Source organism: Bacillus cereus group sp. BfR-BA-01453, assembly GCF_022662915.1.
In the GTDB taxonomy this organism is placed as follows: domain Bacteria; phylum Bacillota; class Bacilli; order Bacillales; family Bacillaceae_G; genus Bacillus_A; species Bacillus_A paranthracis.
Window position 1 is genome coordinate 114,519 of the sequence record NZ_JAKUEN010000004.1, and the last position, 57,671, is coordinate 172,189.

The following is a 57,671-nucleotide window of genomic DNA, read 5'->3' on the forward strand; positions in this document are numbered from 1 at the left end:
AGTTGAAACAGCTTGGCGCCTTTCTACACATGTGCAAAGAGCATTTAGTTTAGATGAAATTTTTGCAACATGTGATTATATTACACTGCATATTCCTCTTACGAATCAAACGAAGGGAATTATTGGTGAACACGCTCTAGAGAAAATGAAAAAAGGAATGCGTTTATTCAATTTCTCTAGAGGAGAACTTGTAGATGAAAAGGTTCTTCAAAAAGCGTTAGAAGAAGACATTATTGCACATTACGTAACGGACTTCCCAAATGAAAATGTGATTAAAATGAAAAACGTAACAGCGACGCCTCACCTCGGTGCATCTACATCTGAATCAGAAGAAAATTGTGCAGTCATGGCAGCGCGTCAATTACGTGAATATTTAGAGACAGGAAATATTCGTAATTCAGTCAACTATCCAAACGTAGAATTACCGTATATCGGAAAGAAACGTATTACAATCATGCATCAAAACGTTCCAAACATGGTAGGACAAATTACAGGATGTTTAGCAGAACATCATATAAATATTGCGGATATGATTAATCGTAGTAAACATTCTTGGGCGTACACGATGATTGATATTGATAACGGAATTGATGATATAATAAAAGAGAACATTGTGGAAAATATAAGTAAAATTACAGGTGTTGTAGCCGTTCGAATGATTGTGTAAAGGAGAGAGGAATTTGGCAAAAATCCGACCGTTTCGGGCCATTCGTCCAGTAGAAGAAAAAGCAGCGGAAGTGGCAGCTTTACCGTATGATGTTTTAAATAGTGAAGAGGCAAGAGAAGTTGTAAAAGGGAATCCGTATTCTTTCTTACACGTTGATAAAGCAGAAATTGATTTAGACCCAGCGCTTTCACCGTACGATGATCGCGTATATGAAAAAGCGGGTGAAAATTTAAATCGATTGATACGAGAAGAAGTGTTCATTCAAGACGAAGAGCCAGCGTTATACATTTATGAACTGACGATGCAAAGAAGAACGCAGTCCGGTCTTGTCGTTTGTACATCTATTGATGAGTATGAAGACGATACAATTAAAAAACATGAAAGAACGCGTCATGAAAAAGAACTTGATCGTATTCGCCACGTAGATGTGTGTGACGCAAATACAGGTCCTATCTTTTTAACATATCGTACAAAAGAAGAAGTGAAACGTTTCATCGCAAACTGGAAAGAAGAACATGCACCAATCTATACATTTACAGCGGAAGACGGCGTTAGGCATGTTGCTTGGAAAATAACTGATGAAGAAGTAATTGCAGGCCTAGTAAACGTATTTGAAGACATTCCTAATCTATACATTGCAGATGGACATCACCGCTCCGCATCAGCTGCGAAAGTAGGGCTTATGCGAAGAGAACAATATCCGAATTACACAGGAGAAGAAGAGTTTAATTTCTTCCTATCAGTTTTATTCCCTCACGATGAATTATCAATTTTGGACTATAACCGAGTTGTGAAAGATTTAAATGGCTTGTCAGAGGAACAGTTTTTAAATCAAATTACGCAATACTTTTATGTAGAAGAAGCATCTGTTTCTCCGTATAAACCAAATGAACCAAAAACATTTGGCATGTATGTGAACGAGAAGTGGTATAAGCTCACAGTGAAAGAGGAAACGTTTGATGCGAATGATCTTGTGAAAGGTTTAGATGTATCTATTCTGCAAGATCATTTATTAAGCCAAGTACTTGAAATACATGATCCGCGATCTGATTCACGTATCGACTTTGTCGGAGGAATCCGCGGATTAGAAGAACTAGAACGTCTTGTAAATAGCGGTGAATATAAAGCGGCGTTCTCGCTATATCCGACATCAATGGAATCTTTATTAGCAATCGCAGACGCTGGAGAAGTTATGCCACCAAAATCAACGTGGTTTGAACCGAAACTGCGTAGTGGGTTATTTGTACATTCTTTAAAATAATGATAGACTTCATTATTTTGAAAAACCGAAATAATTTTAGTTTCGGTTTTTCTTATTTTAAAAGAGCTTTGAGGAGGGGTACCAATGAAATTAAATTATAGGTAGGCGAAAAAATCACCTTTGAACGAATTTTAAGGACATTCCTAGTATTACAAGAAATGTCCTTTCCACTAAATTATAAGGTATTTTGCTAAAATTCAAACTCTAAAATTAGTTTACTAGTTTGACCTGTAAATTGATAATGATAGGATCCTCTTAGACTTTCTAAGTTACCGGTAGCTTTCATAATTGTTCCTGGGGAATCTAAATTTCCTTTATCAAATATTCCTTGCTCTATAGCTGTGAATGTTCCTTGTTGTCCCTTATAAATTCCTTCAAAGTGTAAAAATCCAGAAATTTTAGCAGTAGCTAAGTGACCATCATTTATATTTGAGTCTAAATAATATAATAAGTATTCAACAAAAGCTTTTCCTTTTAATTCCCCATCAATATCATATTCAACATGGGCAATATTAATAGGGAAATCTTTTTTAGTATCATCAATTGGTTTTTCATCCCATTTACTTACTGTAAATGTTACTTCCATACACGTAATCTCCCTCCAATTATATACTTTTAAAAAGTATCCATTCACATTCATATCTCATAGGAGTGATTTTATTCATTCCACGCCACTTTCTAAAATAGAGAACGATCCATTTCCACAATCAATTTCTGCCATTGCGCCGTAAGGTAAAATAAACTTCGGTTCGGTATGGCCAAAATTTAAATTATAAAGAATCGGCAAATCTTCTAAGTTATATTCTCTCATAACTTTCAGTATTTCATGTTTATATTCTTCATAGTATTGTTCATCTTTCGGTTTACCGAAAATGATACCTTTTGCTTTTTGCAGAATGCCTTGCGCTGCATAATTTCGTAACCAATACTTTATATAACTTGGTTCTGGATGATCTTCAGAAGTTTCAAAGAAGAGAATACTATCCTCCCAATGTTTGCTCTCAGGCCAAAGCTCCGTTCCTTTTGCAAATTCCAATACTTCGATACACCCACCAATTAAACGCCCTTGTACAGTAGTAGAGCCTTGAAGTACCTCATATCCGTTGTTTTGCTGCATCGTACGTCTTGTATCCTTATTTACTTCTATCCATTCTAAACGCTCACTCGTCCATTCAGGAGCTGGTTGAATTTCGCCAATAACTTCATTTGAAAAGAGAGCTCGCTTTACCATTTCAACCGTATATGGATCCATCTCTATATTTTCAGCGAAATCAGTTAAAATGGCTGGACCGTAAAAAGAGGAAATTCCTGCTTTATGACAAAACAAGTGTGAAACGGTAACGTCAGAGTACCCCATAAAAATTTTCGGGTTTTCACGGATTACATTAAAATCTATAAAGGGAAGTAAGCGAATGCTATCTTCACCGCCAATATTCGCAATAATTGCTTTCACGCGAGTATCCTTAAAAGCTGTCATTAAATCTTCTGCACGAGCTTGTGGGTTGTTATAAATGAATTCGCTACCTTTTAAACTATTTGGCATTGGGATAACGGTAAGACCGAAAACTTCTTCTAACCTCTTTACTCCTTGTTCATATCGCCAACTTATCTCAGAATCGCCTGCGCCTCCCCATGAAGGGCTTACTGTTGCCACAATATCACCTGGCTGTAATCTGTTTGGTTTCTTTAACATGTTAACTCGGCTCCTACATAATGTAATGGACTACAATTATACAAACTGTAGCATTGAAAAATATGATGCATCACATTTATTTCTTCATCATCGATCTGTTTACCTGCTGGTATTCATGAATTCAGTCTTAGTGTTGAGTATATTTAAAATACAGTATGCAACATTGCATAAGAAAGATGGTTGCTATTTTCTGCAATCTGTAACTGCAATTATTACAAGTTGGTCGTATTCAATCCACAAATAAAATCATTATGAATGGAGAGGTTACAGCTTTTCCTAAACAAGAAAGCTATCGCCTTTAGGCATCGGAGTGTCACTAAAGATCGCAATGTTCTTGGTGCTAAAGTGTCTGAAGTATAGGTAGTTTATTCGGTTTTTTTGTTGGGATTTTTAGCGGATTATTCTTTAATTATTAGATAGAGAGATAAAATAAAAATACACCTAACTAATAGGTGTATTTTTAGACTTGAAAACCACATAACATCGAATGGTTTTCTTATAAACATATAAGAACAGTAATCTAAATAGTTTTTAATTTTGGTGACTTATACACCTGTACCATGTTAAGAATTAGCAGGAGCGCCGCCAGTATTGCCATGAGATTCAACTTTCGGAGCAGGGAAATGTGTATGCCCTTCTTGTTTAGGAGCTCCACCAGTGTCGCCGATGTTTAATGCAGGAGCGCCGCCAGTATGGCCCTCAGAAAAAGAAGGAGCTGGTGGAGACGGGAAGTGAGCGTGTCCAGCTTGATTTGTGAAACCTGCATTTAATCCAAATGCAGCAATACCTGTAAATGCAATACCTACAGCGATTTTACCAATTGTTTTTTTCATTTCTTTAACCCTCTTTCATTTGATTTTTTTGCTACTGTACTATTAAAAAAGTATAAACTTGCTTTCTCATGTTGTTGTTTGTTATAAAACGCAAGAGCTAGTTTTTCAAGATATTCAGAAACGTAACTATATAAGGATTCTCTATTGAAGTATTCAATTCCTTTTAAAACAATCGGTTCAATTTGATCTAATTCATTTTGGTTCGTGAAAACTTCTAGTATAGCAAAGTGATGTTTATACTCTTCGTTACCAAGTTCAGAAATAAGTTGTTTCCCTATTTCAATGTAGTGGTTTGCTTTGTTTATAAGTCCTAATTTTTCATGTTCTTGTGCAAGTAAGAATATGGCTTTGTAGTGAGATGGGATTTTTTCGACGACTTGCGTCAAGTGACGGATTGCTTCTTCAGATAGATTTTGACTTGCGTATAATAGTCCTAAATTACCACGCACAAAAAGTTGTAATGATTCCTCATTTAATTTTTGAAGAATATCTAACGCTTTGTTATAGCTTTCCTCAGCTTGTTCAAAATGTCCTACATCTACATAAGAAGCACCAAGTACACTTAAACAGGAAGAAATATTTCTTTCACATCCGTGTTGCGATTCGAAAATTTCTAATGCTTTAGAAGCATTTACAATCGCAAAACTTGGTTGTTGTTGATGATAATGATAAGTTGCAAATCGGTAATAGAAATCAGCATGTTCAATTTGACTGTGTCCGGATAAAAGTGTTTGTGCTTTTAAGAAATATTCGTCTGCTTCCTGATATTTATTGATAGCTGTTAAGTGAATCGCTTTATAATAATGATATAGATAAGATAAATGTTTATCTTCTGGTTTTTCTTGGTCTTCTATGATTTGAAAACTATCTTTCGTGATTGATAGTCCATCTGTCAGAGCTGTATGTCGGAACTGGAGTAATGCGTAATATAAGTGATAAAGTGGAAATGTTTCTGTTTCTTTCAAAAGCATTTCTTTATGTTCTTTTTTAGCTTCTTGAAACTGAATTTGTGCTTCCTTAACGTTTTGCGTTAAGATTGCATGGTACCAAGCTTCTAAATGTTTTGTTGTATATGTATGCCCCTTTAATGAAATGTTCATATTAGCCCCCTTGTATATTTTTTTATATAATTGTAACTATAATGGTAACACAATGAAAAGTAATTATATGGAATTTATTATTGATAAAAAATATTCAGAATTATATAGGTCGGTAAAACCTGTCAGTCCATGTGTTTTTATGAAGAAAAGGACACAATTGACTATAGAATCTTAATAAAATGATGCCACATGTACAATGCTAAAATAAAAGTTGAGAAAGTATGCATGAGGTGTGAATAGGGTAAGAAGGTAAAAATCCTAGCTACAATAGCTAGGATTTTTGTGTTAAATAGTCTCACCGTGAGCTTCTTGTTTAGGAGCAGGGAAATCGCCATGCCCTTCAAGCTTCGGAGCAGGAGTATCGCCATGTCCTTCAAGCTTTGGAGCAGGAGTATCAGCATGGCTCTCAAGCTTCGGAGCAGGAGTATCGCCATGTCCTTCAAGCTTCAGGAGTATCAGCATGGCTCTCAAGTTTAGGAGTCGGCGTATCACCAACATTTAAAGCAGGAGCGCCAGTATTACCATGCGCTTCTAACGTAGGAGCAAAGAAGTCAGCGTGACTCTCTTGTTTAGGAGCCATTCCTTCTCCATGAGTATTTGTATAAGAAGGAGCCCAAGTATCCCCTATATTGTATGATGAAATAGGAGGTCTGCCATGATCATAAGCAGGAGCGCCACCGTCGCCTTTATTATAAGAAGGAGCCCAAATGTCGCCATGTGAATCTAATTTCGAGCTTAAATCAGCATGTGTCTCTAGTTTCGGAGCAGCAAAATCAGCATGGCTTTCTAATTTCGGAGAAAAAGTTTCACCGTGCTCAGCTTTTACAACGCCGCCATCCCCAATATTTACACCAAAAAGACCAAAGCTAAACACTGATAACCCTACAACAGCTGTACTAATTTTTCTTTTCAATCTATATCTCTCCTTTTATTGTTTTATTTCATTTTGTCTAAACGTGGTAGATAAAATGAAACGAATCGTAAAAAAATTCCGAATATATTACGATATACGAATAATTCTGTGTAATATTTTGTAAAACCTCCTTAAAATTTGAATTTTATGAAAATAAAATTCGACATGGTTCATTATTCAACTAGTTGAATAAATTTTGATTGAGTTTTTATAAAGGTATTCGATAACCTTAGGACCGAAAGTAGTTCTTAATTTCTTTATACCGTGGTCATAAGGTTATTTTAGCTTTGAATTAAATTAAAGCCCTCTTGCTGTATATTTAAAAAGTACAGTATGCATCATTGCATAAGAAAGAGGGTTGCTATTTCCTACAATCTGTAACTATAATAGTTACAGGTTGGTCGTATCCAATCAAAAATAAAATCATCATGAATGGAGATGTTTCATAATGGGTATGAAAAAATTAATTTTAGCAGGTGCTTTAGGAATCGCAGCATTATCAGGAACGAATTTACCAGGGTTAGAACTAACAAAAGCGAATGCAGCTTCTATAGAATCGAATTTTTCAACATTAGAAGGACGAGTAGTAGAAGTAGATAACGGTGTAATTGTCGTAAAATCTAAGCAATACGAAGAACCTGTTAGTGTATATATAGATTCATTTTCAAATGTGAAAGTAGGAGATGAAGTAAAAGCTACTGGATCTATGATGCGTAATTTTACAGAATATATGGTTGCAACTGCAATTGAAAATACAACAAACAAGTTAGGCATGCACATGAAAGAAGATGGCTCACCTGATTATGTAATTGGTGAAGTATCAAAAGTAGGAACGATGGAAGATGAGGGAGACGGTGCTACTAAATATGTCGTAGTGGAGTATCCATCGCTAAACGGGAAGAAAGTGATTATTGATGTTTTCTTAACAAAGGGACAAGTATTTCATACGGGTGAGAAAGTGAAAATTGATATGAAGTATGTGGGATGGGGGGGTATTTCTATTAACTGGAACACAGTTGATCATATCGAAAAAGTGTATGAAGTAAAAAACAACGTTGAAAATAGTGATGATGTTTGGATTTGGTCTTAATTAGATGCCTGTAAATAATAAATGTACCATGCAGTACCCATCAAGTAATCATTTGATGGGTACTTTTTTATTTATTCTGCTATTGAGACAAATGAAGCAATTCACGGTTCATATTCATTTTTTAGCATCAATTGTATGTGAAATCAAAACGTTATGTGTAGTACATAATAAATACAGTTGTTATCCTTTTTTAATTACATGTGGATATAGGATAAAGTTGATTTATCATCCTATATTAAAATAAAAATAAACCACTGTTCGATTTGAATATTCCACGATATAATGGTGAGAGTTTATGACAGAATAAATATTTACATAAGAAGTGAGGTACTGTATGAAAAAAAGAACGACAGACATTATTTTTATTATTATTGGTGCATTTCTTTTTGCGTTAGGTGTCAATTTGTTTGTTATCCCGAACGAGTTTGGTGAGGGTGGAGTAACAGGTATCACGATTATTACGTACTATTTATTTGAATGGTCACCGGGCTTAGTTAACTTAATTTTAAATGCCATTTTGTTAATAGTCGGTTATAAATTTTTAAATAAGATCACAACAATTTATACGATTATCGCTGTAGTTACGAACTCGCTATTCCTTCATTTAACAGAAGGATGGACGATTGCTTCCGATGAAATGCTCGTAAATGCCATTTTCGGTGGAATATTTATCGGGTGCGGGATTGGTCTTATTATTCGTGTTGGTGGAACGACAGCAGGTACTACCATCTTAGCGAGGATGACACATAAGTACTTAGGTTGGAGCATTAGCTACGGTCTACTGTTCTTTGATTTAATCGTTGCGTTTTCATCTTATTTCATCATTGGTGCAGAAAAGTTGATGCTGACAATTATTATGTTATATGTAGGAACGAAAGTAATGGAATTTGTAATTGAAGGTTTAAATCCGAAAAAGGCCATTACGATTATTTCCGATAAGCCGGATGAAATTGCCGGGAAGGTGACTAGCTTAATGGGTAGAGGAGTTACTGTGTACTCAGGTCATGGCTATTACACGAAAACGCCGAAGGACATTCTTTACGTTGTTATTAATAAACAAGAAGTAGTCAAGCTAAAGCGGATTGTTCAAACTACAGATCCAGCTGCGTTCATTGCTATACACGATGTTCGTGACGTATTTGGAGAAGGATTTGTTGATATTTCGAAGGCTTAAAAATTGTTTTTCATTAAAATAATCTTAATACTAAAACGTGAGAATCTATTTTGAATCATCTTTTTTCAAAATAGATTCTTTTTTAATTAAACGCCATTCACTTTCAGTTCAACCTTTGACGTTCTAAAGAAAAAGGCCGATAAAGCGCTCCAGCCTGTTTTTTAATTTTGAAATGTGAGAGTTGAATTACAATGGATTATATGTGATTTTTTAACCTACTCCCCATGAGTTTTGCCATTTGTTTTGCATCTGGATTTCCTTCATCGTATAATTTCTCAATAATGTTAAGATAATCCGTCTCATTTCGATTTTGACTTAATTTATATGCAGCCTGGATGTCTCCCACCTTAACCTTAAATCCAACTATACCTTTCAGTTCATTTTCTAACAGAGTAGGGGAAAGTTTATTCCATAATACTGGATTTTCACGATGCTCCTCATATTTTTTCAACATTTTTGTTAATTCATCTACTAATTCCTCTTTATCTAAAATACTCGCTTTACCATATATATGGACGGCTTGATAATTCCATGTTGGCACTTCTTCATTTTCATACCAAGAAGAAGAGATGTAAGAGTGAGGTCCCTGAAATATTACAAGGACATCTTCACAAGTTTCAAATGTTCTCCACTGGGGGTTCCCATAAGCCATATGTCCAGTAATAAAATAATCATCACCTTTTTTAGTTAATCCAAAGGGCAAATGAGTTGCGATTGGTTTTTCTTTTTCTGTTGTGACAATTGTTCCAAAAGAGTTTTTTTGAACAAAATCCCAAATTTCATCAACATTTGTGACTTTAAAATACTTTGGAATATACATAATAGCCCACCTCTCAAAAAAGTTATATGAGTGTTTTGATCATGATAAGGTCAACTTGTTCGTCATCGCCCATATAAAAGGAGTGAGAGCCAGCTTGTACAAAACCTAATTTTTTATAAAAAGCAATAGCATTTTCATTTTTCTCCCATACGCCTAACCAAATGTTCTTTTTATTATTTGCTATTGCAATTTCAATAGCGTTATTTAGTAGATACTTACCAAGACCATGTTTTTGAAAGGAGCCCTTTATATAAATTCTCTCCACTTCAAGTGATTCATTGCCCATTTCTTCAGACTGAGCATCATCAATATTGACCTTTAAATATCCAGCAATTTCATCGTTAAAGTAGACAAAAAAGAATTGAGAAGAGATATTGGATAGTTCTTTTTCTAATTGCTTTAAGTTAAATGCCTTTTCCAAATAATGATGCATATTTTCGGGTGAATTTTGATGTTTAAAAGTTTCATTAAATGTTTCATAACTAATTTCTTGAAGTTTGTGTATATCTTTAAGGGTGCACTTTTCTATATGTGTAGTCATATTAATAGTTCGCTCCTTTATATAATCAATAATCTCTCTTATTTCCCTTTTTTACAAATTCCCAATCTTTTTCTATATTTTGTCTTACTCTTTGAAGAAGATTAGAAATAGTTTCCGCTTCTGTTTCGGAAAATCCCTCTAATGCAACAGTATTGGAATAATCATTTTCTCTTTTAATAAAAGGATAGACATTTTTCCCTTTTTCTGTTGGGAAAAGTTTTTTGATTTTCTTGTTAGATTCATCTTCTTTCTTTTCGATAAATCCATTGATTTCAAGCTTTTGGATAGCACGGGCTGCGGTTGTACGATCTACTTTTATCATCTCGGATAGCTTTTCTTGAATGATTCCTGGGTTTTCACATATTCGAACAAGGTACAAATACTGACCTTTTGTAAGCTCATATTCTTTAAATTCTATATTACTAATAGAATCTAATGCCCTTGCAATCATGCCAATCTCACGAAGAATTTCTTTCATAATGAACTCCTTATCTTTTATTTTTATTGCAAATGCAACAATTTGAAGTTACATTTAATATAAAATATTTTTGTTGTAAATGCAATAAAAATGACAATGAAGAGGTTGATTAAAATGAAGTATGTTTTTTATGTATTAGGAATTTTAATATTAACCCTTGGTATTTCTTTCACAATACAATCAGATTTTGGTACTTCACCTTTTGATGCACTTTTAGTAGGACTTTCTTTAAATGTAGGGCTTACTGTGGGAAGTTGGGAAATAATAATAGCTTTATTATTAATATGTTGTAATTCAATATTAAAAAGACAAAGACCAGAGGTACTAGGGTTGTTAACAGCATTCATAACGGGCATTGGTATTGATGTGTGGCTATTTTTATTACGTAATTTAATTACATCAGAAATATGGTACAGTAAAATGATTTATTTTGGAATTGGCTTAGTTATTACAGGATTAGGAACTGCGATATATTTACAAACAAATTTTGCTCCCATTCCAATTGACCGATTAACTTTAATCATACAAGAATTAACGAGAACGAATATCTTTATATCAAGAACATTTATTTACCTTATGTTCTTGATAATGGCAACGATTTTACATGGACCAATTGGTATTGGAACTATATTAACCGTTTGTTTAGGTGGGCTATTACTGAATTTCTTTATGCCACTTACTAAAAAAGTATTGGATCACTTATTCGTACACCAGAGTACATCACCAAGTTATAAGAAAAATAAAGCAGCTGACCACAATGATAACAAGAGTATCTTCTAAGGAATCCTTTTCTTTTTCTTGCAAAAAAACCAATTGTTTCTTAATGTAGTGATGTAGAAGGATGAACAAGAGAGGGTTTAATGAAGATGATACATATTTTATTAGCTGATGACGATAAACATATTAGAGAGTTGTTACATTACCATTTACAAAAAGAGGGGTTTAAAGTTTTTGAGGCAGAAGATGGAAAGGTAGCGCAAGACGTATTAGAGAAGGAAAATATTCATCTTGCGATCGTAGACATTATGATGCCGTTCGTTGATGGCTATACGTTATGTGAAGAAATACGTAAGTATCATGATATTCCGGTTATTTTATTAACGGCGAAAGATCAGTTAGTCGATAAAGAAAAAGGCTTTATCTCTGGTACAGATGATTATATTGTGAAACCATTTGAGCCAGCTGAAGTTATTTTCCGTATGAAAGCTTTATTGCGCCGTTATCAAATGCTGAGCGCTGACATAATTACACTCCATGGAACAACAATTGATCGTAAAGGTGTTGAAGTAAAGTGTAACGGGCAGACGATTTTGCTTCCATTAAAGGAATTTGAATTATTATCACAATTAGCTAGTTATCCTGGGAGAACATTTTCAAGAGAAGAGTTAATTGAGCTAGTATGGGGAATGGATTTTGAAGGGGATGAACGAACGGTTGACGTTCATGTGAAAAGGCTCCGAGATCGTTTCTCAAAACGAACGGATGATTTTCAAATTACAACAGTGCGCGGACTCGGTTATAAGTTGGAGCTGAAATAAGATGAAATCACTATATTCTAGATTTGTATTTATGACAGTCGGTATTATGCTACTTAGTAGTATTATCGGCTTTTTATTGACGAACGTATATTATCAAGTGAAGTTAAAACCGTATAACAGCGAAAAGATTTTAAAGTATGCTGAGGAAGTTAAATCGTTATATGAAAAGCAAAGTGAAGAAAATCAAGAGGCGTATTTACATTCTATTGCGAAGTTAGGATATGAGATTTATATTGTCGATGATCAAAAGAATGGAAAGCGTATTGGTAATGCGTTTCGTAAGACGTCTATTAGTGATGATACCGTTCATAAAGTACTGCAAGGGGAAACGTTTAATGGCGTTTCTACATATCCGACTCGCCTCTTTATTACCGGTTTTTTCGATAATGAATTAATAAATAGTGTCGGTGTACCGCTAAAGCACGGTGATAAACAGTACGCGTTATTTATTCGTCCTGACATTCAAAACCAATTTGGCGAGATGCGAATTTTCTTAGCGGTATTACTTGGGTTTATCGTACTATTAAGCATTATCTTTATAGCGATTGCAGCAGGTTACATCGTTCGTCCGATTCGTAAATTTACGAAGGCTACGCAAAAAATTGCGAGTGGTGAATATGAAATCGAATTAGATGTAAAACGAAAAGATGAAATAGGAACGTTATCTACAAGCTTCCAAAAGATGACGAAAAGTATAAAAGAATTAGATGAAATGAGACAAGAATTCGTTTCGAACGTTTCACATGAATTCCAGTCGCCGCTTTCTTCCATACAAGGGTTTTCGAAGACGTTGCAAACAGAAAAGATGAGTGTGGAAGAAAGAAACCATTACTTACAAATTATTGAGGGCGAAAGTAAGCGAATGTCTAGTTTATGTAAACAGTTACTTACGCTCGCTTCATTAGATAAAGAAGAGAAAGTGTTACAAATAAAAGAATTCAATTTGCAGAAGCAAATTAAAGACGTCATTTTTATGCTCGAGTGGAAATGGCGTGAGAAAGATATTGCCGTTGAATTTGATGTGCCGGATATCACTATAAAAGGTGATGAGAACTTACTTCATCAAGTATGGAGTAACATTTTCACGAATAGCATCAAGTTTTCAAATGAGGGTGGGACCATTGAGTTTTTCGTCGAAGAGTTAGAGTCTAGCGTTATCATCTCTATATCCGATAACGGAATCGGAATGGAAAAAGAAGAAATGGATCGTATTTTTGATCGCTTCTACAAAGTAGATACAGCAAGAGCAAGAAATGTAGAAGGCAGCGGTTTAGGATTATCGATTGTGCAGAAGATTGTTGAACTGCATAACGGAACTGTTTCGGTTTATAGCACGAAAGGGGAAGGGACGACTGTTCGGGTGGAGCTTCCAAAATAGAGGGAAGAGGCTGTTTGGGAACGGCCTCTTCTTTTTGTCGTTTTTTGTCGGTAAGTCGATATAATCGGAAAATCGCTGATATAATTTGAGTTACGCCGATATATTGTGAAAATCGCCGATATAATTCGAGTTGCGCTGATATATTTGAAAAATCGCCGATATAAATTTCACGTACCCTAACTCCTATTATAAAGCCGCACCTTTCCCGCGCTCTTCCTTAAACCGAACCCCAAAGGTATCCGCTGTAATTTCATCAGCTTTCGGCAATGCTCGTAATTTCGGATGGAGTAGCCATACGAGAGAAATAAATAAAATCCCGATGCTAGCGAGCGCAAAAATAAGTTGGCTACTAAATACATTTGCAGCATATCCGCCAATTAAAGAACCGAACGGCATAGCGATTGTGCTCATACTTCGCATGACTGAATTGATGCGGCCAATATATTGATTTGGAATTACAATTTGACTAATTGTCGCAAATACTATGTTCGTGGCTCCAATTGGAATCCAAGCTAGACCAAATAAGAGAATAGATAGCCATTGAAACGGTACAACCGTAGAGAGAAACCAAAAGATAGCACCAGTCGCAAAGCTAATAATAGAAGCGCGGCCAACATTACGTTTACCAACCCATGAACTGAATAAAGCACCAATCAGACTACCTGCTGATATAGCAGCTAAGAAGAAGCCATATGATTTCACGCCTCCTAAAGAATCAGCGAAAGAAGGGAGTATCGCCATCGTCATACCGATAGAAAAATTGGCAACAACTGAACCGATTAAGAAGACGCTCATTAATGAACGAAAGACGATTGAAAAGCCTTCTTTTAAATCAGAGAAATATTGTTTAGTTGAAAGTGATGTGCCCGTATCGGTTTGCTGTGGCATTTTCAATGAAAAGAACAAAAGAGCTGTAATCGCAAATGTTAAGGAGTCAACCAAATATAAAGTAATGGCGCCAAATAGTGCTACTAATATGCCGGAAAGCGTCGTGCAAATTAAATCAATGCCTTGATACGCAAATGAGAAGAGTGAGTTTCCTTTTAATAATTGTGTTTTATGCAGTAGAAGTGGTAAAGCTTTTGATTGTGCGGGATAGGCAAATTGTTCGATAAAAGCTACGATTGGCATAATGATGAGTAGTAATTGGACGGTTAGTAGGTCGAAGTAGTGTGTAATAGGAATGATTAATATAAGAATGCATTGCAGTACTTGTGTGATGACGAGAGTGTTTTTAATTGGCCATCTATCAACGAATGGGCCGGTAAGAAATTGTAATGCAGAAGGTAGTAACGTAAGGAAACCAGCCAATCCAGAATAAAAAGGATTACCACTTAGCTTATATACGAGCCACATTGCTGCTACGTAGTATAAGCTATCTCCTATGTTAGTAAAAATTCTTCCTAAAAATAATAAGAGGAAATTCCGGTTTTTCAATATGTCCACTTTATCTACTCCTTTATAAGAAATTTATTCGGTAAAATAAATTTGACCGTTTATGTAAAAAAAATCGTATTACGATTTTTCTTCTTTTTTAATAAATTGCTGCATTGTTCTCTCAGCGATTTGAAGTGCAGTAGTAGAAATATAATAAGGTTTGCTATTCGGATCTTTATCTGCACCTTTTGTGATTTCGTTTAATTCAGCCATTAATTCATAAAACTTTTTCACCCACACTTGAAATTGTTCTGGCGTAGCATCAAATTCCCAGCAGGATGAAACGTAATTCCACTTAGCTGGATCTTCACTTGCATTTTGTAATGTAAAAGCTTCTTCTGGTGCAGCGAGAATTTGGCTTTTCGTTCTTTCTATCATTTGTAAAAAGATTTGGCGACCTGATTCGCTTAATATTTCTAAATGAGGTAATAGATCTGCGGCAGGGGTGAAGCCTTTAGCGACAGATTGATAAAACTTTTGAACAATCCCATTCTTTTCTTCTGTATAAACGATCTCTATAAGCCCATTCTTTTCTAATTCTTTTAAATGATAATGAATTTTCGCCCTTGAAATGCCGAATTTCTCAGATAGTAATTGTCCAGTATAAGGACGTTCGCATAGACGTATCATCATTTCGGCACGTAATGGATCGCTTAATGCTTTTAGTTGGCTATAAGTAGTTAGTGTTAATACGGGCTTCAACATGATCAACTCCTTGAATTAAATTACTCGGTCAATATTATTTGACTGAATTGTATCAAGGATTCTATTTATTTTCAATACTTTCTGAAAATTAAATCTTACTCTCTGTAATCTTCTGTTCATATTCCGTTCATATTTCTTTTTTATGATAAGTGCATAGAAAGAAAGAGGAAGGAGCGAGCGAAATGTTTTTAGCTCTGCGTGAATTGAAACAATCAAAATTAAGATACGGATTAATCGGACTGATTATGGTGTTATTATCATTTTTAGTTCTTGTTATTTCAGGATTAGCAAATGGACTATCATATGATAATGCTTCATCGATTCAAAATATGGAGGCAAATAAGTTCGTTTTAGCAGATGATGCGGAAAATAAATTACTTCGTTCACAAATTAAGAAAGACGATGTAGATAACGTAGTAAATCAAGTAGGCGAGAAAGAAGCCGTTCCGTTTCGTGTGAAAGTTTCAACATATGAAAAGAAAGATAGTTCGAAAAAGGTTGATATCGCTATTTTCTCAAGTGAACGGGATTCATTTTTAGAACCGAAAATTGTAAAAGGGGAGAAATTAGGTACAGCAAATAACGAAATGGTTGCTGACGAATCAATTAAAGAAAAAGGAATCGATATTGGGGATACAATTATCGATCCTGTTTCAAAGAAAGAATTTAAAATCGTCGGATTTACGAAAGATCAAATGTTTAGCCATACACCAGTCGTTTATGTAAATGAAGACGTATGGGGCGCTATTTCGCAACCAAATCAAAAAGATTATAGTGCAATTGCACTTAACACAGATAAAGAGATTAAAAATGCACACGTAATTGACAAAAAAGAAGTATTGCAAAGCATTCCAGGATTTAAAGAAGAGCAAGGAACATTAACGATGATTATTGCATTCTTACTAGTTATCGCTGCGTTACTAATCGGTGTATTCTTCTACGTTATTACACTGCAAAAAACACAGCAATTAGGTGTATTAAAAGCAATCGGTACGAAGAATTCGTATTTAGCAAATAGCTTAGTCGTGCAGGCGTTATTCTTATCAGTCGTTGCGATGGTAATCAGTATCGTTCTTGTACAAGGATTAGAACAAATTTTACCAGCAGGTATGCCGTTCTTATTAACAACACCGATGATTGCACAATATGCAGCAATCTTTATCTTAATTAGTATTTTAGGAACACTTATTTCGTTATACCAAGTATTAAAAGTTGATGCGCTAGAGGCAATTGGAGGCGGGATGTAATGACTTCATTATTAAAATTAGACAAAGTAAGTAAAGTGTACGGAGAAGGGAATACGGAAGTAACAGCCCTTCATCCGATATCACTTGATGTGAAAGCTGGAGAATTTATCGGAATCGTCGGTCCTTCTGGATCAGGAAAAAGTACGTTATTATCAATCGCGGGTGCACTATTATCACCGTCAAAAGGGGATATTTATATTCGTGAGCAAAATATTACACAGTTATCAGAAAAGGAAATGACAGATATTCGTTTGAAAAAAATCGGTTTCATCTTCCAGTTTGCAAACCTTGTTCCATATTTAAATGTGAAGGAACAGTTACTTTACATTGCTAAGCTGAAAAAAGAAAGCAAACAAGAATCAGAAAAGCGTGCGGATCATTTATTAGCGGCATTTGGATTAGGAGAAAGAAAAAATCATTATCCAAATCAACTATCTGGTGGGGAAAAACAAAGGGTAGCAATTGCTCGTGCGTTCATGAACAACCCAGATTTAATATTAGCGGATGAGCCAACGGCAAGTTTAGACTCAAAACGCGCACGTGAAGTTGTTGAAATGATGAAACGTGAAGTGAAGGAGAGCCAAAAAGCAGCAATTATGATTACACATGATGAAAGAATGCTTGATGTATGTGATCGTATATTGACGCTTCGAGATGGACAATTAATATAAAGAAAAAGGCCAACCGTACATGCGGTTGGCCTTTGTATAATTATTTCTAATAAGTATAATGGCTTTATTTTGAGAATAATGTTTTAATTTTATTTCGAGTTACTAATAAAATTCCGCCTAATACAGATAACATACCTAAAGCCATATTATTTGATTGCTCACTACCAGCGTTAGGGAGTTCTCTAGCATTATTGTTTGCATTTGTAGTACCAGTCTTTGTTTCTGTTTGTTTCGATTGAGATACTTCGTTGATCTTGTTATCTATATTTTGCTTCGTTGTATGTATCTCAGCTAATTTGTCATCAATTTTTTTCTCAGTATGTTTAAAGTCATTGATTTTAATATCTAAGTCTTGTTTTTTCTTTGATAAATCGTCTGAAACAGTTTGTTTCGCTTGTTTCATTTCGTTAATTTTATTGATTAAATCTTGTCTAGCTTCTTGTAATGCAGCTAGTTTGTTTTTCACATCTTGTTTCGCTAGTTCTAAGTTAGCGGAAAGGCTATCTAAATTACCTTTAATTTTCTTAAGTTCCTCTAACGTGTTACCAGTATTCGGTTTGTTTTCTTTTAGCTCAGCAAGTTTGTCTTCAGCAGTTTGTTTCGCTTTCTTTAACTCAGCTAACTTTTCATCGACTTGTTTTTTAACTTCCTTAAGTTCATTAACCTTTTGATCGATGTTTTCTTTATGTTGTTTCATTTCATTCACTTTTTCATCGACAGTTTGTTTATGTTCTTTAATCTCATTAACCTTATTATCGATATTTTGCTTATGTTCTTTCACTTCAGCAACTTTATCTTCTACTTGTTTTTTATGCTCTTTTATTTCAGCGATTTTATCTTCGGCGATTTGCTTGTCTTGCTGAAGTTTTGCATCGAACTCTTCTTTACGTTGCTTCATTTCGTTAATTTTTTCATCGGCAACTTGTTTACGCTCGTGTAGTTCATTCACTTTCGTATCAACATTTTCCTTAACTTTGTTAAGTTCATTCAATGTTTGATCCACGTTTTCTTTGTGTTGCTGCAATTTCGCATCTAACTCTTGTTTATGTTGCTTAATTTCAGCTAATCGATCTCCCGTACTTTGCTGAGGAGTAGCATCAGTTACTTCCGCATGAGCAGAGTTTGCGCCAGCAATCATTGCTAAAGCTAGTGTAGACGCAGCGATTGTTTGTTTTGTTTTCATATTTTTGTACCTCTTTTCTTTCATATGCATGAACTGTTTTGTGTAAAAATGAGCATATAGAAGTAGATTATCTTATCATTATATACTATGTTAGGCGCTTAGAGGAAGGATTTGCATAATAATCTATCATTATGTAATTCTTATAGTCTCTTATTTTGGAGTAGGGGATAAATCTTTAGCTAGATGAACAATTTCTTCAATAGTAAAGCTTACATCTTTACTATTGCGAATAACAAACAAATAATCAGCCTCGTTTTCTACAGGATCTACGACATCTTCGTGAAGTGATTCAGCTTGTTGTCGATCAAGTACTTCTTTGAAACTAGCATATCCACCTCTAAAAATATTCGTATTTCGCGTGCTTCGAGCCACTCTTTCGTAAAGTACATCATCTGGAATGTCAAAATGAACGAGTATGCGTACATATTCATTTTGTGGAAATAATTCGTTTAGTAAATATAACCTTCCGTTTTTACTGCGATTGGAGTTACTAATAATAAGGTGTAAATTTGTATGTCCTTTCGCATAATCAACAATGAATTTAGAAAGACCGTGCTTAAATGTATTAGGGCCTTCAGCCGGCTGTAATTTTTCGTAATGCGTGTTAATAAATTCAGCTTGGTTATCTTGATCCATAACGAAAGAGTGGGGTAACTCTTTTTCTAAAGCTTTTGCGAATGTAGTTTTACCGCTGTGTGTTTTTCCTACCGTAATAATGACGAATCGTTTCATATTGGCCTCCATGTGTGTTGTTATAGTCTGGAATATTCAATGTAGATTGAATATTTTCCTGCCAGAGAATATACAAAGTGCCGAAGTGATAGTAGGCTGGAAACTTGACAAAAAAACTTATTTATGCTATAATTTACCAATATAAAAATAAAGTGTATAATAGGGTTCTCCTGGCCGGGGGGACCCTATTTTTTTGTGAAAATGAAGGAGAGTGTATGTGCGTGAAACAAGGTGAAGCAAGTGTAACGTCGTTAGTATCAGCTTTCGGAAGGGCGTATCACAGTGAATTTGATCGTCCTAAAATCTTTGATGATTATGTAGCTAAAGATTTTATTTCAAAAAAAGAACGTAACGAAATTGAAATGAACATGGTTCAAGGAATACATTTTTTCAATACAGACATTGCAAAGCAGTTTCAAGATAATCCGAAAGAAATATTAAAATGGATTACGCAAGTTCAATTATCACCAACACCTTTAGCACGTGCGGCATATTGTGAAAGAGTATTACTACATGAGATTACGCTGGGAGTGAAACAATACGTTATACTCGGTGCGGGATTAGATACGTTCAGTTTTAGACACCGAGAATTAGAGAGTAATATAGAAATATTTGAAGTGGATCATCCTTCTACACAAGGGTTTAAGAAGGAGAGAATAAAAGAAGCAGAACTTGAAGTTTCAAATAATCTTCATTTTATTTCGATGGATTTCACGAAAGGATTTTCCTATGAGCAGTTACAGAATGAAGGATTTGAAAATAAAAAGACGTTCTTTAGTCTATTAGGTGTAACGTACTATTTAACGAAAGAGGAGCTTTCTAGTTTAATAGAATACTTATTCGAAATGGTTCCAGAGGGGAGCTCTATCGTATTCGATTATCCGGATGAAAATTTATTTACGGAAAAAGGATTGTCCAATCGAGTGGAAAATATGGTGAAAATGGCTGCAGTAGGCGGAGAACCGATGAAATCATGTTTTTCTTATGCCGAAATGGAAGCACTGTTAGAGAAGATGGGCTTACTCATTTATGAACATTTATCGCCAGAGGATATTCATACATTATATTTTGAAGGACGAAACGATTATTTAGAAGCTTTTGAGACGGTGCATTATGTGCATGCGGTGAAGAAGTAGGAATTAGTAGGCATGGGGAGGAATCTCTGTGTCTTTTTTTGTGGGACAACAAGGGGGAAATATTAACTAGGAAGGGAAATTCGATAATGTAAAGAATATGAAGTATGAATGTAATAAATTAAGTAGCAATGATAAAGGAGAGCGTAATGTACACAATTGGACAAGTTGCTAAATTTTTAGATGTATCTAGAGATACTTTAAAGTTTTATGAGGAAAAAGATTTGGTCAAGCCGAAGCAAGATATTGAGAATGGGTATAGAAAATATAATCATTTTGATATATATGATATAACAACAGTCAATTTCTATAGGGAAATGGATATCGAAATAAAAAAAATTCAGGAATTAAGAAAAAGTAAGAGCATAGAGGAAATAAAATCACTGTTGGAAGAGAAAGAACAAGAAGTTTTAGAGGAGATAGAATATAAAAAACTCCTTTTAAAAAAGCTTCAAATTGTAAAAGAAGATTGCGGAAAAATAGAGCAATTCCTAGGGAAATATGTAGTAAAAGAAATGGAGCCATTAGAAGTAAATGGAGAAATAGAGCATTTTACTGCGTATGATGAGTATGAATTTTTGAAAAAAAATACGGATCGTTTAAAAAAAGCAGTTACTTTAACATCTTTACGAAGAGTTATAAGTTTTAATGAGGAAGGTATTATAGAAGATAAATTTATAGTTGTAAGAAAAGTAGAGGAATTTGACATAGAGTTAGAAGGGGAAATTTTATCGCATCCAAAATGTATGTATACAGTTATTGAGGATGGAAGGTGGTCAACTGGTGGGAAGAGTATTGATCATATCGTGGAATCGAGTTTAAGAAAAGCAGCAATAGAACAAGGATATGAGCTTTTGGGGCTAGTGTATATAAATATATTACTTACCACGTATGAAGATGAACTTGAGCGTATATTTTTAGAAATTTATGCACCTGTAAAATAATGCAGACATGTATTGACCTGTTAGTAACCCCCAGGTTTAAGCTGAAAGTATCTGTAAATATAAATACTATTATGTTTACGAAATACTTAGTTTGAAATGGGGATTGTGCATGAATAGAGAAAAGAAATTAAAAAAGCCAGTAGCTAGTTTTATCGTACTAACCAATATCATTTTTCTGCCACTTTTTTTGCTTGTAGGAGCTATAAGTATGCTAGGATTCCCAGCATGGGTTTTTGATGTAATGTTTTGTATATCGTCTTGGTCCTCAACTTTTGCTTTTGCCGTGTTATTTAAAAAAATCTATCCCGGTCAGAGCTTTATACAATTTGTAAAAGACAAGTTCAAGAACAAACTTAAAGTTTCTGTCCTTCTTATTATGAGTGCGATTCAAACTTTTATATTTCTAATGATTTTGTTTGTCGTGTCTAAAAATAGTGAAGTAGACTCTATTTTTACTGTCTCTTCATGGGGAATGCTAATCTATTTTTTTGTTAAAAACTTTCTTGCGGGGCCATTGGGAGAAGAACTAGGATGGAGAGGCTTTGCACAAATTGAACTTCAAAAGAAGTATTCACCATTAAAAGCTTCGCTAATTATTGGTTTTTGGTGGGGAATGTGGCACCTACCTATTTGGTTTACTACAGGATTTGTTGGCATGGACCTAATTAAATATATTCTATTTTTTATGATCTCTATCATATCTATAAAAATCGTCATGACTGCATTTTACAACTTGAATCAGAATTTAATTATTCCAATCATTATCCATCAATTCTTTAATTTTTTTATTGGTATTATAAACGGAAATTTAATAAATCTAATCATGTATAACGCGATATTTTATTTAGTGGTAGCAGTTGTAATGATTGTTATAAATCCAAAGAGAGTTTTGTATGAGCGGAAGACATGAATAGTAGAAATGGAAAGTATTATAGGGCATAGTGATGTGTCTATAAAAGAAAAGGAAATTAAATTTAGTGATGGTAGGTATATATATCTTTGGCATTACTATCTAAAGCTCTGTCAATCCAATTATAGAAATCATTTTTTTGAAAACAAAAGAGAAAATAGAAGATGTTTAAATGAGATGTATATACGTTCCATATGTTTATATTTGCTGCTCAATAAACTATCATCTCACAAAAGTTTGTACCACATATTCACTTTTATTTACAAAAAATACTATTAATTATTTTCGGATAATTGTTATAATATAATTAAATTGATAGAAAAGTTTTTTCTAGTTTATGTATTTGAAGAATTCTCATGCGAAAAGAGCCAGTTCTCAAGTAGAGAACTGGCTCTTTGTTGAAGAAAAATAGAGTTAGATGTACATAATGGGATAGCAGAATTCCACAAAAGAATCTGTATGTATCCACAACAGTAGTTATATATGACGGAATTTTGAACTTATAAAAAGATTAAGAGGCGATAGAAAATGAAAAGATATATTAGTATAAAAGGCATTGGCACATATCTTCCAAAACGAAAAGTAGATTCTCTTGAAATAGATCGTATGTTAGACGTACCAGAAGGCTGGACATTAAAAAAAGCTGGAGTAAAAACACGATACTTTGTTGATGGGGAAACGTCTTCTTATATGGGGGCTGAGGCTGCAAAAAAAGCTGTAGAAGATGCGAAGTTAACATGGGATGATATCGATTGTATTATTTGCGGAAGCGGAACGATTCAACAGGCGATTCCTTCTACTGCATCACTTATTCAAGAACAGCTCGGGCTACAGCATTCTGGTATTCCATGTTTTGATATCAATTCAACATGTCTAAGTTTCATAACAGCACTTGATACAATTTCATACGCAATTGAATGCGGGAGATACAAAAATGTTGTTATTATTTCTTCTGAAATTTCTTCTGTTGGATTAAATTGGGGACAAAATGAAAGCAGTATTTTATTCGGTGACGGTGCGGCAGCTGTTGTCATAACAAAAGGCGATCATTCATCTTCTATTATTGCTTCTCATATGGAAACATATAGCTCTGGTGCGCATTTATCAGAAATTCGTGGCGGTGGAACGATGATTCATCCTAGGGAGTATAGTGAGGAACGAAAAGAAGACTTCTTGTTCGATATGAATGGAAGAGCCATTTTTAAACTATCTTCTAAGTATTTAATGAAGTTTATCGACAAGCTCCTTATGGATACTGGTTATTCTCTAGCCGATATTGATTTAATTGTTCCTCACCAAGCAAGTGGACCAGCTATGAGACTCATTCGTAAAAAATTAGGGGTAGATGAAGAACGCTTTATGACTATTTTTGAAGACTACGGCAATATGATTTCCGCATCTATTCCAGTCGCTCTTTTCGAAGCGATTAAGCAAAAGAAAGTGCAACGTGGAAATAAAATATTATTATTAGGTACTTCTGCGGGACTTTCTATCGGGGGCATCCTTCTTGAATACTAAGAAAACAGTATTACTTACAGGAGCACGTGCACCAGCAACTTTGCATTTATGCAGACTGTTTCATAACGCTGGACATACCGTTATTATTGCAGATAGTATTCCTTATCCGTTAAGTAAAGTTTCAAAGAGTACGGATTACTTTTATGAAATCCCATCTCCAAAGTGGAAAACAAATGAAAGTATTCGTGCGCTACTATCCATTATTCAACGTCACAATGTAGATTTGCTTATTCCTACTTGTGAAGAAGTATTTTATATATCTAAATATAAAGAGGAATTAAGTGCATTTTGTCATGTATTAGTAGATGATTTTCAAAAACTTTCATTACTGCATAATAAGTGGGAATTTATTCAGTTCGTAGAAAATTTAGGGTGGCAAGTACCTGCAACATATAGAATAAATAATGAAGAAGCGATAAGGTCAATGATGCACAAAACACCAGCTCATACTCCTTTTGTATTAAAGCCGATTTACTCCCGGTTTTCTGATAAAGTGGAATTTATGACAAAAGAGGCTGCTCTAAAAGAAAGCATGATACGTAAGCCAAATTATATTATGCAAGAGTTTATACAAGGAACGCAGCATTGTTCCTACAGTATTGCACAATCTGGGGAAGTGTTGGCTCACTCTACGTATAAAACGGAATTCACGGCAGGCTTAGGTGCTACCATTGCGTTTCAGCATATGAATCATCCTAAAATTGATCAGTTTGTTACGCATATTGTAAAAGAGTTAAATTTCTCAGGACAAATTGCCTTTGATTTTATCGTTACAGAGAATGGAGATGCGATTCCAATTGAATGTAATCCACGTAGTACAAGTGGATTACATTTATTCGATGAGGAAATATTGCCCGCGTTTTTTAATGAAAAAGTAAACAATTCATTCGTTCCAAAACAAAATTCGGAGTGTGCAATTCGGTTAGCGATGCTTCTATATGGATTTCCTTATTTAAAAAGTAAAGAAAAACGTAAACGATGGTTAAAAGTTCTATGCTCTTATCCAGATATCGTTTATCGTCACAATGATTGGAAACCATTTTTTTATCAGTTTTTTAGCATGTATAAATTATGGCGTGAAAGTTATAAACATGAACGGACTATTTTAGAGCAAACAACATATGACATATCGTGGGATGGTGAAGATTTATGAAAATGCTAGTAACTGGTGGAACGGGCTTTCTAGGACAAAAACTCGCCTTTCGACTGAAAAATATGGGCTATGAAGTAACGGCAACGGGAAGAAATAAAACAATCGGTAAGGTATTAGAACAAAATGGGATCGAGTTTGTTCATTGTCCTCTTGAAGACAGGGAGCGTGTGGTACAAGTTTGTAAAGATAAAGATTATATTTTTCATAGTGGCGCACTTTCTTCCCCTTGGGGCAAATATGAAGATTTTTATAATGCGAATGTGTTAGGAACGAAACATATTATCGAGGGAAGTCAAAAGTATGGTATAAAACGCCTTATCCACGTATCAACGCCAAGTATTTATTTTTATTATGATGAGCGACAAAATGTAGTAGAAAATGCGAAACTTCCTGATACGTTTGTAAATCATTATGCAACAACGAAGTACATAGCTGAACAAGCGATTGATCAAGCTTTCGTACATGGTTTACCAGTTATCACAATACGCCCGCGTGCTTTATTCGGACCAGGGGATAACGCAATTCTTCCGCGTCTTATTAAAGTATGTGAAAAAGGGGCTTTACCGAGAATTGGTACAGAAAATGTTCTTGTTGATATTACGTATGTTGAGAATGTTGTAGATGCTTTACTTCTTTGTATGCATTCCCCAAAACATACATTAGGGCAAAAGTACAATATAACAAATGATGAACGTATCAATTTATATGAGGTCATAGAAAATGTAATGAAGCGCCTTGATAAGGAAGTACGATATAAAAAAATTTCCTACAAAACTGCTTTTACACTAGCGGCTATATTAGAAGGAGTCTCAAAAACTATTTTATTCGGAAAAGAACCTATTCTTACAAAGTATACTGTTAGCGTCCTTTCAAAAAGCCAGACGTTAAGTATTGATAAAGCTAAAGAAGAACTAGGATATGCTCCAAAGGTCAGTATAGAAGAAGGAATTACAAAATTTGTAGACTGGTGGAAAATACAATGAAAATCAAATCTTTAAAGCTATATGATACAGGATATTGTACACATCCAGAAAAAATCGCATACTCCAAGGGCAGTTGGAAACAAATCTGTTTTCCAGCAACAGTAGGATTACTCCAGCATCCAGAATTAGGATATATTTTATTTGATACTGGATATGCAGGACACTTTAAAGAAGCGACAAAAAAATTCCCTTACTCTGTATATGCAAAACTGACGCCTGTTCATTTTACGGAAGAGCAATCTATTAAACAGCAACTTCTTCTTGATGGTATTCAGCCAGAAGAAATTAAATATATTATTCTTTCTCATTTTCATGGCGATCATACAGCGGGTTTACCCGATTTTCCAAAAGCGAAAATATTAACCTTCGCAAAAGCTTATGAGGATATTAAAAAGAGAAGTAAATTTGGTGCTCTATTAAAAGGGTGCCTAAAAGATACATTGCCAGTGGATTTAGAGCAGAGGATGACATTCATTGATCGAACTCCATCTCTTAACTTACCTTCTACATATGGAAAGTTTGAAGAGGGCTATGATGTATTTGATGATGGCTCATTATTTGCTGTTGACTTAACAGGACATGCAACTGGTCAATTTGGTATATTCGTCCATTTACAGAGTAATAAAATTGTTTTTCTTTGCGCAGACGCAGTGTGGCTAAGTAAAACGTATCAAAACCTTGTATTTCCTAGTAAGATTGCCAACCTTTTAACGAGCGACCCAAAGTCTTACCGGAAGAATATTGAGAAGTTACACCATTTATCACAAACATCATCTGAGATTGAAATTGTACCAACGCATTGTGAACATACATGGGATAAAATTAAAGCAGAGGTGTACTATGAATAAACTACGGATTCTCAAGCAATACTTGAAAACAAAATATGGCTTGAGATTTTCAAATCGCAAACAATTGGAACAGTTTCATAAACAACAAATAGAAAAACAACTTTTGTTCACGATAGAGGCGTCGCCTTTTTATCGCCAGTTATATAAGCCGTTTTTACATGAAATTCAAAAGGGAAATTTGTGTGCACTCCCCATTATTGATAAAGAAGTAATGATGGAACATTTTGATACATTAAATACAGTCCATATTTCAAAGGAAGAAGCGTTTCATATAGCATTTGAAGCAGAGAAGACCCGGAATTTCTCACCAACCATTCGTAATATAACTGTCGGTTTATCATCAGGCACTAGTGGAAATCGTGGGGTTTTTCTCGTTTCCGAGGAAGAACAAACGTTGTGGGCTGGCTCGATTATTGGAAAGGTGCTTCCTTCTAGCATTCTACATAAACACACGATTGCTTTTTTCTTACGTGCAAATAGCAACTTATACGAAGCGACAAAAAATAAGCGAATCTCATTTCATTTTTTTGATTTACTAGATTCGTTTCAACAGCATATCACGCGATTAAATGAAGTAAAGCCATCTATTTTAATTGCACCTCCGTCTATGTTACGGAAAATTGCTTACTGGCAGCAAGAAGGACTGATTACAATTTGTCCTAAGAAAATTATCTCTGTAGCAGAAGTGCTTGAAGATATTGATAGAGACTTTATTTCTGCAACTTTCAAGCAGACAGTACACCAAGTTTACCAATGTACAGAAGGTTTTCTTGCTACCACCTGCAAGCATGGGACATTACACATGAATGAAGACCTCGTTCATATTGAAAAAGAATACTTAGATCAAGAGAAAGGGATATTTGTTCCCATAATTACTGATTTCATGAGGAAAACACAGCCTATTATACGCTATCGTCTCAATGACATATTAATTGAGAAAAAAACGCCGTGCAGCTGTGGCTCACCTTTCTTAGCATTAGAACGTATTGATGGTCGATGTGACGATATATTTATTGGAATAAGTGAAGTGGATCATAGCGAAATATTTATTTTTCCAGATTTCATTAGAAGAGCAATTTTGTTTGCATCTAGTGACATTCAAGAATTTAAAGTAATACAACATAGCGTAGACAAAATTGAAATTAAACTTAAAGCACTACCTGAAAATCTCGAATTATGTCAATCAAAGGTAATGCAAGAATTACATACACTATGGTCTACTAAAAAGTGTGCGATACCACATTTTTTCTTTTCACATTACGATATTCAAGTATATGATAAAAAATTAAAAAGAATAGAAAGTTTTGTAAGGCGTGGTGAACATAAATGATTCAGTTACATGATGTTCATTCCTTGCATAGCATTGATTGGGAATCCAAAAAAGATGGAGCGTATGTACGAGATAGTTTCTTGCCTTTTTTTCAAAAGGGCGTTACAGCATTTATTGAAAATGTTAACACGCAGCTCTTTCTATTAGAAGTTGATGATCTCATCTTGCCAGTCACTCTTAATAACGCAGAGTTCGAAAATTCATATGTATGTTCTCCTTATACACATTACATATCTTATGCGTTAGAAGAGCTATGGGAGTTGAAAAAACCATGGCTAGAGAAGCTATTAACCTATCCGATTCATCTTATGGGAAATTGGTTAAGACGTACGAATATTAATAAAGTCATTGTCGTAAATAATTGGATGCTTTCAACAAATCTGTATCACTCTATCAACGAACAACAAATCGAACAAATAACGAAATTATTAGTTGAGAAATTTCCAGAGCATACTATTCTATTTCGCTCTTTAAATAACAAATTATATCCCGCAACGACAGAAGCATTATCTACAGTCGGTTACAATAAAATTATGTCTCGTTCTATATACTTATTTGATCCGAAACAGTATAAAAAAATGAATCGAAAAAAACGAAAAGACTTACTAAATGATAAAAGTTTATTAGAGAAAAGCAATTATGAAATCATTACGAATGAAGAATTAACAAAAGAAGATATTTTACAAATTTCCCATTTATACAACCAACTATATATAGAAAAATATTCTGCCCATAACCCAATGTTTACACCCGCTTATTTATGGAATGCTCTTCAGCATCGTTTATTTGAGATAAAGGCCATAAAAAAAGGGAATACAATTGATGGTGTCATTGCTTATTTTATTAGGGATGGAGTTATGACAACGCCGATCCTTGGTTATCATACAAACACTGACCAGCAACAAGGTTTATACCGTATACTGTCCCTCCTTATTACAATGGATTCTATTGAAAAAGATTTAATTTGTCATTGTAGTGCTGGGGCTGGAGAGTTCAAACGAAATCGTGGTGCAACACAGCAAATTGAATACAGTTATGTATATAACGCTCATTTACCACCTAGCCAACAAAAGGTATGGAAAGTATTAATGTGGATATTAAATACATATATAGAACCGATGGCAAAAAAACATCGCTTTTAAGCAAAAAAGGATAAGATTCGTAAATTGTAGGAGTTATAAGTGTTTCATCTTGTTCTGTTAGTTGATTGAACAAAATGTTTTTTTAGTAGGCTACATAAAATAATCAATCTTTTTCATAAAAACTTAGGGAGGCCAGAAGAACTCCAAACATTTTACTCAAAATGTTTGGGGTTCTTCTTTTTATAAAATAAATATTTGTAGTGTGGAATATATCGAATTGCTTAACCGAACTAGTATTTTAGGGACATTAACTGAAACCATAAATATAACCTCATGTCTATCTTGTTGATGAATTTCATTGTCCTCGGATAAAAAATCAGTAAACCCTTAAATTAAAAGTAATAAAAAACAACGTATGAAACGAAAAGATTTAACATCAAAATTTGCATGTATGTAATGTTAAAGGCTAGAAAGCTAGATTGGCGTGAATCACTAATTGTGGAGTGCAAAAAACAACAAAATCTTTTAAAAAACACTTAATTTTTTACTCCATCTATCTTTACAATCCCTCCTTATAATGTGAATTGGACAAGCACCTAAGAGAAAGCAGAATATGTCAGTTTGTACATTCTATTATTAGGGGGAGAATTTGTATGAAAAAGACAGTTGCTTCGTTAGCAGTTATGGCGGCATTATTACCGACATTTTCAGCACATGCGGAAGGGAAAGAGCAAGTTCGAAAATCAGCTACAACTTTTAACGTTATTAGTGACATTCAAGGTGATTTAGGAGATTTTGATCACGTATTAAAAGATATGAACAAAGTGACGCCGCTTTCTAGAGCGCTTATTATGAATGGGGATATAACGCCAACTGGACAACAGTCCCAATATGATGATGTAAAGCGAGTATTAAACAAAAATAAGCATCCAGAGAATGTATGGTCAACTGTTGGGAATCATGAATTTTACGCTGGTAAATGGACAGCTGATGGGAAGCTCTCTCAAAGTACATGGCCAAATGGTGTAACTGAGGAAACTTTATTTAACCGCTATCTGAAATTTAGTGGACAAGAAAAGGTATATCATAAAAAAGAATTAGACGGTTATCCGCTTTTATTTTTAGGAACTGAAAAATATATGAAATACCACGATTCAAAAATGTGGGACGAAGTATATATGAGTGATGAGCAACTAGGTTGGTTAAAACAAAATTTAGAAGAGTACAGCCAAAAAGATAAAAATAAACCAATTTTCATTTTCTCTCATCACGTTTTACCTGATACTGTGTCTGGATCAAGACAATCACCATATTTACAAGACTATTTAAACGTTGATAAATTGTACGATATATTAAAAGACTATCCGCAAGTCGTTTTCTTCACGAGTCATACGCACTGGGATTTAAACTTGCCAGACTGGGCTGGTAAAAAGAAAATTGCAGGCGGAGATAAAAAAGGATTTACAGTTGTAAATACAGGTGGTATTGAAACGGGCTGGATGTCGGCTGGACCAAATGGAGGAGAGAAGACTGCTCCTGATGGTTATTCATTCAAACAAGGGTTGCAAGTGAAAGCATATGGTAGCGATGTAATGGTGACAGCTTACGATTACAAACGTGATAAGGAAATAAAGAAATTATTAATTAGTGATTCGAAAATTGCACAAATGGCACCAAATGTAACGGCAGATGATAGTAAAAACGTAATCGTCGGTGCAACGGAGTATATGGAGTACTCTGTAAAAGGAACGGACGAGTGGCTGACGTATAATCCAGGAAATCCTCCAAAATTTGATGGGAACAAGATTGTATACGTACGACATAAAGGCGAAATGAATTTAGAACCAGGATTAACGCAGCTTCTTCGATTTTCGGAAAATAAGTGATTGGAGAGGACCCACTTTCTAATGAGTGGGTCTTTTTGTGTTGTCGATTTTTGTCGGTAAGTCGATATATTTGAAAAACCGCCGATATAAATTAAGAATCGCTGATATATTTGAAAAATCGTCGATATAAATTTCATGTACCGTAATATGGTTAAAATCATTATTATAATTTCATGTACCGTATTGAAGATAAAACCTTTAATACAATTCCATTCGCCAAAACCGAATTCCAACACATTTTTACCCCAGAAAGATGACTTCATCATTTTTACATGCAATAATAGTAACGTTACATACATTGTGAAAGAAGTATAAAAGGAGCGTTATTTATGAATTTAGCTAAATTCCCGAGAAAAAAATATACAGAGTCATATACACCAATTGAAAAATTAAACAATTTTTCTGAGGCACTTGGTGGACCGACTATTTACTTTAAACGAGATGATTTACTTGGTTTAACAGCTGGTGGTAATAAGACGAGAAAGTTAGAGTTTTTAGTTGCGGATGCGCAAGCAAAAGGTGCAGATACGTTAATTACAGCTGGTGGTATTCAGTCCAATCATTGCCGCCTAACACTGGCAGCTGCGGTAAAAGAAAAAATGAAATGTATTCTTGTATTAGAAGAAGGGCTTGAGCCAGAAGAGAAGCGAGATTTTAACGGAAACTATTTTTTATATCATTTATTAGGTGCTGAAAATGTCATTGTTGTACGAAACGGAGCAGATCTTATGGAAGAGATGCATAAGGTTGCGAAAGAAGTAAGTGAAAAAGGGAATACACCATATGTCATTCCAGTTGGTGGATCAAATCCTACTGGCGCAATGGGATACGTTGCTTGTGCGCAAGAAATTATGGCGCAATCATTTGATCAAGGAATTGATTTCAGTTCAGTCATTTGCGTAAGCGGTAGCGGCGGCATGCACGCTGGTTTAATTACAGGTTTTGCTGGAACACAAAGTAACATCCCAGTAATCGGAATTAACGTAAGTAGAGGAAAAGCAGAGCAAGAAGAGAAAGTAGCAAAACTTGTAGATGAAACTTCAGCTCACGTTGGTATTCCAAACTTTATCCCGCGCGAAGCTGTTACATGCTTTGATGAATATGTAGGGCCAGGTTACGCGTTACCAACGCCAGAAATGGTGGAAGCAGTGCAATTACTTGCAAAAACAGAAGGTATTTTACTTGATCCAGTGTATACAGGTAAAGCAGTAGCGGGACTAATCGACTTAATTAAAAAAGGTACATTTAATAAAGAAGACAACATTTTATTCGTACATTCAGGTGGTTCACCAGCTTTATATGCGAATACATCTTTATTCGCGTAAGTGTGAAAAAGCATTGGGTATCCAATGCTTTTTGTTATATACTGGAATTATTAGGAGGCCAGAAGGGGGAGTATATGAGTTCAAACTTAAAATGGATGATATACACGATACTCGGTATTTTTATTTTATTAATTTTATTTGTAGCTTATGGAGTTTATTTATATTTCACTTAAGTGAAATGGTAACCGAACCAAAGGAAGAATAAAATAATTGCTGTATTAAATAGAGTAAAACATAAACCGATAATTGCTAAAATTTTCCTTTCATTTCGACTACAAAAAGATATTACCGCTAATAGGATTGCTATAACAGCGGAAGCTAATATGAAGTAAGCGAAAGGCACAACATATTCTACTCCAACCCTGTCTAAAATAGGTGTGAAAAGAAAGAGATTAATCGTAACGAATATACTTGCAAAGAGAAACGTATAGCTTTTCCAAGTGTATGTTTTTAACTGCATGGATCATACTCCTTTCCTTATATTATTTATATTTTTAACTATAAATTAATTACCTTTATTTTACAATAATCTGGATTGTTATGAAATGAGGTAGATGAATATGAAGGATAGAAATGTGTCTTTAGTTTTTATTATTATCTGTATATTAATAGTAACTGGCTGTTGAAATATACTAGGAAATGAAGAGCAAAGAATTGAAGTGCAAAAAGATATTGGTGATAATGAATATGAAGATTTTAAGGTAGTGACAGATAATAAGCAAGTTCAGCAAGTAAAGAAAATATTAAATGATGCTCATTTTGAAAATAAAAAAGTGCAAATGTCTCGTCCAGCTGATTACCATTTTGTTTTTCAATTTAAAAATCCGAAAATAGAGGCGAAAGCTGTGTTGTATCAAATTTGGGTAATTCCTAATAAGGATAAAATAGAGATCATAGTGGGGAATGGTCAGTACGTTCAATTAGAAGGGAAAAATGCAGCCACTTTGTTTCAGGTTATTACAGGAGAGAAGTTGGTTGAATAAATGTATATGGGGTTTATAGTTTTTTATTTTGGAAGACACTTAGTTTTCAACAAAAATAGCTATCTTTTTATATTGGAATAAACATTGAAAATCGGATAAAATGGAAATTGGATATTGACTTACTGAACATGAGGTTCTAGGGTTGTAAGCGGATTCGTACATCTTAAGATATCCGTTAAATCGCCGATGAATAATAATACTAGGAAATATATTGTTTTTAGAAAGATTCGATGTTATGTTTAATTTTCTTAATATAATATTTTACTTATGTAGGAGTGGCTATTTGAAGAAATTAATATTATTAGCGTTATTGGCTACATGCTGTCTCACTATTGCAGGGTGTTCTAATAATAGGGTTACAACAAAGAATGATTATAAAACTTCAACACCTGAAAAGAGTGAACGTATCAACAAAGCGTGGTACAAACATATATAATGTTTTAAAGTTGTTGATGATAAAAGGCCATAAGGTGAAATGAGTTAGGCCAATAGTAAATGTTGTGAACCTTGGTGAAAAGCGGGAAGCATAGGAGAATTCTGTTTTTATAAAAATACGATATTTAAAATATCTACAAAAAAGAGTCTACATGTAGACCCTTTTTTGTGGATATTTTTCATAAATATAAGCTATTCTTAGGTGCTTTCCTCTAACATTTATTTCACTAAGTTAAAGTTCATTGAGAGTATCATTTTTCAAAGTTTTTGGAATGCTAGGGGCCCATAAGAGCGCGGTTCGTGTGATCTGTTTTCACTTTATCTACCATCTTTATATATCTTTCTATTAAAAAATCAAAGTTTAATCAATTAAATGAGATAAAATTTGGTAAAAAACAATGAAATCTCAGGAAAAATGAGGTACACTAATCAATGGTTTTGGTTTAAAATCAATTGACGTTAATGTATACGGGGGAAAGATTGATGAACAACAATACAGTAAATGAATCTGTTGAAGAAGTTGAGAAAAAACGGGTAAGATCCAAAAAACGTTTTACAAATTGGAAGCTTATCGCAGCAGGTGGCGGTGTACTTGCACTTCTCCTTGGAGGAATGAGCTATTATCAGGCAACTCACTTCAATTCAAATGTTACGATTAATGATACAAAAGTCGGTGGTATGAGCGCTGATGAGGCAATACAGAAATTAAAAACATCTGGACTAGCGAACAAAGTTTATATTGATCAACAACAAATTTTAGATGAAAAAGAGACAAAAACGGAACTGACGGAAAAAGATTTGCCGCAAGTTAAAAAACTATTAAAAAGCCAGTGGACATTTTTCCCTTCTTCAAAGGAAAAAGAGTATTCATTGCTACCAGAAAAGGCAGAGCAGTATCGTAGTGAAACGATGAAAAAACTTGTAGAAGAAAAGCTTGTTTCCATGAATGAAAAATTAAAAGCACCTCAAGATGCTATGGCAAAGCTTGAACAAGGAAAAATTGTTATTTCGAAGAGCGTTGATGGAAAACAGTACGACGTTACGAGTTTACTAAAAGATTACGACAAGCAGAAGCATAAAAGCGAAATTCATTTAAAATCTGCATACATACAGCCTATTAAAGAAAACGATCCGATTATTAAAAAAGAAGAGAAAGCATTACAGAATCTTCTTACGCAGTCTGTTGATTATAAAGTGCAAAATGAAGTGTATTCATTAAAAGCAAAAGATTTAATTCAAAATGCCTCTATGTCAAAGGATATGAAAGTGACAATCGATGCGAGCGAAATTAAGAATAAGATTGCTGAAATTAATAAGGCTAAATCTACATTACATAAAGACTTCGCTTTTAAAACACATTCTGGTTCGGTTATATCAGTAAAAGGTCAAGGGTACGGCTGGGCACTAGATGTGGAAAAAGAGACAAAACAAGTTGGGCAAGCCTTTGAGAAAGGTGAGAAATCACTTTCTGCTTCTAATATTCACGGAAATGGTTGGGAGAAGGAAGGGATCGGTTATAAAACAACATCGAATAATGGTATCGGAGACACATATGCAGAAGTTTCCATTGCAGATCAACAAATTTGGATTTACAAAGATGGGAAATTAGTCGTCACAACAAACGTAGTAACGGGTAAACATAGCACAGGTGAAGATACATCACCAGGTGTGTGGTACGTTCTATACAAACGAACACCATATACGCTAAGAGGTAGCGCAGTAGGGAAAGCTGATTATGCAGTGAAAGTAGATTACTGGGTTCCATTCACAAATAGCGGTCAAGGATTCCACGATGCCGGCTGGCGAAAAGACTGGGGAAGTAATGCTTATTTAACAGGAGGATCAGGCGGTTGTGTGAACCTTCTTCCTAACGTTGCCAAAACTGTATATGATAGTTTGAACACGTATGATCCAGTTATTGTGTACTAGAAAATAGCTATGTATTAAAAACTTATACGAATAAACAAAGCAGAAAATATATGAAAAACACCTCTTGCATTCGCATACTAAGTATGCAAATGCAATGGAGGTGTTTTTATTTAAAGGCAAGAGTTCATTGTTTATAAGAAACAAAGTGGGAAGAAATTGAGATGGAAAACTAGGTGTACAAATAATCAATAAAATTGACACTGAATATCATTTTCATTTATGATGGGATCGTCGCATGTAATTGGACAGGATTTTGTGAAAAAGTTTACTTTTTTTATTAATATAATAAATTTCTATTAAGCTGTCACATTCAAGAACTATCACTAAATTTTTTAAGAATTTAAACGTAGGAAAGGGTAACTAACTGTTACGATTTATTTAACCAATTATAACGAAAGTTAATTAAATAGATCAGTAAGCCCTGCTAGTCAAGTGATTGGCTAGTAGTGAGGGTTAACTGCGGGCAATCCCTAAAGCTGATTGAACTACAACGTGGCTAGAAATGGCGAGCGTGAATGTTGCGAAAGCAGAAAAAATCAATCAGATGGTGCAAGGTTAAATCCTAAACATTAGAACAATGGGTCTTCCGCCTCGAATCATCTAAGTCAAAATGGATAGGATGAACGTTCAACGACTATCTCGTATAACTGACGAGAGTACACCACAAGCCTATGGTGGTGGAAAAATCCTCTATCTCTAAAGAGATAAACATATAGTCTGCGCTCATGTGAAAGCATGAGAAGTTCATAAGAGAACTGGCTAAGGAATTGCGCCCTTAGTTGAACGAGATACATTTAATTAAATCTATCAAACATGTGTTCTATCTTGAGTTTGATGAGGTAAGAATAATAATGAAATTTTTACGAGTTAGTCTAGTATCAGAATTAACAGGTTTGCATCCGAGTAGTCTCAGGAGAATGCTGATGATATTGGCGAAGAAAGTTAGACTGATTCCAACGCCTGAACAAGAAAAAGTGCTTAGAAACCATGCTGGTGCTGCAAGATTCGCTTATAGCTATTGTAAAAGAATGAGTGATAGATACTATAAGCTATTTGGAAAATCTGTTTCACAGTTAGCTTTACAGAAACGATTTACAAAGATCAAGAAGCGAAAGAGATATGAGTGGTTAAAAGACATTAATGCACAAGTTCCTAAACAGGCTTCAAAAGATTTTGATACGGCGAGAAAAAATTCGTTCAAAAAGTACAAAAATGGGTATCACACTTCTTATAAATCCAAAAAAGATTTGATTCAAGGATTTTATGCCAATTATGAAAGACTGATTATAGGAAAGAAAGTCGTTCATATTCAGTCTATTGGAGAAGTGAAAACAAGCCAACAACTACCAAGAAACAAAAAACCATTAAATCCAAGAGTTATCTTTGATGGTCGTCACTGGTGGATTAGTGTAGGGTTCCAAGAAGACTTTGAATTACAAGAACTAACGAATGAGTCGATTGGTTTGGATGTTGGTTTAAAAGAGCTGTTTGTAGCTTCTAATGGTATGAAAGAACGAAATATAAACAAAGATGCTAAGGTTAAAAAACTTTTGAAAAGGAAAAAGTCAGCGCAAAGAGGTATGTCTAGGAGATTTAAAAAAGGTGTAAAAATTCAATCTGCCGGATATGAAAAAGCAAAAGCTGAGCACCTGCGGTTATCTAGGAAAATTACAAATATCCGAAATAACCATATCCATCAAGCGACAGCTAAATTGGTGAAAACCAAACCAATGAGGATTGTTGTGGAAGACTTATCTATCTCAAACCTGTTAAAAAACAAAAAACTATCGAAAGCATTTTCCTCTCAAAAATTAAACTTCTTCTTTCAATGTTTATCATACAAGTGCGAGAAGTATGGCATTGCGTATGTAAAAGCTGATAAATGGTTCGCTTCAAGCAAGATTTGTTCATGTTGCGGAGTAAAATACGACCATTCAGTTCAACCAGAAGGGCAGTGGAGTTTAAAAATACGTGAGTGGTGTTGTGTTTCATGTAATAGCCATCACGATCGGGATGTAAATGCTGCGATAAATTTATCAAGATGGGTAAAATAAATGCTTGATACTAGGAGGTAACGATACTGCCTCGTGTGGAGTGTTATACCCCTCGTCTCTTTGGGGCTGCGAGAACACGATGAAGCACGAACTCGTGTAAATTTGATTGAATTGTATAGATTTAGTTAAGTTTATCGTATCGGTAATAGAAAATGAACTGGAAAAAAGGCGGATTATGGGTTATTATTTTTTTCGTTGTAAAAGGCACAATTTCTACACTTTTAATCGTTACAGGTGCTAAATATTTTGATTTGTCATTTATGCAACTTTTCGTACTAATATTGATCTTATTACTGATTTCTCTCATAAGTCGAAAATTACTGTATAGACATAAACAAAACAAAAAGCAAAAAGAGCTAAATATATAAGGAACCCCCAGAGACCTTTGGATTTCTGGGGTTTTATTTATTCAATAGTGAGTTTTGGCTCCGTGATACGAATGGTACACCTCATCAGTTTTATCGGTTGTAAATCAAAAGAAAGATATATTTACAAGGACTCTTAACAAGTCTTACGAATCCAAAAGTCTCTTTATTCTTTATTGCATTTCTGCCGCAGTTTATAGATACAAAGGCTTCAGGTTCTATACCTTTTATCATTTTAGGAATTACTTTTACAGTAACTGGACTATTGTGGTGTTTATTTGTTGCTTATTTTTCTTCCTATGTCACCAAAAAATTAAGAGGAAATCAAAAGGTAGGAATGATTCTAAATAAAGTAACAGGACTGATTTTTATTGGGAGGGGGTTAAAGTTACTTCAAACGAAGGCTCCTCAATAAACATGAATAATAAAAAAATGCCCCCTTCAAGAGTTGTTATCTTTGCTTTAAGTTAATTTTTATATATTAAAAAGCCTCTTCAAATTTGAAGGTTTTTTTGCATGTTATCGGTTAATTATTCTTTTTTGAATTTACTAAAGGTTCCTAAATCCAAGCCCAATAACAATACTATCTCTAGTGAAATAATTAACATATCCTATGTAAGAAAGTTGAGGTAGCTAATAGCATATATTTTACTGAAAGGATGTGAATGAATGATGGAACGACCGAATTGGGGAATTGGAGGATTAGTATTCGTTGGCTGCATGTTTCTTGGCGGAGGAGTGGGGTCTATGTTAGGGAATGCCCAAACTGGATGGCTCATAGGAATGGGTGTTGGATTTCTTGGGATGGCTTTAATGAGACTGATCAGAAAGTAATATAACGGAGATTCTTAATACCATATGATCTCCATACATTACAGTTAGAAGTTTCTCTTTTATATCGGTCTTTTTAAATTTTTCCCATACATAGATAGGATTCTCAAGTCGCAGGATGGCACCTTAGGGTGTATTTTTTATGCTTTCTAAAATGCCTTACTATATAATAGATTTCGTTAGATTCTGATAATCTTTTTTGTAATAGAATAGATTCATTACCGTTTAAGGAACTGTTGAGCGGCAATAAAGTTACTCCACTAAAGGGCCATATTGTGGTACTGTTAAGGAAAAGCGAGTAATTGCGTTATATAAGGGGGTGTTGGGGTGAATGTAATTGCGTGGTTGATCGTTGCTTGTGAAATAGGGTTTTGGGTTGTTATAACTTTAGGTCTGCTCACACGATATATCCTTAAGAAAAATAAATTAGGATTGTTTTTCCTAGCTTTAACACCTGTTATTGATTTAATTCTATTAGTCGTTACGGGTGTCGACTTGTATCGTGGTGCGACCGCTACCCAAGTGCATGCAATAGCTGCTGTTTATATTGGAATCTCAATCGCATTCGGTAGGAGTATGATTGGGTGGGCTGATATACGCTTTCAATATTATGTGATGAAACAAGGAGCGAAACCAGTTAAAAGATTTGGCATTGATTATGCGAAACACTACTTTAAAAGCTGGGGACAACATGTGCTTGCTTTTCTAATAGGTGCCGGAATTTTATTTGTCTTAATCTATTTAATTAACGATTCTTCTCGAACAGAAGTGTTGGCTGGCTTTCTAAAAGCATGGACACTTGTGTTGGGTATCGATCTTTTGATTGCCATAAGCAATTTTATTTGGCCGAAAAGGGAAAAAGGGTAACAATTTAATAATATCGCAATTGGGCGCGATTGTTGAGCAAACACAGGTAGATAAATGATTAAAATTTTTTATGGAAAATTATTCACTAGCAACAAAAAAACAAGCATTTTGACCGTTTTTTTCGGAATATTTGTTTTTTTTATCGAAAAATCAATTTTTGTAGCATGCTTTTGATCAAACTTTATTACAAACCAATAGCATTTATGGCAAGCTTAGGAGTTAATAATTAATCCACGGCGAAGAATTGGCCGTGTTCAAAGTGTTAAATAATGAAAAAAAGATTTGACTACTTTTCAAATAAATTAAAATTAAAAACCCGGTTCTTTCGTAAAGGAACCGGGTTTTTGCGTTTTGTTAGTGCTACCACACCTCTATAAAGTTATTAGATACAAGATAATAGATGTTTTTATAATTTGAAAGATGAGGAAACGAACTTGTAGGGAGTATTAGAAGCATGTATAAGAAAATGAAATCAATGGAGAAACTGGTTTTTAAGTCTGGACTATGGACCTATCCTCTCGTTCTAATCCACTAAAAAAAGAACTTCCCCATACCCATTAGACTACTAAGCATTCCAATTCCATTCATAGTGCCTTTTCCTACTGTAAGTAAGTTCCCAAGCATTCCTGGCTGACCGTAACCTCCGTTATTCCCCCATCCCATGGGACTTATCTGTCCTCCCCATCCTGGAGAGTTTCCGAAAATACCCCCGTTATTGGTATTAAATTTAAAGGCCTTAGCTGGCGGCGATAGTAAAGCTGCAAGATGCCCTTGTGCGAACATTCCTGTATGATTGAAAGGTTGAGCCCAGGGGAAGGGAGGTTTTTGAAAATTAAAACCTGTATGCCCTGGGAATGGAGTCCAATTAGCAGGCTGTCCTTGGGGTATCATCCCTGCATAATGGATTGGCTGACCTGAAGAGAAAGGAAGGGTTTGGGGATTGAAACCCGTATAATTGACCGGTGAATCCCAACCAATTGGATAGAAGCGATAACTCCAATTCTCAGAAATCTTCAAACCACTCATTTCGTAAGCATTAGTTATTTGGGGCTGTAAATATAATGATGACATTAAATTTTGGTTATTATATTGTTCCTCGTTTCCCTTTGAATTTACATACCAATATTGGTGCATAAGCTTATTCCCCTTACTTTAAAAATGTAATGTTAGACTTAGCCTATATAACCTTCCTTTTTATGGATGGTTACATAACTAGATTTACAAGCCTGTATTTAAAGGAATGGGTGTGTGGGCTTGTTGGTTTATCCCGCTGTTTGTTGTGGGCTGTCAGTAAAAAAACATGGATTAAAGTTTCACTTTATTTTAGAAGCGTATTTTCAGTCGCTTCTTTTGTTTATTGCAGCCTAATGTAAACTCGGTTTACAAACGTATTTACATATTCATTCAAAATCTTAAGTTGGGTAAGTAGAATTGCTAAAAAGAGAATATCCATTCGAAGAGTTTGGCAAAATACTGCAAGGGTAATAAATTCTCGTACAAATATGCAAACGAGTTAAATTAATCAATGGAATTGATAATGAAGGGGCAAATCAATCTATGAGTGAAACGTTACATAAAAGAAAACCACCATATGTAATGCTTGTAATCCTTTTTATTGGGGCATTTGTTTCATTTCTAAATAACTCGCTTTTGAATGTGGCCTTGCCATCAATAATGAAGGATTTAGATATTAAAGATTATTCAACGATCCAGTGGCTTTCTACAGGGTATATGCTTGTAAGTGGTATATTAATTCCGGCATCAGCATTTTTAATAACACGCTTCTCCAATAGGAGCTTATTTATTACATCTATGGTGATTTTTACTCTTGGTACGGCTTTAGCGGCTGTAGCACCGAACTTCGGTTTATTACTTACTGGTCGGATGGTTCAAGCAGCAGGTTCTTCAGTGATGGGACCTTTGTTAATGAATATTATGCTAGTAAGCTTTCCGAGAGAAAAAAGGGGAACAGCAATGGGGATTTTTGGGTTAGTTATGATTACAGCTCCGGCCATTGGACCGACACTATCAGGTTATATTGTAGAGTATTATGACTGGCGTTTGCTTTTTGAAATGATTTTACCGTTAGCAATCATAAGCTTACTGTTAGGGATTTGGAAATCTGAGAATGTTATGAGACAAAACAAAAATGCAAAACTTGATTATCTCTCATTATTATTATCTTCAGTCGGCTTTGGCGGTTTGTTATATGGATTCAGTTCTGCAAGTTCCGATGGTTGGACGAATAAAGTTGTTTTAACAACCTTAATCATAGGCGCTATTGCCCTAATTGCTTTCATTATCCGTCAATTAAAAATGAATGAACCGTTGTTGGATTTACGTGTTTACAAGTACCCAATGTTTGCACTTGCGTCTGTAATTGCAATTGTTAATGCGGTGGCTATGTTTTCGGGGATGATTTTAACACCGGCTTATGTACAAAATGTCCGTGGTATTTCGCCGCTGAGCTCTGGGCTGATGATGCTTCCAGGTGCGGTAATAATGGGAGTTATGTCACCCATTACAGGTAAACTATTTGATAAGTATGGCCCTCGGCTTCTTGGTATAGTAGGACTTTCCATTACAGCTGTTTCAACTTATATGTTGGCAAATCTGCAAATCGATTCTAGTCACACACATATTATCCTTATTTACACATTGCGGATGTTTGGGATGGCGATGGTGATGATGCCACTTATGACAAATGGCCTTAATCAATTGCCAACTCGCTTAAATCCGCACGGTACAGCTGTTAATAATACAGCTCAACAAGTGTCCGGTTCAATTGGTACTGCTATTCTTGTTACGATTATGAATTCTGTAACAAAAACAAAAGCTGAAAGTCTAATGTCTGAATTAGATCCAACAACCTTCACAGAAGCTACGAAGGCAATGTTAACGCAGAAGGCTTTGTTATCCGGAATTCAGCATTCATTCTATGTAGCGCTTGGCATGAATGTCGTTGCACTACTATTAGTTTTTTTCGTTAAACGTGTAGATACAAGTGCGGAAGCTGTCGAGAGGTTAAATCGGTAGAGCAAAATAAAACTCGAGATAATGATTCCTACAAGTTGTTTTGCTACTAAGAAGCTGATAGTTAAAACGGGAAAAGAACTGAAAGAAACAGTGAAATAATTACACATAGTGAAAAAAGGATCTGATCTTCATATCAGATCCTTTTTCATTAGAAACTATTGGCTTGCCAAATACTACAATCTTTAGTTTTCAATTTCTGATAAACATTATACTAATACGCTTCATTTTAATTTCGTATTTTTTCTGCAAGTTATAAATCTAATAGCAACAAACGACTTAGATTACCAACCTTATAAGCAATATCATAATCGTGAATAGTTATGGAAAAGATAAAATAAGGTAATCAATTACATATCTTTTGTCCCATGTGATTCATTGCTATCTTCTTTTTATTGAATGGGATATTTTAGTATTTTTTGAAAGGGTGTTTGTAATGGATAAAAAAGTATCTGCTATTCCTCAGCCGAAAACATATGGACCGCTAGGGAATCTCCCATTAATTGATAAAGATAAACCGACTCTATCGTTTATTAAGCTGGCAGAAGAGTATGGTCCTATTTTTCAAATTCAAACTTTAAGTGATACGATCATTGTCGTTTCTGGACATGAACTGGTAGCGGAAGTTTGTGATGAAACAAGATTTGATAAAAGTATAGAGGGTGCTTTAGCAAAGGTTCGTGCTTTTGCTGGAGACGGACTATTTACAAGCGAGACTCACGAGCCTAACTGGAAAAAAGCTCATAATATTTTGATGCCTACATTCAGTCAACGGGCAATGAAAGATTATCATGCTATGATGGTCGATATTGCCGTGCAACTCGTTCAAAAATGGGCAAGACTGAATCCGAATGAAAACGTAGATGTCCCAGGGGATATGACTCGCCTTACATTAGATACAATTGGTCTATGTGGTTTTAATTATCGATTTAATAGCTTTTATCGTGAGACCTCTCATCCTTTTATCACTAGCATGACCCGTGCTCTAGATGAGGCGATGCACCAATTGCAGCGGCTGGATATAGAAGATAAACTCATGTGGAGAACGAAACGTCAATTTCAGCATGATATTCAATCTATGTTTTCTTTAGTAGATAATATTATTGCTGAACGTAAAAGTAGTGGAAATCAGGAAGAAAATGATTTACTTTCCCGTATGTTACATGTGCAGGATCCGGAAACTGGTGAAAAATTAGATGATGAAAATATTCGTTTCCAAATTATTACCTTCTTAATAGCTGGGCATGAGACGACAAGTGGATTGTTATCTTTTGCAATCTATTTTTTATTAAAGAATCCGGATAAATTGAAAAAAGCCTATGAAGAAGTAGACCGTATTTTGACAGATCCCACTCCAACATACCAACAAGTTATGAAGCTTAAGTATATACGGATGATTTTAAATGAATCACTACGTCTATGGCCGACTGCTCCAGCATTCAGTCTCTATGCAAAAGAAGATACAGTGATTGGTGGGAAATATCCAATTAAAAAAGGAGAAGATCGTATTTCTGTCCTTATTCCACAGCTACATAGGGATAAAGATGCGTGGGGAGACAATGTGGAAGAATTCCAACCTGAACGATTTGAAGAGCTGGATAAGGTTCCTCACCATGCTTATAAGCCATTTGGAAATGGCCAGAGAGCATGTATCGGTATGCAGTTTGCACTTCATGAAGCCACACTCGTAATGGGAATGCTTCTTCAACATTTTGAATTCATCGATTATGAAGACTATAAGCTGGACGTAAAACAAACATTAACGCTAAAGCCTGGTGATTTTAAAATTAGGATTGTACCTCGAAATCAAACTATTAGCCATACTACTGTTCTTGCGCCTACAGAGGAGAAACTGAAAAACCATGAAACCAAGCAGCAAGTTCAGAAGACTCCTTCCATTATTGGAGCCGATAATCTTTCACTTCTTGTTCTGTATGGTTCGGATACAGGGGTAGCAGAAGGTATTGCAAGAGAACTAGCAGATACAGCTAGTTTAGAAGGTGTTCAAACGGAAGTGGCAGCTCTTAACGATCGAATTGGAAGTTTGCCGAAAGAAGGAGCGGTTCTTATTGTAACTTCTTCTTATAATGGAAAGCCGCCAAGTAATGCAGGACAGTTTGTGCAATGGTTGGAGGAATTAAAACCAGATGAGCTAAAAGGTGTTCAATACGCAGTTTTTGGTTGTGGAGATCATAATTGGGCTAGTACTTATCAGCGAATTCCAAGATACATTGATGAGCAAATGGCTCAAAAAGGAGCAACAAGATTTTCTACACGCGGGGAAGCGGATGCAAGTGGTGATTTCGAGGAACAGCTCGAGCAATGGAAACAAAGTATGTGGTCTGATGCGATGAAGGCATTTGGATTGGAACTTAACAAAAACATGGAGAAAGAACGCAGTACTTTGAGTCTTCAATTTGTCAGCCGTCTTGGAGGATCTCCTCTTGCGCGAACATATGAAGCAGTTTATGCATCTATATTAGAAAATCGTGAACTTCAATCATCTAGCAGTGAAAGAAGCACGCGACATATTGAGATATCCTTGCCGGAAGGCGCTACGTATCAAGAAGGAGACCACCTTGGGGTGCTGCCAATTAATAGTGAGAAAAATGTCAACCGAATTTTAAAACGCTTTGGATTAAACGGGAAGGATCAAGTCATACTGAGTGCAAGTGGACGGAGTGTAAATCACATACCTTTAGACAGTCCTGTTCGTTTATTTGACCTTCTTAGTTATAGTGTCGAAGTGCAAGAAGCAGCCACTCGAGCACAAATACGAGAAATGGTGACATTCACAGTATGCCCTCCTCATAAAAAGGAATTGGAATCATTATTGGAAGAGGGAGTTTATCAAGAACAAATATTAAAGAAACGTATTTCAATGTTAGATCTTCTTGAAAAGTATGAGGCTTGTGAAATCCGATTTGAACGCTTTTTAGAACTTCTTCCGGCGCTCAAACCGCGTTACTATTCTATCTCAAGTTCTCCACTCGTTGCCCAAGATCGTCTAAGCATTACGGTTGGTGTCGTAAATGCGCCTGCATGGAGTGGGGAAGGGACATATGAAGGAGTCGCTTCTAATTATTTAGCTCAGCGTCATAATAAAGATGAGATTATCTGTTTCATTCGAACGCCACAATCAAACTTTCAATTAACTGAAAATCCAGAAACACCAATTATCATGGTTGGACCAGGCACTGGAATTGCACCATTCCGTGGATTCTTACAAGCGCGTCGTGTGCAAAAGCAAAAAGGTATGAAGGTAGGAGAAGCACATCTATACTTTGGTTGTCGTCATCCTGAAAAGGATTATCTCTATCGTACAGAATTAGAAAATGATGAAAGAGAGGGATTAATCTCTTTACACACAGCTTTTTCTCGCTTAGAAGGACACCCTAAAACATATGTACAGCATGTAATAAAAGAAGATAGAATCCATTTAATTGCGTTATTAGATAATGGGGCCCATCTTTATATATGTGGTGATGGAAGTAAAATGGCTCCTGACGTAGAAGATACCCTTTGTGAAGCCTATCAAGAAATTCATGAAGTTAGTGAACAAGAAGCAAGGAATTGGTTGGAACGTGTGCAAGATGAAGGACGATATGGAAAAGATGTTTGGGCTGGAATCTAAATTCTTCTTAATTAGCTAAGTAATATTTCATTCACGAACTTCTTTCAACTAAGTATAACTGTAAACAAAATAAACTGCTTTATAAAAACCCTGTATTTTTTACTGAATATGGGGTTTTCTTATTTTTAAATAAAAGGGGCGTATATGTTGATTCAAAATCCAATAATCTTTATGCATTATATACACAACATGTTAGATTTGAAATACTTAATAAAAAGGGGAAACATCAGGGAGAAGTAGACTTTAATTTAAACTCAATAAAATGCGTAATTGTTGTTACTCATTCACAAGAAGTTGCAAAAAAATCAGATCGAGCATTTTATTTAATTAAAATAAAGTTAGTAGTAAACGAAATTAAGAATAGTTAATTAAAAGCTACTTTTGCTCTTAATTAACATAATTTTCGAAATGTATGAATGCTAATATTTGTTATATGATATATTTATCAAATTATTATTCATGTAGTTTCTGTGATGAATCTGTAAGATAGTTTAAGGGTTGAATGTGGATTTGAAATAAAGAAACGATTTTTTGAGAGGAGAAAAGTAAATGTTTATAAGAACAGAAAGATTATTAATACGAAATTTTGAGTTCAAAGATTGGCGAGATGTCCATGAGTATACATCAGATAGCAATGTTATGAAATACATACCCGAAGGGGTTTTTACTGAGGAAGATGCAAGAAACTTTGTAAATAGAAATATGGGTGAAAATGCAGAGAACTTTCCTGTGATACTGGTAGACGAAAATATTCTGATTGGTCATATTGTTTTTCATAAATATTTTGGTGAGCATACTTATGAGATTGGGTGGGTATTCAACCCAAAATATTTCAATAAAGGATATGCTTCTGAAGCAGCACAAGCTACATTAAAATATGGGTTTAAGGAAATGAAATTACATAGAATTATAGCTACATGTCAGCCACAAAATATCCCGTCATATCGATTGATGGAGAAAATTGGAATGAAAAGAGAAGGATATTTCAGGAAGTGTATACCCCATGGAAATGAATGGTGGGATGAATATTATTACGCTATTTTAGAAGGCGAGTAGTGTCTCAGAACGCATTGTTTAAATCAAAATCATAATTAAAATCATGCTATCCTTTTTTGAGAATTGCTTGGCCCATAAAATAATTAAAATGTGGGCGGTGCTCTATGCCCATCAAGCTAACATTATATAAGTTTAATTTTATGTAAGATTCTTGAAAATTAAAATAAGAGTTAATTTTCTTAATACAGTATAGTATCTCCAGCAGTTTATTCAGCAAACGGGCAGGATTGTGAAAGTATTGAGTTCGGGATATCTTCCTAAAAAACATTACTATAATAAAAGGATGACAAAATTTTTATGGTTAGTATGATAATTTGGAAACAGAAGTCAGCTTAATCTATGAAAAACTTATCAGAGGAGTGATGTAAGTGAAACAAAATGTTTACGATAATCCGAATTTCTTCAAAAACTATACAGCGTTGCGTGAAAGTGGAATAAACGCTAATGACTTCATAGAACAGCCAGCAATCAAATCATTAATTCTGTGTTTGAAAGGAAAATCGGTATTAGACTTGGGTTGCGGTGATGGTCATTTTTCAAAGTATTGTATAGAAAATGGTGCAAAAAACGTAGTAGGTGTAGACATATCCAAAAATATGATTGAACGTGCTAAAAAGTTAAATCAGGATGATAACATAGAATTTATGTGTCTTCCTATGGAGGATATGGGACTAACCAATCAAAAGTTTGATCTGATTATAAGTTCCCTCTCTATACATTACATTGAAGATTACTCGGCAATGATTCAAAAGATTAATGAACTATTAAAAAGCAGTGGTGAATTTATCTTTTCAACCGAACACCCAATAGCAACAGCTCGCAAAGGGAGCAACCATTGGATAAAAAATGAGGATGGTAATAAATCACACTGGGCATTAGATAATTATCAAGAAGAAGGAATCAGAGTACACAACTGGTTTGTTGACGATAGTGTGGTTATTTATCATCGAACAGTTGCCACATTAATAAATACTTTAATTGAACACGGGTTTTCGCTGGATAAAATAATCGAACCACAATCAACTTTGGCAGGGATAGAGAAAATGCCAGATTTAATAAACGAATCGCGAAGGCCATCTTTTATTATAATCAAGTCAAAAAAACAAAATAATATTTAAAAATATCTACCGCAATCTGGGAGATTTTATTGAATTATGAAAACAGCCGTTAAACTGTATGCATTCGAATTGAAAATATTGAACATAGGAGTGAGTGAAGATGGCATATGTATTACAAGTTGATTTTCCATTTGAAGGTCCTTATGGTGAAGAAATGGAAAAAGCATTTTTGGATTTAGCCAAAAGTATTAATGAAGAAGAAGGATTTCATTGGAAAATATGGACGGAGAATGAAGAAACGAATGAGGCTGGAGGTATCTATGTATTTGAAGAAAAACAAGATGCTGAAAAATACGCAAAAATGCACAAAAACAGACTTCAAACATTTGGTGTTAAAGATATTAGAGTAAGAATTTTTGCCATCAATGAAAAGCTAACGAAACTGAATCGTGGTTATAGTAAATAATAAGGGACACAGAATTCAAAAAAGAAGGGGATAAGCCCTTCTTTTTTTGAATTGATGCTACAGAAAGAATAGCGTTTTTTTAATTATAGGAGCATTTCTATTTGATAGTTTAATACCGATGTGACAATACCTCATTATTGTTTTTCAGACTTCCCTTGTTCTAGAATGTATGCTTCTTCTTGTTCCGATGTCGCTAATTCGTATGCTTGACCAGTGCTGTTATTATCCAATTCCCATAATAAATTATGCTCCTCAACGGATTGAGAGAAATCGCCTTCATACCAACGAACCAAAATCTTGAGGTACTGTTCTTTATGTTGTAAGATTCCACTATTACTTTCATCAATTACTCGACGTACTGCTTCGATGTTTTCTGGAGTCATTGAAATGTACGAATAGATGTTAGTGCAGCAAAATAAATTGTGTTATGATATGAGGAAATATAAAGCTATGTAACGGAGGGAATAACATGCCGCATGTTGTGTTTCGTGGAATTACTACTGAACAATTAAAGAGCATAAGCAAGCCATTAGTAGAAGAGCTCGCAGAAATCTGTGAGTGTGGTACGGATAATTTCACCTTGGAACTACCAAGTTCTACGTTTGTATTCAATGGAGAAGAAATAGAAGCGTTTCCTCTTATTGAAGTGAAATGGTTTGAGCGTGGACAGGAAATTCGTGATCGATTTGCCAAGGCCATTACTACATATGTAATGGATTTTGGACTTCCAGAAGTAGAGGTTGTATTTACGGTTTTCACAGAATCAGCGTATTATATTAACGGAAAGCATTGTGCAAGTTAGAGCTATTGGAAAGATTTTTATAACATGAAGAAAAGAAATAGGAGAGAATATCCTATTTCTATAAAAAAATATAACTGCTAAATCTAAAGTAATGATAATAATTAGAAGAAATACTTCTATAAGTGCATCAGTTTTCCCATGTTGCAAAGACTTTATAAAGAAATCCCATTCTGTTTCATAGGGGAGGTTCTACCCAATTTCGTTGCAGTCCTAACATCATTCCATTTATGAAATAGACAATGCTTAATAGAATCCTTCCAACAAATAAAGCAGCTACTTTTATATTCCACTTCTTTATGAGGATTATATAAAGAAGTGGAAATAGTATAAGTGCCCAAAAAACGATAATAAAAACTGTATTCATCAGTTTCTACTCCTTTTGTGGATAATAAAGTTATGATCCCCCGCTATTTGTGGGTTGATTAAAGTTTTACTTTATCTCTCCGTCTCAAAAAACTCAATCCATTCTCCGTCAGGACCAGCGAAGAATATGTAACGTGTTCCATCTGGTAATGTTTCAATTTCTTCTCCTAGTAAAAAGGTTACTTTTTGTTTCTTTAGTCTTTCGATCTCATCCTCTAATGAATCCACTTTAAAGCAAATGTGATGTACTTTTCCTTCTGCCGGAAGGGAAGAGTTATAGCCCTCAATTAATTCGAGTATCGTCTCTTTTGATTCTTCCACACCTAAAAAAGCGAGTTTTAAGTCTGGATTCGGGTGTCCCATTCTCTTAATGAGCTGTAAGCCAACTACTTCTTCATAAAATGCGATAGATGTTTCTAAGTTTGCAACCATAAGTCCGACGTGTTCGATTCTTCTAACTGGCATGTAGATTCCTTCTTTCTGAAAATTATATACAATATATTATTGAAAATTAAGAAAATAAGCAAGATAAAAACCTTACAAATTTTAGCGTGTTATATGGTATAGTGAGAAAGTATGTTTGGGGAGAAGGAAGGAGATTATACGATGAATACACCTACTCAAACTCCTTCATTATCGGAAACGATGAAAGAGTGGCATTATGCATTAGCGTATGAAATTAAACATTGGAAAACGATAGGTGGTAGTAAAATTTCTATCATGAATGGTCGTTTTTTATATACAGATTATGAAAGTACAGTATACGTATTTCAGCTTATTTCGGAAGTAAGCTTACCGGAAGGTTCACCGATTCGAATTGAGTTTGATGGTGAGGAAGCGACCGGAGAAGTATTATCTGTACATGGATTAGAAATAGAATTGAAATTAAATGATTATATACAAGGTGAAATACGAGAAGCGGTTTTATATAGTGAACCGTGGCAATTGTTAGAGCAACTACAAGAGCGATTAAAAGAAGCACGTAAAGATAAGTTAAAACGTAATCGTATAAAGCGTCTTGTTGATGGGACGAGCAGTCCGAAACATATTGAGAAGATGAAAAATCCGAAAAATGAATTGGCGTATCGTTCGTTTTACAATCCGACAACGTACGTGTGGGGACCACCTGGAACAGGGAAGTCTTACAATTTATCACGTATTATTTCGGCGCATTATCAAAAAGGAAAATCGGTACTTGTATTAGCTCATAGTAATGCGGCAGTAGACGTATTAATGAGCGAAGTAACGAAGCAAATTGAAAAGAAAAAGAAATGGACGCCTGGTGAAATTGTTCGTTACGGTTATAGTCAACATGAACATATACGAAATCATGAAACGTTACTTGCATCGAAATTAGTTGAAACGACGAACGGATCTTGGGGAGAAGAGAGACTCTATTTAGAAGAGACACGCCAAGAGCTTCGTGAAAAGATTTTATCATATAAAGCGACGTCTGCTGATAAGAAGCGTATACAAGAGATTGAAAGTGATCTTCGAAAGCAAAAAGCGAAAATTAAAGAAGTAGAAAAAGAATACATTGAAAATGCGAAAGTAATCGGCGCAACTTTATCGAAATGTGCCATTGATTCACTTATTTATGAGCGTACATTTGATTTAGTTGTTGTAGATGAAGTAAGTATGGCATATGTTCCGCAAATTGCATTAGCTGCTTCACTTGGAAAACGTATCGTCGTATGTGGTGATTTTTTACAGTTACCTCCAATTGCGATGGCGAACCATGAACTCGTTCGAAAATGGCTTGGGGAAGATATGTTTTACCATGCCGGGATTGTTGAGTCTGTTAATAAATCAGAAGCACACCCGAACCTGTTTATGCTGCAGGAACAAAGACGTATGCATGCGGATATATCTAAGTTTACAAACTCGTTTATTTATAAAAATAGAGTATACGATCATCCGTCTGTTTCAGAGCGTAAAGAACTTGCGCAATTGCAGCCGTTCGCAAATGAGGCGAGTGTTTTATTTGATACGAGCTTAATGGGAGCATTTTCGTTAAAAGACGCTGCTTCAGGGTCTCGTTTTAATATTATGTCTGGTTTAGTAGCGATGCAAATGATGTTAATCGGACTGTTAGATGGTGTGCAATCCATTGGTGTTGTGACTCCTTACAGAGCGCAGTCTCGCTTTTTATCAACGTGTATTAGAGAAATGTTGCAGAGAACGAAATATCAAAACATACCTGTTTTAGCAGCGACAGTTCATAAGTTCCAAGGATCTGAAAGAGATATGATGATTTTTGATACAGTAGATAGTTATCCGCAAGAACGACCTGGCGTTTTATTCTTTGACCATAAAAACCATCGTCTCGTCAACGTTGCTGTGACAAGGGCGAGAGGGAAGTTCATTCAATTATCAGATTGTCATTATATGCGAAAAAACCTTTCTAGAAAACAAGCGTTGTCACAATTAACGGCTCATATAGAACGCCACGGAGATGTGTATGATCGCACGACATCAAGACAATTGTGGGAACGGAAAATATCGAAACGATTACGCTGGTTTATGGAAATGAATCTTGAGGAAACGAAAGGGCTATTAAAAGATATTTTAGCAGCAAAACGAAAAATCATTATTTCGCTTCCAAGTACGAAACAAGTAGATAAACGAGTATGGCAAGCGTTAATGCGCACAAATGCACAAATAACAGTGTATAGTGACGGACCAGTTCCACTGAAAAATGTAAAGTTACAAAGGCAAAATAAAGCATTCCCGTTTATCGTAATCGATGATGAAATCTTTTGGGCAGGGGCACCGCTTACATCTCAAATGATGTTTGAAGGTAGTACGGAATTCCCGTACATATGTGCAAGACTGCAAGCACCTGAGACAATTGGTGTATTAAAAGGATTTTTAGATATTCGGTAAATTCGGATAGGAATTCCTTGACTTTTATTTGAAATGAACTTAGAATGAAAATAATTTAATATAATTTTATGAAAATTCTTATCACGAGAGGTGGAGGGACTGGCCCTACGAAACCTCGGCAGCGGATTCGTTATGAATACTGTGCCAATTCCAGCAAGGTAACTTGAAAGATAAGAAAGAAGCTCATTTTGACTGTATATAAAAAAGCCTCTTTCTATCTTTTAGAAAGAGGCTTTTTTACGTGAAAATAAAAGGAGGAAGAAAAATGGGAGCGACAGGAGTAGCGTCACAAAGAAAAATAATTGAAGAGAGTATCGAAAGAAATAAGGAAAAGTACATAGAAACAAGTCATGATATTCATGCGAATCCGGAGATTGGTAACCAAGAGTTTTATGCATCTAGAACGTTAAGTTTATTACTAGGTAGTGCAGGATTTCAGTTGCAGCACAATATAGCTGGACACGAAACAGGATTTATCGCGCGAAAAAGTTCAGGAAAACAAGGACCAGCAATCGCATTTTTAGCGGAGTACGACGCTTTACCAGGACTTGGCCATGCGTGTGGTCACAATTTAATCGGCACAATTAGTGTTGCAGCAGCAATTGCATTATCAGAAACGCTTGAAGAAATTGGCGGGGAAGTTGTCGTATTCGGAACACCAGCTGAAGAAGGAGGACCGAACGGTAGCGCAAAATCGAGTTATGTAAAGGCGGGTTTATTTAAAAACATTGATGCAGCGCTTATGATTCATCCGAGCGGAAAAACAGCAATAACGAGTCCTTCACTAGCAGTCGATCCACTTGATTTTCATTTTTACGGAAAAACAGCTCATGCCGCAGCTTCACCGGAAGAAGGAATTAACGCATTAGATGCGATTATTCAGCTGTATAACAGCATTAACGCACTTCGCCAACAACTTCCGTCAGATGTGAAGATTCATGGCGTTATTACAGAAGGCGGAAAAGCACCTAACATTATTCCTGACTACGCCGCAGCAAGATTCTTCATCCGTGCAGCGACGCGAAAAAGATGTGCGGAAGTAACAGAAAAAGTAAAAAATATTGCTCAGGGAGCAGCGTTAGCAACAGGCGCAAAAGTGAAAATCCATCAATTCCAAAATGAAATCGATGAACTACTCGTAACAAAAACATTTAATGAAGTCGTAGCCGAAGAACTAGAATTACAAGGTGAAGACGTAAATCGGAAAGAAAGATTTGGCATCGGCTCAACAGATGCAGGAAATGTAAGCCAAGTCGTACCGACCATTCATCCGTACATTAAAATCGGCCCAGATGATTTAATTGCACATACGAATGAATTTAGAGAAGCAGCACGTTCAGAATTAGGAGACAAAGCTCTAATTACATCAGCAAAAGCACTAGCAAATACGGCGTATCGATTAATTACGGAAGAAGGGCTGTTAGAGAAGGTGAAGGAGGAGTTTAGAGAGGCGCAAAGGAATCAGGGGTAGGTGATTGAAGGGAGTGGATGATCCACTCCTTTTTCTCTTAACAATAGCTATGTGTTTTCCAGTAAAACTAGTATTTTTAATCAATTTAATAATTTTTTATAATCGTAAGCCATTTAACATAACAAGAATTGTTCTTCCCATAAAAGCCCGATTGGTGAGGCTGATAATCAGTGGGGGATGAAGAACCTCCTACTGATTAAAGTTTCGCTTTATTTGAAGAATAGTGTAGTTAATAAACAGAAGCATACTAAAAAAGAACATTGACTTTTCAATGATCTTTTTTAGTGCCCTTACGAAGGAGAGATTTTCACTATTAGCGGGCAGCCAATATGAGAACGAAAAATTCTCTTCAAAAAAGAATGGGATAAGGTTGGAGCATACTTATTATAACTTAACGAAGTATTTCATTTAACTAGATTGAAATAGAGTTTCTATATTCTGAAGGTTTGATATTATTAGTTTCTTACATACTTTTCCTATTTATAATGGTATAGTAAAATATAGTAAAAAGAGAGGGGATTAGTATGGCGATAATTGGAATTGATTTAGGGACAACTAATAGTTTAGTAGCAACATGGTCGGAAGATGGTGCAACACTTATTCCAAATGTTTTAGGTGAATTTCTCACACCATCGGTAGTTAGCGTTGATGAAACGGGGGAAGTTTTAGTTGGGCGTATTGCGAAAGAGCGACTAATTACTCATCCACAACTAACAGCAGCAACTTTTAAACGTTTTATAGGAACAGAGAAAAAATATGAGCTGGGTACATATACTTTTTCATCTGAAGAATTATCATCTTTTGTTATTAAATCTTTAAAACAAGACGCAGAAGTGTATTTAAATGAAGAGGTTACCGGTGCTGTAATTAGTGTCCCTGCCTATTTCAATGATACGCAGAGAAAGTCAACGAAACGTGCAGCGGAAATAGCAGGATTAACAGTAGAACGCCTCATTAGTGAACCGACAGCTGCGGCAATTGCTTATGGCTTATACCAAGAACAATCAGAAACAAAATTTCTCGTATTTGATTTAGGTGGAGGCACTTTTGATGTTTCCATTTTGGAATTGTTTGAAGGGATAATGGATGTAAAATCTATTGCGGGTGATAATTATCTTGGTGGTGAAGATTTCACGAAAAGTTTAATGACCTTCTTCTTAGAATCCCATCAACTGGATCCAGAGTCACTTGATTCAAAAACATTATCATTAATTTATACACAAGCAGAACGCTGTAAGCTTGCTTTATGTAATGAGTCAGCTGCAACTATGAATGTTGTGATTCATAATCAAACATATGAAACAAGTATAAATAGGGGTGAATTCGAAAAGATTGTAACGCCGCTACTGTTACGTCTTCGTTATCCGATTGAACGTGCTCTTCGTGATGCTTCGTTAAACCCGAATGATTTAGACGCTGTCATTTTAATTGGTGGAGCGACTCGAATGCCTCTTGTGAAATCTGTTATTTCTAAAATGTTTGGGCGTATGCCTTATGCAAATATAAATCCAGATGAAACAGTTGCTTTAGGTGCTGCAATTCAAGTTGCCTTAAAAGAACGAAATAAGGCTTTAGAAGAAGTGATTTTAACCGATGTCTGTCCATATTCTTTAGGAACAAGTGTTGTTCAAGAATTTGGAGATGGTAAGTCAGAGTCTGGGTACTTCTTCCCTATTATAGAGAGAAATACACCAATTCCTGTAAGTAAGGTGGAGCGACTCTATACAGTAAAGGATAAACAACAATTTATAACTATTGATGTATATCAAGGGGAAAACCGTAAGGTAGTAAATAATTTAAAACTGGGTGAGCTCAAAATTAAGATTCCTCCTGCTCCTGCTGGAAATGAGTCGGTTGATATTCGTTATACATACGACATTAATGGCATTCTTGAAGTTGAGGTAATAAGTACATCAACTGGAGAAAAGAAAAGAACGATCATACAGCAAAACGCTGGAAATCTTACAGATGCAGAAATAGAAAAGAGACTTTTAGAGTTAAGACATATTAAAATTCATCCGAGAGATAGAGAAGAAAATCGACTTCTTCTTGCAAAGTGCGAAAGGCTTTATGAAGAGTTACTTGGTGATGAACGCAAAAAGATTTCTATATTACTGCAACAATTTGAGAGCGTGCTTACAACGCAAAATGATAAAAAGATTAAAGAAGCTTCCAGTATATTAAAAGAACATATTGAAAGTATGGAAAGGTGGGCAAATCGCTAATGAGTATTTGGAATACATTGGAGATTGAACCTACTGACAATATTTCAGTCATTAAAAAAGCTTATGCAAAACTCCTGAAAATACATCATCCAGAAGATGATCCAGAAGGATATCAAAAATTAAGAGAAGCGTTTGACGAGGCAGTGAAAAGTGCGAAAAATATGAAAGATAATCCGTCGATTCAAATAGATGATATGAATGCCCCTGATAGGGAACATGTATTTTCTCCATGGACTGACAGTGATGCGGAAATTGCTACTACTACAATTACTGAGCATCCAGTCTATACATTCATGGAAAGTGTTGAGACGCTTTATGATAATTTCTTTGCACGGATAGAGCAGGGGAATTGGGAGGAAATATTGCGTTCAGATGTGATATGGGATGTTCAATATGCAGCAGCACTACAAGATCAATTAATTGAATTTTTCTTATATCATTATCACTTCCCACATTCGATTTGGGAATTAATCGATCAAGTATTTCGATTCAGCGAGCAAAGAAATGATTTAGTAAATGAATATGGAGAAAATACAATTCAATTTTTATTAGAAAGAATTAGCGGCGAAAAAGAAATGCGTTATGATATTTTTGAAAAAACTGCTGATTTAGATTTTGAGTTGTATTTCTATATACGAGA

At 35.0% G+C, this 57,671-nt stretch carries 49 protein-coding genes, 6 pseudogenes and 1 riboswitch (2 of these 56 cut by a window edge); of the genes and pseudogenes, 38 read left to right on the top strand and 17 right to left on the bottom strand.

All coding sequences use genetic code 11. The features are described from left to right. Positions 1-667, top strand: the 3' portion of a protein-coding gene (locus MR070_RS10755) for a 3-phosphoglycerate dehydrogenase family protein (protein ID WP_242261228.1). The gene continues 506 nt to the left of window position 1, outside the view; only the last 667 of its 1,173 coding nucleotides appear in the window; its start codon lies off the left edge, out of view; it ends in the stop codon at positions 665-667. A gap of 13 nt (positions 668-680) precedes the next feature. Then, positions 681-1,928, top strand: coding sequence for a DUF1015 domain-containing protein (locus tag MR070_RS10760; RefSeq protein WP_242261230.1), 1,248 nt, complete (start codon positions 681-683; stop codon positions 1,926-1,928). Between the two features lie 190 nt (positions 1,929-2,118). Here the strand turns inward: MR070_RS10760 and MR070_RS10765 are convergent, their stop codons facing one another. The 5 genes and pseudogenes from MR070_RS10765 to MR070_RS10785 form a co-directional block, all read right to left on the bottom strand. After that, positions 2,119-2,514: a DUF3224 domain-containing protein gene (locus tag MR070_RS10765; protein WP_242261231.1), complete on the bottom strand. Its 396-nt coding sequence runs from the start codon at positions 2,512-2,514 to the stop codon at positions 2,119-2,121. A 75-nt stretch (positions 2,515-2,589) separates the two neighbouring features. Then, entirely contained in the window at positions 2,590-3,621 is a 1,032-nt protein-coding gene (locus tag MR070_RS10770) for a S66 family peptidase (protein WP_242261232.1), read from the bottom strand. Positions 3,622-4,184: 563 nt separating this feature from the next. Beyond that, a complete protein-coding gene (locus tag MR070_RS10775; protein WP_097851059.1) occupies positions 4,185-4,454 on the bottom strand; it encodes a hypothetical protein in 270 nt (89 codons plus the stop codon). After that, complete coding sequence (locus MR070_RS10780; protein WP_070806504.1) at positions 4,451-5,554, bottom strand: tetratricopeptide repeat protein; 1,104 nt, start codon at positions 5,552-5,554, stop codon at positions 4,451-4,453. Before MR070_RS10780 ends, MR070_RS10775 begins: the two co-directional genes overlap by 4 nt. 285 nt (positions 5,555-5,839) lie before the next feature. Next, positions 5,840-6,467: pseudogene (locus MR070_RS10785) on the bottom strand (hypothetical protein). Between the two features lie 448 nt (positions 6,468-6,915). Here MR070_RS10785 and MR070_RS10790 point away from each other — a divergent pair. Both MR070_RS10790 and MR070_RS10795 read left to right on the top strand, forming a co-directional pair. Continuing rightward, entirely contained in the window at positions 6,916-7,557 is a 642-nt protein-coding gene (locus MR070_RS10790) for a hypothetical protein (RefSeq protein WP_242261234.1), read from the top strand. 334 nt (positions 7,558-7,891) lie between these two features. Then, entirely contained in the window at positions 7,892-8,731 is an 840-nt protein-coding gene (locus MR070_RS10795) for a YitT family protein (protein WP_000747495.1), read from the top strand. A gap of 196 nt (positions 8,732-8,927) precedes the next feature. Here the strand turns inward: MR070_RS10795 and MR070_RS10800 are convergent, their stop codons facing one another. Genes MR070_RS10800 through MR070_RS10810 form a run of 3 tightly spaced genes read right to left on the bottom strand, consistent with a single transcriptional unit; the run spans position 8,928 to position 10,570 of the window. Beyond that, positions 8,928-9,551 carry an FMN-binding negative transcriptional regulator gene (locus MR070_RS10800; RefSeq protein ID WP_242261236.1) on the bottom strand — a complete coding sequence of 208 codons (624 nt, stop codon included), beginning with the start codon at positions 9,549-9,551 and terminating at the stop codon, positions 8,928-8,930. 22 nt (positions 9,552-9,573) lie between these two features. Continuing rightward, positions 9,574-10,092 (bottom strand): spermidine/spermine N(1)-acetyltransferase, encoded by a 519-nt coding sequence (paiA, locus tag MR070_RS10805; protein WP_242261237.1) that lies wholly within the window; start codon positions 10,090-10,092, stop codon positions 9,574-9,576. Positions 10,093-10,117: 25 nt separating this feature from the next. Continuing rightward, complete coding sequence (locus MR070_RS10810) at positions 10,118-10,570, bottom strand: MarR family winged helix-turn-helix transcriptional regulator (protein WP_242261238.1); 453 nt, start codon at positions 10,568-10,570, stop codon at positions 10,118-10,120. A gap of 114 nt (positions 10,571-10,684) precedes the next feature. Here MR070_RS10810 and MR070_RS10815 point away from each other — a divergent pair, with 114 nt between their 5' ends. From MR070_RS10815 to MR070_RS10825, 3 genes are all read left to right on the top strand, one after another. Continuing rightward, positions 10,685-11,350, top strand: a complete 666-nt coding sequence (locus tag MR070_RS10815) for a YczE/YyaS/YitT family protein (protein WP_138321616.1) — start codon at positions 10,685-10,687, stop codon at positions 11,348-11,350. Between the two features lie 80 nt (positions 11,351-11,430). Further along, positions 11,431-12,108 (top strand): response regulator transcription factor, encoded by a 678-nt coding sequence (locus tag MR070_RS10820; protein ID WP_000781961.1) that lies wholly within the window; start codon positions 11,431-11,433, stop codon positions 12,106-12,108. Position 12,109: 1 nt separating this feature from the next. Beyond that, the gene (locus MR070_RS10825; RefSeq protein ID WP_242261239.1) at positions 12,110-13,486 is read left to right on the top strand and encodes a sensor histidine kinase; all 1,377 of its coding nucleotides are present in this window, start codon (positions 12,110-12,112) and stop codon (positions 13,484-13,486) included. Positions 13,487-13,672: 186 nt separating this feature from the next. Here MR070_RS10825 and MR070_RS10830 read toward each other — a convergent pair whose 3' ends face one another. Both MR070_RS10830 and MR070_RS10835 read right to left on the bottom strand, forming a co-directional pair. Then, positions 13,673-14,932, bottom strand: coding sequence for an MFS transporter (locus MR070_RS10830; RefSeq protein WP_242261240.1), 1,260 nt, complete (start codon positions 14,930-14,932; stop codon positions 13,673-13,675). A 69-nt stretch (positions 14,933-15,001) separates the two neighbouring features. Further along, positions 15,002-15,625 carry an ArsR/SmtB family transcription factor gene (locus MR070_RS10835; RefSeq protein ID WP_014895296.1) on the bottom strand — a complete coding sequence of 208 codons (624 nt, stop codon included), beginning with the start codon at positions 15,623-15,625 and terminating at the stop codon, positions 15,002-15,004. A 185-nt stretch (positions 15,626-15,810) separates the two neighbouring features. Between MR070_RS10835 and MR070_RS10840 the strand changes: the two genes are divergently transcribed. Both MR070_RS10840 and MR070_RS10845 read left to right on the top strand, forming a co-directional pair. Continuing rightward, entirely contained in the window at positions 15,811-16,875 is a 1,065-nt protein-coding gene (locus MR070_RS10840) for an ABC transporter permease (protein ID WP_242261241.1), read from the top strand. Beyond that, the gene (locus tag MR070_RS10845) at positions 16,875-17,546 is read left to right on the top strand and encodes an ABC transporter ATP-binding protein (RefSeq protein ID WP_000202597.1); all 672 of its coding nucleotides are present in this window, start codon (positions 16,875-16,877) and stop codon (positions 17,544-17,546) included. Before MR070_RS10840 ends, MR070_RS10845 begins: the two co-directional genes overlap by 1 nt. A 64-nt stretch (positions 17,547-17,610) precedes the next feature. Here the strand turns inward: MR070_RS10845 and MR070_RS10850 are convergent, their stop codons facing one another. Both MR070_RS10850 and MR070_RS10855 read right to left on the bottom strand, forming a co-directional pair. Further along, positions 17,611-18,729, bottom strand: coding sequence for an LPXTG cell wall anchor domain-containing protein (locus MR070_RS10850; RefSeq protein ID WP_242261243.1), 1,119 nt, complete (start codon positions 18,727-18,729; stop codon positions 17,611-17,613). Between the two features lie 150 nt (positions 18,730-18,879). Beyond that, the gene (locus MR070_RS10855; protein WP_000819856.1) at positions 18,880-19,461 is read right to left on the bottom strand and encodes an ATP-binding protein; all 582 of its coding nucleotides are present in this window, start codon (positions 19,459-19,461) and stop codon (positions 18,880-18,882) included. Positions 19,462-19,682: 221 nt separating this feature from the next. On the opposite strand from MR070_RS10855, the gene MR070_RS10860 reads away from it, so the two are divergent. The 11 genes and pseudogenes from MR070_RS10860 to cuyA all read left to right on the top strand — a co-directional run bounded on the left by MR070_RS10860 (position 19,683) and on the right by cuyA (position 32,573). Continuing rightward, positions 19,683-20,597, top strand: coding sequence for a class I SAM-dependent methyltransferase (locus MR070_RS10860; RefSeq protein WP_242261244.1), 915 nt, complete (start codon positions 19,683-19,685; stop codon positions 20,595-20,597). Between the two features lie 146 nt (positions 20,598-20,743). After that, the gene (locus tag MR070_RS10865; protein ID WP_242261245.1) at positions 20,744-21,538 is read left to right on the top strand and encodes a MerR family transcriptional regulator; all 795 of its coding nucleotides are present in this window, start codon (positions 20,744-20,746) and stop codon (positions 21,536-21,538) included. Positions 21,539-21,647: 109 nt separating this feature from the next. Next, positions 21,648-22,480, top strand: a pseudogene (locus MR070_RS10870) (lysostaphin resistance A-like protein). Positions 22,481-22,976: 496 nt separating this feature from the next. Beyond that, a complete protein-coding gene (locus tag MR070_RS10875) occupies positions 22,977-23,966 on the top strand; it encodes a beta-ketoacyl-ACP synthase III (protein WP_242261247.1) in 990 nt (329 codons plus the stop codon). Next, on the top strand, positions 23,956-25,119 hold the full coding sequence (locus MR070_RS10880) for an ATP-grasp domain-containing protein (protein WP_242261249.1): 1,164 nt from the start codon (positions 23,956-23,958) through the stop codon (positions 25,117-25,119). The genes MR070_RS10875 and MR070_RS10880 overlap by 11 nt, the downstream gene beginning before the upstream one ends. Beyond that, entirely contained in the window at positions 25,116-26,102 is a 987-nt protein-coding gene (locus MR070_RS10885) for an NAD-dependent epimerase/dehydratase family protein (protein ID WP_000783223.1), read from the top strand. The genes MR070_RS10880 and MR070_RS10885 overlap by 4 nt, the downstream gene beginning before the upstream one ends. Next, a complete protein-coding gene (locus MR070_RS10890; RefSeq protein ID WP_000695247.1) occupies positions 26,099-26,950 on the top strand; it encodes an MBL fold metallo-hydrolase in 852 nt (283 codons plus the stop codon). Before MR070_RS10885 ends, MR070_RS10890 begins: the two co-directional genes overlap by 4 nt. After that, positions 26,943-28,280: a F390 synthetase-related protein gene (locus MR070_RS10895; RefSeq protein WP_242261250.1), complete on the top strand. Its 1,338-nt coding sequence runs from the start codon at positions 26,943-26,945 to the stop codon at positions 28,278-28,280. Before MR070_RS10890 ends, MR070_RS10895 begins: the two co-directional genes overlap by 8 nt. After that, positions 28,277-29,422 (top strand): hypothetical protein, encoded by a 1,146-nt coding sequence (locus tag MR070_RS10900; RefSeq protein WP_242261251.1) that lies wholly within the window; start codon positions 28,277-28,279, stop codon positions 29,420-29,422. The genes MR070_RS10895 and MR070_RS10900 overlap by 4 nt, the downstream gene beginning before the upstream one ends. A 593-nt stretch (positions 29,423-30,015) precedes the next feature. Continuing rightward, on the top strand, positions 30,016-31,248 hold the full coding sequence (locus tag MR070_RS10905; protein WP_242261253.1) for a DUF4073 domain-containing protein: 1,233 nt from the start codon (positions 30,016-30,018) through the stop codon (positions 31,246-31,248). A gap of 329 nt (positions 31,249-31,577) precedes the next feature. Next, complete coding sequence (gene cuyA, locus MR070_RS10910) at positions 31,578-32,573, top strand: D-cysteate sulfo-lyase (protein ID WP_242261254.1); 996 nt, start codon at positions 31,578-31,580, stop codon at positions 32,571-32,573. 169 nt (positions 32,574-32,742) lie between these two features. Here cuyA and MR070_RS10915 read toward each other — a convergent pair whose 3' ends face one another. After that, positions 32,743-33,033 (bottom strand): hypothetical protein, encoded by a 291-nt coding sequence (locus MR070_RS10915; RefSeq protein ID WP_001176308.1) that lies wholly within the window; start codon positions 33,031-33,033, stop codon positions 32,743-32,745. A gap of 100 nt (positions 33,034-33,133) precedes the next feature. On the opposite strand from MR070_RS10915, the pseudogene MR070_RS10920 reads away from it, so the two are divergent. The 7 genes and pseudogenes from MR070_RS10920 (at position 33,134) to MR070_RS10950 (ending at position 40,037) form a co-directional block, all read left to right on the top strand. Continuing rightward, positions 33,134-33,556, top strand: a pseudogene (locus MR070_RS10920) (YhfM domain-containing protein). Between the two features lie 918 nt (positions 33,557-34,474). Further along, positions 34,475-35,920 carry a L,D-transpeptidase family protein gene (locus MR070_RS10925; RefSeq protein WP_242261255.1) on the top strand — a complete coding sequence of 482 codons (1,446 nt, stop codon included), beginning with the start codon at positions 34,475-34,477 and terminating at the stop codon, positions 35,918-35,920. Between the two features lie 923 nt (positions 35,921-36,843). Next, the gene (locus MR070_RS10930) at positions 36,844-37,974 is read left to right on the top strand and encodes an RNA-guided endonuclease InsQ/TnpB family protein (protein WP_242261256.1); all 1,131 of its coding nucleotides are present in this window, start codon (positions 36,844-36,846) and stop codon (positions 37,972-37,974) included. Between the two features lie 152 nt (positions 37,975-38,126). Continuing rightward, positions 38,127-38,342 (top strand): hypothetical protein, encoded by a 216-nt coding sequence (locus MR070_RS10935; RefSeq protein ID WP_001104100.1) that lies wholly within the window; start codon positions 38,127-38,129, stop codon positions 38,340-38,342. Positions 38,343-38,451: 109 nt separating this feature from the next. Next, positions 38,452-38,754, top strand: a pseudogene (locus MR070_RS10940) (LysE family translocator); the annotation flags it as partial. A 254-nt stretch (positions 38,755-39,008) separates the two neighbouring features. Then, entirely contained in the window at positions 39,009-39,173 is a 165-nt protein-coding gene (locus MR070_RS10945) for a hypothetical protein (protein WP_000970616.1), read from the top strand. Positions 39,174-39,497: 324 nt separating this feature from the next. Then, positions 39,498-40,037, top strand: coding sequence for a hypothetical protein (locus MR070_RS10950; RefSeq protein WP_138321626.1), 540 nt, complete (start codon positions 39,498-39,500; stop codon positions 40,035-40,037). A gap of 531 nt (positions 40,038-40,568) precedes the next feature. Here MR070_RS10950 and MR070_RS10955 read toward each other — a convergent pair. Continuing rightward, positions 40,569-41,171 carry a hypothetical protein gene (locus MR070_RS10955; protein WP_044793100.1) on the bottom strand — a complete coding sequence of 201 codons (603 nt, stop codon included), beginning with the start codon at positions 41,169-41,171 and terminating at the stop codon, positions 40,569-40,571. A gap of 423 nt (positions 41,172-41,594) precedes the next feature. Here MR070_RS10955 and MR070_RS10960 point away from each other — a divergent pair, with 423 nt between their 5' ends. From MR070_RS10960 to MR070_RS10985, 6 genes and pseudogenes are all read left to right on the top strand, one after another. Beyond that, entirely contained in the window at positions 41,595-43,073 is a 1,479-nt protein-coding gene (locus tag MR070_RS10960) for a DHA2 family efflux MFS transporter permease subunit (protein ID WP_044793099.1), read from the top strand. A 433-nt stretch (positions 43,074-43,506) separates the two neighbouring features. Beyond that, entirely contained in the window at positions 43,507-46,704 is a 3,198-nt protein-coding gene (cypD, locus tag MR070_RS10965; RefSeq protein ID WP_242261257.1) for a bifunctional P-450/NADPH--P450 reductase, read from the top strand. A gap of 260 nt (positions 46,705-46,964) precedes the next feature. Then, a pseudogene (locus MR070_RS10970) lies at positions 46,965-47,072 on the top strand (ABC transporter ATP-binding protein); the annotation flags it as partial. 181 nt (positions 47,073-47,253) lie between these two features. Continuing rightward, the gene (locus tag MR070_RS10975) at positions 47,254-47,760 is read left to right on the top strand and encodes a GNAT family N-acetyltransferase (protein ID WP_000470667.1); all 507 of its coding nucleotides are present in this window, start codon (positions 47,254-47,256) and stop codon (positions 47,758-47,760) included. 368 nt (positions 47,761-48,128) lie between these two features. Then, positions 48,129-48,878, top strand: a complete 750-nt coding sequence (locus MR070_RS10980; RefSeq protein WP_000812695.1) for a class I SAM-dependent methyltransferase — start codon at positions 48,129-48,131, stop codon at positions 48,876-48,878. A 100-nt stretch (positions 48,879-48,978) separates the two neighbouring features. Further along, a complete protein-coding gene (locus MR070_RS10985; RefSeq protein ID WP_242261258.1) occupies positions 48,979-49,284 on the top strand; it encodes a monooxygenase in 306 nt (101 codons plus the stop codon). Positions 49,285-49,418: 134 nt separating this feature from the next. Here MR070_RS10985 and MR070_RS10990 read toward each other — a convergent pair whose 3' ends face one another. After that, positions 49,419-49,667 (bottom strand): DUF6241 domain-containing protein, encoded by a 249-nt coding sequence (locus MR070_RS10990; protein WP_001968665.1) that lies wholly within the window; start codon positions 49,665-49,667, stop codon positions 49,419-49,421. An 86-nt stretch (positions 49,668-49,753) separates the two neighbouring features. On the opposite strand from MR070_RS10990, the gene MR070_RS10995 reads away from it, so the two are divergent. Further along, positions 49,754-50,086, top strand: a complete 333-nt coding sequence (locus MR070_RS10995; RefSeq protein ID WP_001120973.1) for a DUF1904 family protein — start codon at positions 49,754-49,756, stop codon at positions 50,084-50,086. On the opposite strand, the pseudogene MR070_RS11000 reads toward MR070_RS10995, so the two are convergent. Then, positions 50,048-50,450 (bottom strand): annotated as a pseudogene (locus MR070_RS11000) (hypothetical protein). The gene MR070_RS10995 and the pseudogene MR070_RS11000 overlap by 39 nt on opposite strands. Before the next feature lie 71 nt (positions 50,451-50,521). Next, positions 50,522-50,914 carry a VOC family protein gene (locus MR070_RS11005; RefSeq protein WP_001145274.1) on the bottom strand — a complete coding sequence of 131 codons (393 nt, stop codon included), beginning with the start codon at positions 50,912-50,914 and terminating at the stop codon, positions 50,522-50,524. 111 nt (positions 50,915-51,025) lie between these two features. Here MR070_RS11005 and MR070_RS11010 point away from each other — a divergent pair, with 111 nt between their 5' ends. The 4 genes from MR070_RS11010 to MR070_RS11025 form a co-directional block, all read left to right on the top strand. Then, positions 51,026-53,335 (top strand): AAA domain-containing protein, encoded by a 2,310-nt coding sequence (locus tag MR070_RS11010; protein ID WP_044793094.1) that lies wholly within the window; start codon positions 51,026-51,028, stop codon positions 53,333-53,335. Positions 53,336-53,410: 75 nt separating this feature from the next. Continuing rightward, positions 53,411-53,512, top strand: a riboswitch (SAM riboswitch). 88 nt (positions 53,513-53,600) lie between these two features. Next, positions 53,601-54,806 (top strand): M20 family metallopeptidase, encoded by a 1,206-nt coding sequence (locus tag MR070_RS11015; protein WP_242261260.1) that lies wholly within the window; start codon positions 53,601-53,603, stop codon positions 54,804-54,806. A 524-nt stretch (positions 54,807-55,330) separates the two neighbouring features. Next, positions 55,331-57,031, top strand: a complete 1,701-nt coding sequence (gene hscC / locus MR070_RS11020) for a molecular chaperone HscC (RefSeq protein WP_000974594.1) — start codon at positions 55,331-55,333, stop codon at positions 57,029-57,031. After that, positions 57,031-57,671, top strand: partial view of a J domain-containing protein gene (locus MR070_RS11025; RefSeq protein ID WP_242261261.1) — the 5' portion only. The gene runs 640 nt beyond the window's last position; the window shows 641 of its 1,281 coding nt (coding positions 1-641); the start codon lies at positions 57,031-57,033; the stop codon falls past the right edge of the window. Before hscC ends, MR070_RS11025 begins: the two co-directional genes overlap by 1 nt.

Coding starts and splice junctions, on each gene's coding strand:
- MR070_RS10765 (WP_242261231.1), bottom strand. CDS start 2,514: ATGGAAGTAACATTTACAGTAAGTAAATGGGATGAAAAACCAATTGAT.
- MR070_RS10770 (WP_242261232.1), bottom strand. CDS start 3,621: ATGTTAAAGAAACCAAACAGATTACAGCCAGGTGATATTGTGGCAACA.
- MR070_RS10775 (WP_097851059.1), bottom strand. CDS start 4,454: ATGAAAAAAACAATTGGTAAAATCGCTGTAGGTATTGCATTTACAGGT.
- MR070_RS10780 (WP_070806504.1), bottom strand. CDS start 5,554: ATGAACATTTCATTAAAGGGGCATACATATACAACAAAACATTTAGAA.
- MR070_RS10790 (WP_242261234.1), top strand. CDS start 6,916: ATGGGTATGAAAAAATTAATTTTAGCAGGTGCTTTAGGAATCGCAGCA.
- MR070_RS10795 (WP_000747495.1), top strand. CDS start 7,892: ATGAAAAAAAGAACGACAGACATTATTTTTATTATTATTGGTGCATTT.
- MR070_RS10800 (WP_242261236.1), bottom strand. CDS start 9,551: ATGTATATTCCAAAGTATTTTAAAGTCACAAATGTTGATGAAATTTGG.
- paiA (WP_242261237.1), bottom strand. CDS start 10,092: ATGACTACACATATAGAAAAGTGCACCCTTAAAGATATACACAAACTT.
- MR070_RS10810 (WP_242261238.1), bottom strand. CDS start 10,570: ATGAAAGAAATTCTTCGTGAGATTGGCATGATTGCAAGGGCATTAGAT.
- MR070_RS10815 (WP_138321616.1), top strand. CDS start 10,685: ATGAAGTATGTTTTTTATGTATTAGGAATTTTAATATTAACCCTTGGT.
- MR070_RS10820 (WP_000781961.1), top strand. CDS start 11,431: ATGAAGATGATACATATTTTATTAGCTGATGACGATAAACATATTAGA.
- MR070_RS10825 (WP_242261239.1), top strand. CDS start 12,110: ATGAAATCACTATATTCTAGATTTGTATTTATGACAGTCGGTATTATG.
- MR070_RS10840 (WP_242261241.1), top strand. CDS start 15,811: ATGTTTTTAGCTCTGCGTGAATTGAAACAATCAAAATTAAGATACGGA.
- MR070_RS10845 (WP_000202597.1), top strand. CDS start 16,875: ATGACTTCATTATTAAAATTAGACAAAGTAAGTAAAGTGTACGGAGAA.
- MR070_RS10850 (WP_242261243.1), bottom strand. CDS start 18,729: ATGAAAACAAAACAAACAATCGCTGCGTCTACACTAGCTTTAGCAATG.
- MR070_RS10855 (WP_000819856.1), bottom strand. CDS start 19,461: ATGAAACGATTCGTCATTATTACGGTAGGAAAAACACACAGCGGTAAA.
- MR070_RS10865 (WP_242261245.1), top strand. CDS start 20,744: ATGTACACAATTGGACAAGTTGCTAAATTTTTAGATGTATCTAGAGAT.
- MR070_RS10875 (WP_242261247.1), top strand. CDS start 22,977: ATGAAAAGATATATTAGTATAAAAGGCATTGGCACATATCTTCCAAAA.
- MR070_RS10885 (WP_000783223.1), top strand. CDS start 25,116: ATGAAAATGCTAGTAACTGGTGGAACGGGCTTTCTAGGACAAAAACTC.
- MR070_RS10890 (WP_000695247.1), top strand. CDS start 26,099: ATGAAAATCAAATCTTTAAAGCTATATGATACAGGATATTGTACACAT.
- MR070_RS10895 (WP_242261250.1), top strand. CDS start 26,943: ATGAATAAACTACGGATTCTCAAGCAATACTTGAAAACAAAATATGGC.
- MR070_RS10900 (WP_242261251.1), top strand. CDS start 28,277: ATGATTCAGTTACATGATGTTCATTCCTTGCATAGCATTGATTGGGAA.
- MR070_RS10905 (WP_242261253.1), top strand. CDS start 30,016: ATGAAAAAGACAGTTGCTTCGTTAGCAGTTATGGCGGCATTATTACCG.
- cuyA (WP_242261254.1), top strand. CDS start 31,578: ATGAATTTAGCTAAATTCCCGAGAAAAAAATATACAGAGTCATATACA.
- MR070_RS10915 (WP_001176308.1), bottom strand. CDS start 33,033: ATGCAGTTAAAAACATACACTTGGAAAAGCTATACGTTTCTCTTTGCA.
- MR070_RS10925 (WP_242261255.1), top strand. CDS start 34,475: ATGAACAACAATACAGTAAATGAATCTGTTGAAGAAGTTGAGAAAAAA.
- MR070_RS10930 (WP_242261256.1), top strand. CDS start 36,844: ATGATATTGGCGAAGAAAGTTAGACTGATTCCAACGCCTGAACAAGAA.
- MR070_RS10935 (WP_001104100.1), top strand. CDS start 38,127: ATGAACTGGAAAAAAGGCGGATTATGGGTTATTATTTTTTTCGTTGTA.
- MR070_RS10945 (WP_000970616.1), top strand. CDS start 39,009: ATGATGGAACGACCGAATTGGGGAATTGGAGGATTAGTATTCGTTGGC.
- MR070_RS10955 (WP_044793100.1), bottom strand. CDS start 41,171: ATGCACCAATATTGGTATGTAAATTCAAAGGGAAACGAGGAACAATAT.
- MR070_RS10960 (WP_044793099.1), top strand. CDS start 41,595: ATGAGTGAAACGTTACATAAAAGAAAACCACCATATGTAATGCTTGTA.
- cypD (WP_242261257.1), top strand. CDS start 43,507: ATGGATAAAAAAGTATCTGCTATTCCTCAGCCGAAAACATATGGACCG.
- MR070_RS10975 (WP_000470667.1), top strand. CDS start 47,254: ATGTTTATAAGAACAGAAAGATTATTAATACGAAATTTTGAGTTCAAA.
- MR070_RS10985 (WP_242261258.1), top strand. CDS start 48,979: ATGGCATATGTATTACAAGTTGATTTTCCATTTGAAGGTCCTTATGGT.
- MR070_RS10990 (WP_001968665.1), bottom strand. CDS start 49,667: ATGACTCCAGAAAACATCGAAGCAGTACGTCGAGTAATTGATGAAAGT.
- MR070_RS10995 (WP_001120973.1), top strand. CDS start 49,754: ATGCCGCATGTTGTGTTTCGTGGAATTACTACTGAACAATTAAAGAGC.
- MR070_RS11005 (WP_001145274.1), bottom strand. CDS start 50,914: ATGCCAGTTAGAAGAATCGAACACGTCGGACTTATGGTTGCAAACTTA.
- MR070_RS11010 (WP_044793094.1), top strand. CDS start 51,026: ATGTTTGGGGAGAAGGAAGGAGATTATACGATGAATACACCTACTCAA.
- MR070_RS11015 (WP_242261260.1), top strand. CDS start 53,601: ATGGGAGCGACAGGAGTAGCGTCACAAAGAAAAATAATTGAAGAGAGT.
- hscC (WP_000974594.1), top strand. CDS start 55,331: ATGGCGATAATTGGAATTGATTTAGGGACAACTAATAGTTTAGTAGCA.